The sequence below is a fragment of the Streptomyces sp. NPDC003016 genome (genome assembly GCF_053591455.1).
The window spans coordinates 1-56082 of sequence record NZ_JBSFTV010000038.1; the positions used below are offsets into that span (position 1 = coordinate 1).

The 56082-nt window shown below is 71.9% G+C and carries 52 protein-coding genes, 1 tRNA gene and 3 pseudogenes (1 of these 56 only partly in view); 31 read left to right on the forward strand and 25 right to left on the reverse strand.

The window, feature by feature from the left end:
• Nucleotides 1-1148, forward strand: a 1148-nt coding sequence (locus ACWDZ4_RS27730) for a discoidin domain-containing protein (RefSeq protein WP_451511116.1), incomplete at its 5' end; no start/stop codon positions are given.
• Between the two features lie 210 nt (nt 1149-1358).
• On the forward strand, nt 1359-2210 hold the full coding sequence (locus ACWDZ4_RS27735; protein WP_451511117.1) for a hypothetical protein: 852 nt from the start codon (nt 1359-1361) through the stop codon (nt 2208-2210).
• Between the two features lie 202 nt (nt 2211-2412).
• Here the strand turns inward: ACWDZ4_RS27735 and ACWDZ4_RS27740 are convergent, their stop codons facing one another.
• Nucleotides 2413-2949: an HNH endonuclease gene (locus ACWDZ4_RS27740; protein ID WP_450263642.1), complete on the reverse strand. Its 537-nt coding sequence runs from the start codon at nt 2947-2949 to the stop codon at nt 2413-2415.
• A 245-nt stretch (nt 2950-3194) separates the two neighbouring features.
• Between ACWDZ4_RS27740 and ACWDZ4_RS27745 the strand changes: the two genes are divergently transcribed.
• The 12 genes and pseudogenes from ACWDZ4_RS27745 to ACWDZ4_RS27800 all read left to right on the forward strand — a co-directional run bounded on the left by ACWDZ4_RS27745 (nt 3195) and on the right by ACWDZ4_RS27800 (nt 19002).
• On the forward strand, nt 3195-4259 hold the full coding sequence (locus ACWDZ4_RS27745) for a mechanosensitive ion channel family protein (protein WP_451511118.1): 1065 nt from the start codon (nt 3195-3197) through the stop codon (nt 4257-4259).
• Between the two features lie 214 nt (nt 4260-4473).
• A complete protein-coding gene (locus ACWDZ4_RS27750) occupies nt 4474-5637 on the forward strand; it encodes an ROK family transcriptional regulator (RefSeq protein WP_451511165.1) in 1164 nt (387 codons plus the stop codon).
• A gap of 90 nt (nt 5638-5727) precedes the next feature.
• Nucleotides 5728-5949, forward strand: a pseudogene (locus ACWDZ4_RS27755) (carbohydrate ABC transporter permease); the annotation flags it as partial.
• 23 nt (nt 5950-5972) lie between these two features.
• Nucleotides 5973-7238 (forward strand): 6-phospho-beta-glucosidase, encoded by a 1266-nt coding sequence (locus ACWDZ4_RS27760; protein ID WP_451511119.1) that lies wholly within the window; start codon nt 5973-5975, stop codon nt 7236-7238.
• Nucleotides 7229-8197, forward strand: a complete 969-nt coding sequence (locus ACWDZ4_RS27765) for an N-acetylglucosamine kinase (RefSeq protein WP_451511120.1) — start codon at nt 7229-7231, stop codon at nt 8195-8197. Before ACWDZ4_RS27760 ends, ACWDZ4_RS27765 begins: the two co-directional genes overlap by 10 nt.
• Nucleotides 8198-8519: 322 nt before the next feature.
• Nucleotides 8520-9803, forward strand: a complete 1284-nt coding sequence (locus ACWDZ4_RS27770) for a hypothetical protein (RefSeq protein WP_451511166.1) — start codon at nt 8520-8522, stop codon at nt 9801-9803.
• A 125-nt stretch (nt 9804-9928) separates the two neighbouring features.
• Nucleotides 9929-10873: a glutamate ABC transporter substrate-binding protein gene (locus ACWDZ4_RS27775; protein WP_451511167.1), complete on the forward strand. Its 945-nt coding sequence runs from the start codon at nt 9929-9931 to the stop codon at nt 10871-10873.
• A gap of 70 nt (nt 10874-10943) precedes the next feature.
• Nucleotides 10944-12299, forward strand: a complete 1356-nt coding sequence (locus tag ACWDZ4_RS27780; RefSeq protein WP_451511121.1) for a hypothetical protein — start codon at nt 10944-10946, stop codon at nt 12297-12299.
• Nucleotides 12296-14926 carry a tetratricopeptide repeat protein gene (locus ACWDZ4_RS27785; RefSeq protein WP_451511122.1) on the forward strand — a complete coding sequence of 877 codons (2631 nt, stop codon included), beginning with the start codon at nt 12296-12298 and terminating at the stop codon, nt 14924-14926. The genes ACWDZ4_RS27780 and ACWDZ4_RS27785 overlap by 4 nt, the downstream gene beginning before the upstream one ends.
• 3 nt (nt 14927-14929) lie before the next feature.
• Nucleotides 14930-16243 carry a PP2C family protein-serine/threonine phosphatase gene (locus ACWDZ4_RS27790; protein WP_451511123.1) on the forward strand — a complete coding sequence of 438 codons (1314 nt, stop codon included), beginning with the start codon at nt 14930-14932 and terminating at the stop codon, nt 16241-16243.
• 119 nt (nt 16244-16362) lie between these two features.
• Nucleotides 16363-17721, forward strand: a complete 1359-nt coding sequence (locus ACWDZ4_RS27795; RefSeq protein WP_451511124.1) for a vWA domain-containing protein — start codon at nt 16363-16365, stop codon at nt 17719-17721.
• 66 nt (nt 17722-17787) lie between these two features.
• Nucleotides 17788-19002 carry an FHA domain-containing protein gene (locus ACWDZ4_RS27800; RefSeq protein ID WP_451511125.1) on the forward strand — a complete coding sequence of 405 codons (1215 nt, stop codon included), beginning with the start codon at nt 17788-17790 and terminating at the stop codon, nt 19000-19002.
• A 45-nt stretch (nt 19003-19047) separates the two neighbouring features.
• Here ACWDZ4_RS27800 and ACWDZ4_RS27805 read toward each other — a convergent pair whose 3' ends face one another.
• Nucleotides 19048-20016 (reverse strand): methyltransferase domain-containing protein, encoded by a 969-nt coding sequence (locus ACWDZ4_RS27805; protein WP_451511126.1) that lies wholly within the window; start codon nt 20014-20016, stop codon nt 19048-19050.
• Between the two features lie 130 nt (nt 20017-20146).
• Between ACWDZ4_RS27805 and ACWDZ4_RS27810 the strand changes: the two genes are divergently transcribed.
• Both ACWDZ4_RS27810 and ACWDZ4_RS27815 read left to right on the forward strand, forming a co-directional pair.
• The gene (locus ACWDZ4_RS27810; RefSeq protein ID WP_451511127.1) at nt 20147-20557 is read left to right on the forward strand and encodes a globin; all 411 of its coding nucleotides are present in this window, start codon (nt 20147-20149) and stop codon (nt 20555-20557) included.
• Nucleotides 20558-20977: 420 nt separating this feature from the next.
• Nucleotides 20978-21951 (forward strand): annotated as a pseudogene (locus ACWDZ4_RS27815) (ABC transporter ATP-binding protein).
• 54 nt (nt 21952-22005) lie between these two features.
• Here ACWDZ4_RS27815 and ACWDZ4_RS27820 read toward each other — a convergent pair.
• Genes ACWDZ4_RS27820 through ettA form a run of 3 tightly spaced genes read right to left on the reverse strand, consistent with a single transcriptional unit; the run spans nt 22006 to nt 24847 of the window.
• Nucleotides 22006-22731, reverse strand: coding sequence for a hypothetical protein (locus ACWDZ4_RS27820; RefSeq protein ID WP_451511128.1), 726 nt, complete (start codon nt 22729-22731; stop codon nt 22006-22008).
• Nucleotides 22728-23180: an acyl-CoA thioesterase gene (locus ACWDZ4_RS27825; protein WP_451511129.1), complete on the reverse strand. Its 453-nt coding sequence runs from the start codon at nt 23178-23180 to the stop codon at nt 22728-22730. Before ACWDZ4_RS27825 ends, ACWDZ4_RS27820 begins: the two co-directional genes overlap by 4 nt.
• A 2-nt stretch (nt 23181-23182) precedes the next feature.
• Entirely contained in the window at nt 23183-24847 is a 1665-nt protein-coding gene (gene ettA, locus ACWDZ4_RS27830; protein ID WP_451511130.1) for an energy-dependent translational throttle protein EttA, read from the reverse strand.
• Nucleotides 24848-25139: 292 nt separating this feature from the next.
• On the opposite strand from ettA, the gene ACWDZ4_RS27835 reads away from it, so the two are divergent.
• Both ACWDZ4_RS27835 and ACWDZ4_RS27840 read left to right on the forward strand, forming a co-directional pair.
• The gene (locus tag ACWDZ4_RS27835; protein WP_451511131.1) at nt 25140-25475 is read left to right on the forward strand and encodes an ArsR/SmtB family transcription factor; all 336 of its coding nucleotides are present in this window, start codon (nt 25140-25142) and stop codon (nt 25473-25475) included.
• Between the two features lies 1 nt (nt 25476).
• Complete coding sequence (locus tag ACWDZ4_RS27840; protein WP_451511132.1) at nt 25477-26184, forward strand: cation transporter; 708 nt, start codon at nt 25477-25479, stop codon at nt 26182-26184.
• Nucleotides 26185-26624: 440 nt separating this feature from the next.
• Here ACWDZ4_RS27840 and ACWDZ4_RS27845 read toward each other — a convergent pair whose 3' ends face one another.
• On the reverse strand, nt 26625-27242 hold the full coding sequence (locus ACWDZ4_RS27845; protein ID WP_451511133.1) for an HAD family hydrolase: 618 nt from the start codon (nt 27240-27242) through the stop codon (nt 26625-26627).
• A 25-nt stretch (nt 27243-27267) separates the two neighbouring features.
• Between ACWDZ4_RS27845 and ACWDZ4_RS27850 the strand changes: the two are divergent.
• Nucleotides 27268-27765, forward strand: a pseudogene (locus ACWDZ4_RS27850) (tyrosine-type recombinase/integrase); the annotation flags it as partial.
• A gap of 189 nt (nt 27766-27954) precedes the next feature.
• On the opposite strand, the gene ACWDZ4_RS27855 reads toward ACWDZ4_RS27850, so the two are convergent.
• The 4 genes from ACWDZ4_RS27855 to ACWDZ4_RS27870 form a co-directional block, all read right to left on the reverse strand.
• Nucleotides 27955-29289, reverse strand: coding sequence for a Cys-Gln thioester bond-forming surface protein (locus tag ACWDZ4_RS27855; RefSeq protein ID WP_451511134.1), 1335 nt, complete (start codon nt 29287-29289; stop codon nt 27955-27957).
• Nucleotides 29290-29578: 289 nt separating this feature from the next.
• Nucleotides 29579-30040 carry a single-stranded DNA-binding protein gene (locus ACWDZ4_RS27860; protein WP_451511135.1) on the reverse strand — a complete coding sequence of 154 codons (462 nt, stop codon included), beginning with the start codon at nt 30038-30040 and terminating at the stop codon, nt 29579-29581.
• Nucleotides 30041-30146: 106 nt separating this feature from the next.
• A complete protein-coding gene (locus ACWDZ4_RS27865; RefSeq protein WP_451511136.1) occupies nt 30147-31976 on the reverse strand; it encodes a GTPase in 1830 nt (609 codons plus the stop codon).
• A gap of 8 nt (nt 31977-31984) precedes the next feature.
• Nucleotides 31985-33607 carry a dynamin family protein gene (locus ACWDZ4_RS27870; protein WP_451511137.1) on the reverse strand — a complete coding sequence of 541 codons (1623 nt, stop codon included), beginning with the start codon at nt 33605-33607 and terminating at the stop codon, nt 31985-31987.
• Nucleotides 33608-33925: 318 nt separating this feature from the next.
• Here ACWDZ4_RS27870 and ACWDZ4_RS27875 point away from each other — a divergent pair.
• A tRNA-Arg gene (locus ACWDZ4_RS27875) sits at nt 33926-33998 on the forward strand.
• Nucleotides 33999-34115: 117 nt separating this feature from the next.
• On the forward strand, nt 34116-34574 hold the full coding sequence (locus tag ACWDZ4_RS27880; protein ID WP_451511138.1) for an archease: 459 nt from the start codon (nt 34116-34118) through the stop codon (nt 34572-34574).
• 61 nt (nt 34575-34635) lie between these two features.
• Here the strand turns inward: ACWDZ4_RS27880 and ACWDZ4_RS27885 are convergent, their stop codons facing one another.
• Nucleotides 34636-36048: an RtcB family protein gene (locus ACWDZ4_RS27885; RefSeq protein ID WP_451511139.1), complete on the reverse strand. Its 1413-nt coding sequence runs from the start codon at nt 36046-36048 to the stop codon at nt 34636-34638.
• Nucleotides 36049-36594: 546 nt separating this feature from the next.
• Between ACWDZ4_RS27885 and ACWDZ4_RS27890 the strand changes: the two genes are divergently transcribed.
• From ACWDZ4_RS27890 to ACWDZ4_RS27900, 3 genes are all read left to right on the forward strand, one after another.
• On the forward strand, nt 36595-36891 hold the full coding sequence (locus tag ACWDZ4_RS27890; RefSeq protein ID WP_451511140.1) for a hypothetical protein: 297 nt from the start codon (nt 36595-36597) through the stop codon (nt 36889-36891).
• A gap of 269 nt (nt 36892-37160) precedes the next feature.
• Nucleotides 37161-37436: a hypothetical protein gene (locus ACWDZ4_RS27895; protein WP_451511141.1), complete on the forward strand. Its 276-nt coding sequence runs from the start codon at nt 37161-37163 to the stop codon at nt 37434-37436.
• Between the two features lie 403 nt (nt 37437-37839).
• Nucleotides 37840-38115: a hypothetical protein gene (locus ACWDZ4_RS27900; protein ID WP_451511142.1), complete on the forward strand. Its 276-nt coding sequence runs from the start codon at nt 37840-37842 to the stop codon at nt 38113-38115.
• A 136-nt stretch (nt 38116-38251) separates the two neighbouring features.
• Here the strand turns inward: ACWDZ4_RS27900 and ACWDZ4_RS27905 are convergent, their stop codons facing one another.
• The 4 genes from ACWDZ4_RS27905 to ACWDZ4_RS27920 form a co-directional block, all read right to left on the reverse strand.
• Nucleotides 38252-39118 (reverse strand): hypothetical protein, encoded by an 867-nt coding sequence (locus ACWDZ4_RS27905; protein WP_451511168.1) that lies wholly within the window; start codon nt 39116-39118, stop codon nt 38252-38254.
• 84 nt (nt 39119-39202) lie between these two features.
• On the reverse strand, nt 39203-39673 hold the full coding sequence (locus tag ACWDZ4_RS27910; protein ID WP_451511143.1) for an anthrone oxygenase family protein: 471 nt from the start codon (nt 39671-39673) through the stop codon (nt 39203-39205).
• A gap of 25 nt (nt 39674-39698) precedes the next feature.
• Nucleotides 39699-40568 carry an ABC transporter permease gene (locus ACWDZ4_RS27915; protein ID WP_451511144.1) on the reverse strand — a complete coding sequence of 290 codons (870 nt, stop codon included), beginning with the start codon at nt 40566-40568 and terminating at the stop codon, nt 39699-39701.
• Nucleotides 40565-43225, reverse strand: coding sequence for an alpha/beta fold hydrolase (locus ACWDZ4_RS27920; RefSeq protein WP_451511145.1), 2661 nt, complete (start codon nt 43223-43225; stop codon nt 40565-40567). The genes ACWDZ4_RS27915 and ACWDZ4_RS27920 overlap by 4 nt, the downstream gene beginning before the upstream one ends.
• Before the next feature lie 122 nt (nt 43226-43347).
• Between ACWDZ4_RS27920 and ACWDZ4_RS27925 the strand changes: the two genes are divergently transcribed.
• Nucleotides 43348-43770: an N-acetyltransferase family protein gene (locus tag ACWDZ4_RS27925; RefSeq protein ID WP_451511146.1), complete on the forward strand. Its 423-nt coding sequence runs from the start codon at nt 43348-43350 to the stop codon at nt 43768-43770.
• Nucleotides 43771-44122: 352 nt separating this feature from the next.
• Here the strand turns inward: ACWDZ4_RS27925 and ACWDZ4_RS27930 are convergent, their stop codons facing one another.
• The 3 genes from ACWDZ4_RS27930 to ACWDZ4_RS27940 all read right to left on the reverse strand — a co-directional run bounded on the left by ACWDZ4_RS27930 (nt 44123) and on the right by ACWDZ4_RS27940 (nt 45437).
• On the reverse strand, nt 44123-44257 hold the full coding sequence (locus ACWDZ4_RS27930; protein WP_451511147.1) for a hypothetical protein: 135 nt from the start codon (nt 44255-44257) through the stop codon (nt 44123-44125).
• Between the two features lie 107 nt (nt 44258-44364).
• On the reverse strand, nt 44365-44583 hold the full coding sequence (locus ACWDZ4_RS27935) for a DUF397 domain-containing protein (RefSeq protein ID WP_451511148.1): 219 nt from the start codon (nt 44581-44583) through the stop codon (nt 44365-44367).
• Nucleotides 44580-45437, reverse strand: a complete 858-nt coding sequence (locus tag ACWDZ4_RS27940; protein ID WP_451511149.1) for a helix-turn-helix domain-containing protein — start codon at nt 45435-45437, stop codon at nt 44580-44582. The genes ACWDZ4_RS27935 and ACWDZ4_RS27940 overlap by 4 nt, the downstream gene beginning before the upstream one ends.
• A gap of 609 nt (nt 45438-46046) precedes the next feature.
• Between ACWDZ4_RS27940 and ACWDZ4_RS27945 the strand changes: the two genes are divergently transcribed.
• Genes ACWDZ4_RS27945 through ACWDZ4_RS27960 form a run of 4 tightly spaced genes read left to right on the forward strand, consistent with a single transcriptional unit; the run spans nt 46047 to nt 47250 of the window.
• A complete protein-coding gene (locus ACWDZ4_RS27945) occupies nt 46047-46520 on the forward strand; it encodes an ATP-binding protein (protein ID WP_451511150.1) in 474 nt (157 codons plus the stop codon).
• A complete protein-coding gene (locus tag ACWDZ4_RS27950; protein WP_451511151.1) occupies nt 46513-46704 on the forward strand; it encodes a hypothetical protein in 192 nt (63 codons plus the stop codon). The genes ACWDZ4_RS27945 and ACWDZ4_RS27950 overlap by 8 nt, the downstream gene beginning before the upstream one ends.
• Nucleotides 46705-46733: 29 nt before the next feature.
• The gene (locus tag ACWDZ4_RS27955; RefSeq protein WP_451511169.1) at nt 46734-46973 is read left to right on the forward strand and encodes a DUF7848 domain-containing protein; all 240 of its coding nucleotides are present in this window, start codon (nt 46734-46736) and stop codon (nt 46971-46973) included.
• Nucleotides 46960-47250, forward strand: coding sequence for a hypothetical protein (locus ACWDZ4_RS27960; RefSeq protein WP_451511152.1), 291 nt, complete (start codon nt 46960-46962; stop codon nt 47248-47250). The genes ACWDZ4_RS27955 and ACWDZ4_RS27960 overlap by 14 nt, the downstream gene beginning before the upstream one ends.
• A 131-nt stretch (nt 47251-47381) precedes the next feature.
• Here ACWDZ4_RS27960 and ACWDZ4_RS27965 read toward each other — a convergent pair whose 3' ends face one another.
• The 7 genes from ACWDZ4_RS27965 to iolC all read right to left on the reverse strand — a co-directional run bounded on the left by ACWDZ4_RS27965 (nt 47382) and on the right by iolC (nt 54802).
• Complete coding sequence (locus ACWDZ4_RS27965) at nt 47382-47966, reverse strand: DUF4291 domain-containing protein (RefSeq protein WP_451511153.1); 585 nt, start codon at nt 47964-47966, stop codon at nt 47382-47384.
• Entirely contained in the window at nt 47966-48454 is a 489-nt protein-coding gene (locus tag ACWDZ4_RS27970; protein ID WP_451511154.1) for an N-acetyltransferase family protein, read from the reverse strand. The genes ACWDZ4_RS27965 and ACWDZ4_RS27970 overlap by 1 nt, the downstream gene beginning before the upstream one ends.
• A gap of 99 nt (nt 48455-48553) precedes the next feature.
• Nucleotides 48554-50053 carry a CoA-acylating methylmalonate-semialdehyde dehydrogenase gene (locus ACWDZ4_RS27975; protein ID WP_451511155.1) on the reverse strand — a complete coding sequence of 500 codons (1500 nt, stop codon included), beginning with the start codon at nt 50051-50053 and terminating at the stop codon, nt 48554-48556.
• A gap of 32 nt (nt 50054-50085) precedes the next feature.
• Nucleotides 50086-51963, reverse strand: coding sequence for a 3D-(3,5/4)-trihydroxycyclohexane-1,2-dione acylhydrolase (decyclizing) (gene iolD / locus ACWDZ4_RS27980; protein WP_451511156.1), 1878 nt, complete (start codon nt 51961-51963; stop codon nt 50086-50088).
• Nucleotides 51960-52841 (reverse strand): 5-deoxy-glucuronate isomerase, encoded by an 882-nt coding sequence (iolB, locus tag ACWDZ4_RS27985; RefSeq protein WP_451511157.1) that lies wholly within the window; start codon nt 52839-52841, stop codon nt 51960-51962. Before iolB ends, iolD begins: the two co-directional genes overlap by 4 nt.
• Before the next feature lie 27 nt (nt 52842-52868).
• Nucleotides 52869-53741, reverse strand: a complete 873-nt coding sequence (locus ACWDZ4_RS27990) for a Cgl0159 family (beta/alpha)8-fold protein (RefSeq protein ID WP_451511170.1) — start codon at nt 53739-53741, stop codon at nt 52869-52871.
• A gap of 8 nt (nt 53742-53749) precedes the next feature.
• Nucleotides 53750-54802, reverse strand: coding sequence for a 5-dehydro-2-deoxygluconokinase (gene iolC / locus ACWDZ4_RS27995; RefSeq protein ID WP_451511158.1), 1053 nt, complete (start codon nt 54800-54802; stop codon nt 53750-53752).
• Between the two features lie 126 nt (nt 54803-54928).
• Between iolC and ACWDZ4_RS28000 the strand changes: the two genes are divergently transcribed.
• Together ACWDZ4_RS28000 and ACWDZ4_RS28005 are read left to right on the forward strand one after the other, a co-directional pair.
• Nucleotides 54929-55840: a sugar phosphate isomerase/epimerase family protein gene (locus tag ACWDZ4_RS28000; RefSeq protein WP_451511159.1), complete on the forward strand. Its 912-nt coding sequence runs from the start codon at nt 54929-54931 to the stop codon at nt 55838-55840.
• A 239-nt stretch (nt 55841-56079) separates the two neighbouring features.
• Nucleotides 56080-56082, forward strand: partial view of a MerR family DNA-binding transcriptional regulator gene (locus ACWDZ4_RS28005; protein WP_451511160.1) — the beginning only. It continues 195 nt past the right edge of the window; 3 of the gene's 198 nt are visible here — the first part of the coding sequence; the start codon lies at nt 56080-56082; its stop codon lies off the right edge, out of view.

Genomic DNA, 56082 nt, shown 5'->3' on the forward strand with positions numbered 1-56082 from the left:
GCGTGAAGGCGATGACTGCGGGCACGAAACAGGCCAGCACGATAACGATCAGCCCTACTGTGCCGAACGGAATGAGCCCATCGACATCCATTGGCGAGAGCGCCGGTTCGTACACCGTGACCCTCGACAGGCCGCGTCCCGTCGAGGCGCTGACCGCCATGACCGAGCCGGGTACGGGCGAGGGCGCGGCCGTCGAGGCCCGGGTCCCGGGCCAGGGCTGGCGGCGGGTCGGCACCCTCTCCGGCAGCGGCTGGACGCAGACGGACGCCAAGGGCGCGCGGGTGGACGCCGTACGCCTGTCCTGGAACGCGGACGGCGACGGCGACAGCGGCGGCGGCGCGCCCGTGGTGCACCGCGTGGTGCCGTGGTTCGCGGACGAGCCGCGCGCCGGGCTGCGCCTGGAGCGCAGCGAGACGGACGCGGAGATCGGCGGGACGCCGCAGCGCGTCACGGTACGGCTGACCGGGCAGCGCCCCGAGGCGGTGCGCGGCCGGCTGACGGCCGAGCCGCCCAGGGGCATCGAGGTGAAGGCCCCGCGGGAGACGACGGTGCCGCGCGGCACGTCCACCGCCGTTCCCCTGGACATCACGGTCGGCAAGGCCGTGCCCTCGGGCGAGTACCGGATCCCGGTCGCCTTCGACGGCCAGGACAGCGTCCTGACCGTGCGCGCCTTCCCGCGCACGGCCGGGCCCGATCTGGTGCGCGGTGCGGGCGTCGAGGTGTCGTCGTCCGGCGACGAGACCGCCGACTTCCTCGCGCCGAACGCGGCCGACGGCGACCCGGCCACGCGCTGGACGTCGCCGATAGGCCCCTCCGCGTGGTGGCAGGCCGAGCTGGCCCAGCCGGTGCGGCTGGGCCAGGTGGTACTGCACTGGCAGGAGGCGTACGCGAAGAAGTACCGCGTCCAGGTGTCCGGGGACGGCCGCACCTGGCGCACGGCGGCGACCGTCAGGGACGGGCGCGGCGGGCGCGAGGCGGTGCGGATGGACGCGAAGGGCGCCCGGTTCGTGCGGGTGCAGTGCGACGAGCGGGCGCTGCCGTACGGCTACTCGCTGTTCTCGGTGGAGGCGTACGCGGTGGGCGAGGTCCCCGCGAAGGCGGACCGGGCGGACGAAGCGGACGGGGCGGACGAGGTCCCCGCGGGGTAGCGGCCGGGCTGCCGGGTCCCCTGGCCGGCACGGCCCGCAGTACGGGCCCGCACGGCTGCCCGGAACAGCACGCGGCGCCGGCCGCGGGGGGACGGAGGGCCGTGCCGCTGTTACGGCCGCCGCCCGAAAACCAGTGCCCCTGATGATCTAAAGTGCGTGCGGCGGGCACGGGCCCGCCGCACAGCGCATTCACAACTTCAGGGGTGGGGATTGAACACTTTGGCATCCGCCGTGTCTTCGGAGCGGCACATACCCTGGGTTCTGCGGCGCGCGGCCGCCGTCGCGGTGGCCGGGGGGATGGCGCTCGTGGGCGTGGGGCTCACGGCGCCGGCCGCGCACGCGGCCGACAGTGACATCACGTTCTCGAACGTCGTGTTCAACAACGGCGAGCCCATCGCCGTCGGCATCAGCGCCGAGGTCGAGGCCCCGTTGACGTACACGGTGAAGAGCAACGTGACGCTCGACAGCTGGTGGGTCAAAGCGTACCGGGGCACCTACGGGACCAACGAGTACAAGCTCTCGGGCATCACGACCCGGTGGAGCTGCCGCGAGTCCTCCGCGGGCGGCTACACGTTCCGCGACTGCGACGAGACGATCAAGGTGGACCCCGACAACATGCCGGGGGGAAACGGCAACCGTCTCGTCAACAGCGACGCCACCGCCTGGAAGACCGTCGGCACGGCCATCAAGAAGGGCGGCGGTTACGACGACGACCTGCTCTCCGCGACGGTCCGCCTCCAGCGCGCCTCGCGCATCGTGAACATGAACGCCTCCCCGGAGCCCGTCGCCCAGGGCAAGCTGATCACCGTCACCGGCACCGTGCAGCGCGCCAACTGGAGCCTGCACCGCTACGACAACTACGGCGGCCGACTGGTGAAGCTGCAGTTCAAGCCCGCGGGATCCAGCACGTACACCACGGTCAAGGAGGTCACCGCGAGCAGCACCGGTCACCTGAAGACCACGGTGACCGCCTCCCAGGACGGCACGTGGCGCTGGCGCTACAGCGGCAACACCACGTCGGGCGCCGGCAACTCCTCCGGTGACTACGTAGACGTGCAGTAAGCAGTCCCCGGTCCCGGCCGCGGGTGCCCGTACTCCGCTCCAGGGGTACGGGTACCTCGGCGTACGGGTACCTCGGCGTACGGGCACCTCGGCACGACGGGGCCGCGTGCAAGGTGGTGATCACCGGGGCGCCGACGGCCGGTGCCGGCGCTCACCGTGCCCAGCGCATGATCGACACGCTCCGGGACAGCGGTCCGGGCCCTCAGGCGGAGACGCCGTCGATCCGGGCCAGCGCGTCGTCCGCGCCGAACGGCTGCAAGTACGGCAGCCACCGTGGGTCCCGGTGCCCGGTCCCGATGATCCGCCAGGCCAGCCCGGACGGCGGGGCGGGCTGGTGGCGCAGGCGCCAGCCGAGCTCCATGAGGTGCCGGTCGGCCTTGACGTGGTTGCAGCGGCGGCAGGCCGCCACGACGTTCTCCCAGGCGTGCTGCCCCCCGCGACTGCGCGGAACGACGTGGTCGACGCTGGTTGCGACGCCACCGCAGTACATGCAGCGCCCGCCGTCCCTGGCGAAGAGCGCACGGCGGGTGAGGGGGACGGGACCCCGGTAGGGGACCCGCACGAACCGTTTCAGCCGGACGACGCTGGGGGCCGGGACGGCGCGGGTCGCGCTGTGCATGAAGGCGCCGGATTCCTCGAGGCAGACAGCCTTGTTCTCCAGGACGAGGACGAGCGCGCGGCGGAGCGGTACGACGCCGAGCGGCTCGTACGACGCGTTGAGGACCAGGACATGCGGCACGGATGCCTCCTATAACGCCGGCGGCGCGTGGCTCGCGCCGGGACGATCTGCTCTCAGTCTCCCCTCATGCCTGGTCGAAGCGCCACCACGTCCGGGTAACGGGCTCGGAGTGTTTTCGACCACACGGCCTTCATGACCTTCATGCCCTGGTGAGCCTTGTCTCTCCCTCGAACATCGCACCGGACTACGCCGGATGCCCCGTTAGTGTGGTTGGTCCCCCTGTCTTCCGCCTGGAGGTCCCCGCCGTGCTGTGGTCCGTTGTGTCGGCCGCCGATCCGACGTCCGAACCGGTCACCCTCGACGAGGCGGCGCAGCAGGCGACCGACGCCGCGAGCTGGGTCGAGGAGAACTGGTCCACCTGGCTGAGCGTGGGCCTGCGCATCCTGCTGATCGTGGTGATCGCCGCCGTGCTGCGCACGGTCATCCGCCGCTCGCTCACCAAGCTGATAGCCCGGATGAACCGCAGCGCCCAGGCGGTCGAGGGCACCGCGCTCGGCGGCCTCCTGGTGAACGCCGAGCGGCGCCGCCAGCGCTCGGAGGCCATCGGCTCCGTCCTGCGGTCCGTCGCGTCGTTCCTGATCCTCGGTACGGCCGCCCTGATGGTGCTCGGCGCACTCAACATCAACCTGGCGCCGCTGCTCGCCTCGGCGGGTGTGGCCGGTGTCGCGCTCGGTTTCGGTGCGCGCAACCTCGTCACCGACTTCCTCTCCGGCGTCTTCATGATCCTGGAGGACCAGTACGGCGTCGGGGACAGCATCGACGCGGGTGTCGCCTCGGGCGAGGTGATCGAGGTCGGCCTGCGCGTGACGAAGCTGCGCGGCGAGAACGGTGAGATCTGGTACGTCCGCAACGGCGAGATCAAGCGGATCGGCAACCTCAGCCAGGGCTGGGCCACGGCCGGGGTCGACGTACAGGTGCACCCCTCCGAGGACCTGGACCGGGTGCGCGCGGTCATCGTCGAGACCTCCGAGGAGTTCGCCAAGGCCGAGCCGTGGAACGAGATGCTGTGGGGCCCGGTCGAGGTGCTGGGCCTGGACTCGGTGCTGCTCGACTCGATGGTGGTGCGGCTCTCCGCGAAGACGATGCCGGGCAAGGCGCTCGCGGTGGAGCGGGAACTGCGCTGGCGCATCAAGCGGGCCTTCGACGGGGCGGGGATACGGATCGTCGGCGGCCCGGCGCCGCTCGGCCAGGGGGACGCGCTGGCCGATCCGACGGCGGGCATGTCGGCGCCGTCCGCGCTGGCCAGCCCGACGTCCCCGCAGTCCCTCGCCGCGTCTCCGATCCCGCCGTCCACGAACCTCAGCAAGTAGTCCCGTCCGTCCGTCCGGCGCCCCCGCGGGTAACGCTTCGGTTGCCGCGGGGGCGCCGTGCGGGGACGGCCCTTGACGCCCGGCTCGCGCGCGCCCTACTTTCACCACACCTAACAGGAAACTTTCCTAACAGTCGTGTGGGGAGAGTGGGCAACCGAAGGGCGGGTGCTGTGCCGTGGCCGGAACACCGGGGACGCCGCGCGTGCTGCGTGCGATGAACGACCGCGCCGCACTCGACCTGCTCCTGGAGCACGGGCCCCTCTCCCGCGCGAAGATCGGCAAGCTCACCGGTCTCTCCAAGCCCACCGCGTCCCAGCTGCTCGCCCGCCTGGAGACCGCCGGCCTCGTCGTCGCCACCGGTACGACCGAGGGGCGCCCGGGACCGAACGCGCAGCTGTACGCGGTCGACGCGCGGGCCGCGCACGTCGCCGGCCTCGACGTGACGCCCCGGCGCATCCGCGCCGCCGTGGCGGACATCACCGGCCGGACCGCCGGCGCGTTCGAACTGGCGACCCCGCAGAGCCGCGCCGAGTCCGTCGTACGCCAGGTGACCGAGGCGCTCGACGGCGCGGTGCGGGCCGCCGGGCTCGTACGGTCCGACGTGCACCGCGTCGTCATCGGCACCCCGGGCGCCTTCGACCCCGGCACCGGACGGCTGCGGTACGCCTCCCACCTCCCCGGCTGGCACTCCCCCACCCTCCTCGACGACCTGGCGGCCGCGCTGCCCCTGCCCGTCGAGTACGAGAACGACGTGAACCTGGCCGCCGTCGCCGAACAGCGCCTCGGCGCGGCCCGGGGCCACCAGGACTTCGTACTGCTGTGGAACCACGGCGGTCTCGGCGCGGCGCTGGTGATCGGCGGGCAACTGCACCGCGGCTGGACCGGCGGCGCCGGCGAGGTCGGGTTCATGCCGGTGCCGGGCACCCCGCTCGTGCGCCGGGTGACCAGGGCGAACTCCGGCGGTTTCCAGGAGCTGGCGGGCGGGCGGGCCGTGACCCGGCTGGCCCGGGAGCTCGGCATCTCGGTGCCGGCCGGGGCGACGTACACCGATGAGGCGATCGCGCTGGTCGGTGAGGCGTCCCGGGCGGCCGGCGGACCGTACGGGGAGCTCCTCCGGTCCTTCGCGACCGGGATCGCGACCGGTCTCGCCTCCATGGTCGCGATCCTCGACCCCGAGCTGATCGTGCTGTCCGGCGGGGTCCTCGCCGCCGGCGGCGAACCGCTGCGCGCGCTGGTCCAGGCGGAACTGGCGGAGCTGGCCGCGCCGCGGCCCCGGCTCGTCATCGGTTCCGTACAGGAACGGCCCGTACTGCGCGGGGCGCTGGAGAGCGCCCTCGCCACCACGCGCGACGAGGTCTTCGACACCACCTCCCGCTGATCCCTTCTCCCCCTCTTCTCTTCTGCCGTCCCACTTCTCTCCTGCCGTCCCACCCACCCCGTCCCTGCCCCTGGGAGCTCCGCCATGCGCTACGCCTGGAACGACCACTTCGGACCGCAGATCTACGCCTCCGAGAACCCGGCCGCCTGGAGGCTCTCGTACGGACTCGAATCGTTCAAGGGCGCGCACCACACCGACTGGAACCTGACCATGGCCGCGACCGTACTGGTCATGGCCCCTGTGATCGTCGTCTTCTTCTTCGCCCAGAAGGCGTTCGTCGGAGGCGTCACACTGACCGGAGTGAAGGGCTGACAGGGCTGATGACGATGACCGGCATGAAGCTGGCAGTAGTGGGTGGCGGTTCCACCTACACCCCCGAATTGATCGACGGCTTCGCCCGTCTGCACGACACCCTGCCGATCGGGGAGCTCGTCCTCGTCGACCCGGCCGCCGACCGCCTCGACCTGGTGGGCGGGCTCGCCCGCCGCATCTTCGCCAAGCAGGGCCACCCGGGGCGCATCACGACCACCTCCGACGTCGAGGCGGGCGTGGCGGACGCCGACGCGGTGCTGCTCCAGCTGCGCGTCGGCGGGCAGGCCGCCCGCAACCAGGACGAGACGTGGCCGCTGGAGTGCGGCTGCGTCGGGCAGGAGACGACGGGCGCGGGCGGTCTCGCGAAGGCGCTGCGTACGGTCCCGGTCGTCCTGGACATCGCCGAGCGGGTCCGCCGCGCGAACCCGGACGCCTGGATCATCGACTTCACCAACCCGGTCGGCATCGTCACGCGGGCGCTGCTCCGGGCCGGCCACAAGGCCGTCGGCCTGTGCAACGTCGCGATCGGCTTCCAGCGGAAGTTCGCGAAGCTGCTGGAGGTGGCGCCCGCCGACGTACACCTGGACCACGTCGGCCTCAACCACCTCACCTGGGAGACGGGCGTACGCCTCGGCGGCCCCGAGGGCGAGGACGTGCTGCCGCGGCTGCTCGCCGAGCACGGCGACGCGATCGCCGGGGACCTGCGTCTGCCGCGCGCGGTGCTCGACCGCCTCGGTGTCGTCCCCTCCTACTACCTGCGCTACTTCTACGCGCACGACGAGGTCGTCCGGGAGCTGGGCACCAAGCCGTCGCGGGCGGCGGAGGTGGCGGCGATGGAGAAGGAACTCCTGGCCCTGTACGGCGATCCGGCGCTCGACGAGAAGCCGGCGCTGCTCGCCCGGCGCGGCGGCGCCTTCTACTCGGAGGCGGCGGTGGACCTGGCGGCCGCGCTGCTGGGCGACGGCGGCAGCCCCGTGCAGGTCGTCAACACGTACAACAACGGCACGCTGCCCTTCCTCGCGGACGACGCGGTCATCGAGGTCCAGGCGCGGGTCGGCAGGGCGGGCGCCACGCCGCTGGCCGTGCCGGAACTGGACCCGCTGTACGCGGGGCTCGTCGCGAACGTGACGGCGTACGAGGACCTGGCCCTGGAAGCGGCGCTGCACGGCGGCCGCGAGCGCGTCTTCAAGGCGCTGCTCGCCCACCCCCTGATCGGCCAGTTCGAGTACGCCGAGGGGCTCACCGACCGCCTGGTCGCACACAACCGGGAGCACCTGGCGTGGGCGTGAGCGCGACTGTGCTCGCCATCGACGCGGGCAACAGCAAGACGGACGTGGCGGTGGTCGGGCCGGACGGCTCGGTCCTGTCGGCCGCGCGGGGCGGTGGCTTCCAGCCGCCGGTGACCGGGGTCGGACCGGCGGTCGACGCGCTGGCGGAGACGGTGGCCCGGGCACTGGCGGAGGCGGGCGCGGCGGACGCCCGGCACGTCTCCGCCTGCCTCGCCAACGTCGATCTCCCGGTGGAGGAGGAAGAGTTGGGGGCCGCCGTCCACGCGCGGGGATGGGGCCGTACGTCGGACGTCCGCAACGACACCTTCGCCGTGCTCCGGGCGGGGGCCGACGAGCCGCGCGGCGTCGCGGTGGTCTGCGGCGCGGGCATCAACTGCGTCGGCATGCTCCCCGACGGCCGCACCGCCCGCTTCCCCGCGATCGGCCGGCTCTCCGGGGACTGGGGCGGCGGCGGGGGCCTGGCGGAGGAGGCCCTGTGGTGCGCGGCGCGGGCGGAGGACGGCCGGGGCGAACCCACGGAGCTGGCGCACGCCCTTCCGGCGCACTTCGGCCTGGAGTCGATGTACGCGCTGATCGAGGCGCTGCACCTGGGGCGCATCGCGCCTGCCCGCCGGCACGAACTGGCGCCCGTGCTCTTCGCCGTCAGCGCGGAGGGGGACCGTGTCGCCCGGTCGATCGTGCACCGCCAGGCCGAGGAGGTCGTCGCGATGGCGACGGTGGCGCTCGGGCGCCTGGGGCTGCTCGCCGAGGAGGCGCCGGTGCTGCTGGGCGGCAGCGTGCTGGCGGCGCACCATCCGGAGCTGGACGACCGCATCGCGGCCCTCATGTCCGAACGGGCCCCGAAGGCGGTCCTGCGCGTGGTGACGGCACCGCCGGTGCTGGGCGCGGCGCTGCTGGGTCTGGACCGTACGTCGGCCCCGGCGAAGGCGCATGAACGGCTGCGCGCGCATTACGCGTAGGGGGCCGGGCGGGGGCGCGGGGTCCTGCGGTGCTTTCCTCTGCCCGCCCCTCCCCGGGCCGGGCAGCCCCGGGAACCGAACAAACCTCCGCCGCGTGTACAGGGCGGGGGGATCAGCACGTGCGAGACCTTGATCGGTACAAGATCCAGTCAATCCTGGTGTGGATACCGGTGCCTGCGGCCATACTGCTTGCCGGGCACCGTCCCCCCGACGCACCGGGAGACGACAGGCCGTCCATGACCGAGGGGGAGGTCACGTGGCACACCCGTCGAACGGGCACGGGGCGCAGCCGCCCGCGCGGAGCACCGCGTGGTCGGAGGGCGTGGCCCGGTTGCGCGCCGGGGCGGCGACCGAACCCGGCCGGCTGCGCGTCATCGGCGCCTTCGTGGCCGTACTCGTCGTGGCGTTCGGAGCGGTGACGGCCTGGGAGATCTCGGACCGCGCGGCGGCCGCCGACGACGTGGTGAACCGCAGCCAGCGTCTGAGCGCGGACGCCGCGAGCATCTACCGCTCGCTGGCGGACGCCGACTCCGCCGCGGCGAGCGGCTTCCTCGCGGGGGCACAGGAGCCGCCGGACGTGCGCGAGCGGTACGAGAAGGACATCTCGACCGCCTCGGCGCTGCTCGTGAAAGCGGCGGCCGGCACGGACAGCGCCAGCGCCTCCGGACGCGAGATCGCCGCGCTCAACGAGCAACTCCCCCAGTACACCGGCCTGGTGGAGCGCGCCCGCGCCAACAACCGCCTCGGCCTGCCCCTGGGCGGCGCCTATCTGCGGTACGCGAACGAGCGGATGACCACCGAGCTGCTGCCCGCCGCCGAGCGGCTCTACACGGCGGAGACCGGCCGGCTCGGGAAGGACTACGACGACGCCCGGGCGTGGCCGTTCGCCGCACTCGGGCTCGGGGTCCTGGCGCTGGGCGGCCTGTTCCGGGCCCAGCGGCGCACCTACCGGCGTACGAACCGGGTGTTCAACCCCGGGCTGCTGACCGCGAGTGTCGCCTCCGCCGTCGTCCTGCTGTGGCTCGGCGCCGGGCACGCCGTGGCGCGGGCCGGGCTGGAGGACGCCATGGCGCACGGCCAGGAGTCGCTCGAGGTGCTCAACGACGCGCGCATCCACTCGCTGAACGCCCGCGCCAACGAGAATCTGACCCTGGTCGCGCGCGGCGCCGTACTGGCCGAGGACGGCAAGCGCGACCTGTACGAATCGCAGTACGCGAACGGCATGAAGGTCCTCGGGCAGCGCCTCGGACAGGCGCGCGGGCTCGCCGACGACCCCGAGGGCAGGGGGCCGGTGGCGCGGGCCACCACGAAGGCCGAGGAGTGGCGCGAGCGGCACGCGGCCGCGCGCGCGACCGACGACGGCGGCGACTACGAAGGCGCCCTGGAGAAGGTCATCGGGGACACGGGCTCCACGGGCGCCTCCTTCAACGCGGTCGACGCGTCGCTGGGGAAGGCGCTCGCCCACGAGCAGGCGGAGTTCACCCGGGCCGCCGAGAGCGGGCGCGGCGCGCTCACCGGGCTGCCGCTGGGCGCCGGGGCCCTGGCGGTGCTCGGCGCGACGGGTGCGGTGCTCGGCATCGGACGCAGGCTTTCGGAGTACAGGTGACAGGGGTGGGAGGAGGCGCGGTGGCCAAGGCGGGCAGCAGGACCGGGACCGGTCCCGAGAGCACGGCCGGCTCCGAAACCGGCCCCGGGGGCAGCGGACTGCGCGGCTGGGGCGGGGTGGCCGGGATGGCCGCGGCCTGCGCGCTGACGGCCGCGGTGACGCTGCTGCCGCTCTCCCACGGCGCCGGGGACGGCGGGGCGGGGGCGGCGGGGCAGAGCGTGGCGCGGGCCGACGCCGCGCGGGCGGACACCTGCGAGGAGCCGGAGCGCAGCCTGCGGCCCTCGGACGCGGACGGCCCGGCGATCGAGAAGATCAAGGCGCGCGGCAGGCTGATCGCGGGCGTCGACCAGAACAGCTTCCGCTGGGGTTACCGCAATCCGGCCGTCGGTGCCACCGGTGGCCTCGAAGGCTTCGACATCGACCTCGTGCGCGCCATGGCCGAGGACATCCTCGGCGACCCGGACAAGGTCACCTACCGTGCGATACCGACCAACCAGCGCGTCCTCGCCCTCCAGGAGGACAAGGTCGACGTCGTCGTCAGGACGATGACGATCAACTGCGCCCGGATCAAGGACGTCGCCTTCTCCACCGCCTACTTCCAGGCGGGGCAGCAGGTGCTGGCCCCCAGGAGGTCGACGGTCAAGGGCTACGACGAGTCGCTCGCCGGCAAGAAGGTCTGCACGGCGAAGGGCTCCACGGCGTACGACGCGCTGGCCGCGAAGTCGTTCGGCGCGCGGTTCGAGGACCTCACCGTCTCCAGCCAGCTCGACTGCCTGGTGCGGCTCCAGCTCGGCGAGGTGGACGCGGTGGTGACGGACAACGCCCTGGCGGCCGGGCAGGCCGCCCAGGACCCGGCGGTCGAGTTGAAGGGCGAGCCGTTCACCCGGGAGTTCTACGGCGTCGCGACGAAGCTCGGCAACGACGACCTGGTGCGCCGGATCAACCGGGTGCTCGACGACTACCGCAGGGGCGGCGCCGACGGGCCGTGGATGCGGGCGTACGGCAAATGGCTGAAGGACGACCTGCCCGGCATCAGGAAACCGCCGGAGCCGAAGTACCGGGACAATTGACCCGGTTGATTCCTGGGCAGTGACTCCTGGCACGACCACACGGGGCAGCGGAAGAGCGGAGAGGTGATCGATGGGCGTGGCGGGTGCCACCGGGCCGGTGATGGACCGGGACGAGGTGGACCGTGCGCTGGCGCGGCTCGGCGCGGAGTACGAGGCGATCGAGAGCTCGCTCCTCGCGCTGCAGGACCACGCGGGCCGCAGGCTGCTCGAAGGCGCCGAGCTGACGGGCGTCACGAAGGACCGCTGGGTCGCCGCCGAGCAGGCCATAGCGCTGCTGTGGTCGTACTTCGACGCGTACACCGCCGCCCTGCGCGGCGCCCGTGAGCTGCGGGCGAGGCGGCGCTGGCCCAGCCGCGAGGACCTGGCCGAGCTGACCGACGTACTGCGCGGCGAGAGCGTGACCGTCGCGGGCGGCACGGCGGTGGCGGCCGCCCCGTCGCCGGATCCGTCGTCCGCACCGCCGATCACGGGCCCCGCGAAGCTCTCCGAGCGGTTCACCCTGGCCGCGCTGGTGTCCCGGATGAACGACCTGTACGCCCACTCGCTCGACATGGTCGTCACCGCGGACGCGGTGTGGTCCGCGCTGCCCGCCCGGATCGACCTCCTGGCGGCGGAGCTGCGGCGCACCCGTTCGCTGGCCCACTCCGTCGGCGTACGGCCGGGCGAGCACCCCTCGGGCGACGACCTGGAGTCGATCACCCATGAGCTGGCGGTGCTGCGCGCCCAGGTGGTGACCGACCCGCTCGCCTTCTGGCGCCCGGGACTGGGCAGTTCGGCGCCGGGCGGCGGCCGGCCCGACACCGAGCGCTACGACCGGGCCGCCCGCGCGCTGGAGGACGTCCGGCGCGAGATCGAGGCGGTGCTGACCGTACGGCAGGACGCCGAGCAGCGGCTGGTACGGCTGCGCGACGTGCTCTCGCGCGCGGACCGCACGCTCACGGAGGCCAGGTCGGCGCGCGGCGAGGTGCTGGCGAAGATCGCCGCCTCCGAGGTGCCCGCGGTCGGCGGCCCGCCCACCGCGCTCCAGGAGCGGCTGGCGCTGGCGGCCGACTACCGCAGGCACGCCCAGTGGCACCGGCTGTCGCCGCTCCTGGAGTCCCTGGAGCGCGAGGCCGAGGACGAACTGCTGCGGGCGCGCGAGTCGTTGACCGCGGTCACCGCGCCGCTGGCGGTCCGCGCGGAGCTGCGCGGCCGGCTCGACGCGTACAGGGCGAAGGTCGCCCGGCACGGCATGGCGGAGGACCCGCTGCTGATCGAGCGGTACGACGCGGCCCGCCGGATGCTGTGGAGCGCGCCGTGCGATCTGCGCGTCGCCGAGCAGGCGGTGCTGCGGTACCAGCAGGCGGCGGCGGAGCTGCTGGTACCGCGGCAGTCCGGCCCCACGGACCACAGGGACCACAGGGACCACAGGGGGAGAACACCATGAGCGAGTGTCAGCGCCCCGGATGCCCGGGGTCGTACGAGGACATGGGCGGCGGCGAGGTCTACTGCGACACGTGCGGGCTCGCACCGGTCGTCTCGCCGTCCGGCCTGCTGTCGTCGCCGCCGACCGGCATCGCGGCCGGCGGGCGCGGCAGCGCCTCCGCCCGGAGCGGCTCCCGGTCCTCGGCCCGCTCCTCCTCCGGCTCGTCGCGGTCCTCCACCTCGCGCCGCTCGGTCTCCGGCCGCCTCTCCCGCTCCCTGCCGGGCACCGCCGCGTCCCGGTCGGCCCGGTCGGTCTCGGCCCGCAGTTCCGGTACGCCGTCGGGCTCGTCCGGGCGCAACCGGCTGGGCGCGGGCCTGGTCTCCGTACCGGAGGTGCCGCGCCCCGATCCGCGGTCCGCGGTGATGGAGAACCCGGAGGTTCCGGAGCGCAAGCGCTTCTGCTCGCGCTCCGACTGCGGGGCCCCGGTGGGGCGTTCGCGCGGGGAGCGGCCCGGACGCACCGAGGGGTTCTGCACCAAGTGCGGGCACCCGTACTCCTTCGTGCCCAAGCTGGGCACGGGCGACATCGTGCACGGTCAGTACGAGGTCATGGGCTGCCTGGCGCACGGCGGTCTCGGCTGGGTCTACCTCGCGGTCGACCGCGCGGTCTCGGACCGGTGGGTCGTGCTCAAGGGCCTGCTCGACACCGGCGACCAGGACGCGATGGCGGCGGCGATCTCGGAGCGGCGCTTCCTCGCCGAGATCGAGCACTCCAACATCGTCCGCATCTACAACTTCGTCGAGCACCTCGACCAGCGCACCGGCTCCATGGACGGTTACATCGTCATGGAGTACGTCGGCGGAAAGTCCCTCAAGGAGATCGCCAACGAGCGGCGCGGCGCGGCGGGCCGGCGCGATCCGCTGCCGGTCGAGCAGGCCTGCGCGTACGGCATCGAGGCGCTGGAGGCGCTGGGCCACCTGCACAGCCGCGCTCTGCTGTACTGCGACTTCAAGGTCGACAACGCCATCCAGCAGCAGGACCAGCTGAAGCTCATCGACATGGGCGCGGTCCGCAGGATGGACGACGACGAGAGCGCGATCTACGGCACGGTGGGGTACCAGGCGCCCGAGGTCGCGGAGGTGGGCCCGTCGGTCGCGTCCGACCTCTACACGGTGGCGCGCACGCTGGCGGTGCTGACCTTCGACTTCCAGGGCTACACGAACGTCTTCGTGGACAGCCTGCCCGACCCCCACCACATCGAGGTCTTCCGGCGGTACGAGTCCTTCTACCGGCTGCTGGTCCGGGCGACCGACCCGGACCCGGCGCGGCGGTTCGCGTCGGCGACGGAGATGGCGGAGCAGCTGACGGGCGTGTTGCGGGAGGTGGTGGCCCTCCGGACGGGCCGCCCGCGTCCCGCGCTCTCCACCCTGTTCGGGCCGGAACTGCGGGTGACGGACACGCAGTTGTTCGCGGAGCTGACGGGCGACGCGTCGCAGCTGGGCGGCCGGACCGCCCCGGCGGGCCGGTGGACACGCCGCGCGGCCGCGGGCACGCGGGGCGGCGGTGCCGGTGCGCAGGGTGGCGGGGCCGGGGCCGGTGCCGGAGTGGCGTACGCCGCCACCCAGGGCGGCGTGCCGGCGCCCGTGACCGTACCGGGAGCCGTAGCGCCGCCGGGGGCCGCCCCCGGGGTCGGGCCCGGCGGCGTACCGGCGCTGTCGCCGTACCTCGCGCCCCTGAGAACGGCGGCCACCGCGCTCGCGCTGCCCGTGCCGCGCGTCGCCCCGGACGACCCCAACGCCGGGTTCCTCGCCGGCCTGCTCGCCTCCGCGCCCGCGGAGCTCATCACCGCGCTCCGGTCCGCGCCGGGCGACTCCGTCGAGCTCCGGCTGCGCGAGCTGCGCGCCCGGCTGGAGACGGACGAACAGGGCACCGCCGCCGAGGTGCTGCACGCCCTGGAGCTCCGGCACCCGGACGACTGGCGGGTCGTCTGGTACCGGGGCATCGCCTCCCTCGTCTCGGGGGACGACGAGGACGCCGCACTGTCCTTCGACGCGGTCTACGACGCGTTCCCCGGTGAGGCCGCGCCGAAGCTCGCCCTCGCCGTCTGCGCCGAGGTCCTCGGCCAGCTGGACAACGCCGCCGAGTACTACCGCCTCGTCTGGGTGACCGACCCGGGGTACGTGAGCGCCGCTTTCGGCCTCGCCCGCGTCCAGCTCGCAGCGGGCGACCGGCCCGGCGCCGTACACACGCTGGAGTCCGTGCCCGAGGCGTCGATCCACTACACGGCGGCGCGCGTGGCGGCCGTACGGGCGCGCCTTCGCCGACGCGCCGCGCAGGACCCGCTGATCGACGACCTGACGGCGGCCGCCGCCGAGGTGGAGGCCCTGCGGGACTTCGGACTCGACGCCGTACGCCGGGAGCAGCTGTCCACCGAGGTGCTGGGCACCGCTCTGGACTGGGTACTCTCCGGTGGGCGCGGGGCCGGCCCCGCGCAGACCGCGCTGCTCGGCAGTGAACTGGACGAGCGCGGCCTGCGCTTCGGCCTGGAACGCTCGTACCGGGTACTTGCCCGGCTCGCCCAGCGCGGTGAGGAAAGGATCGACCTGGTGGAACGGGCCAACCGTTTCCGCCCCCGGACCTGGGTGTGAAAGATGTCGCAGATGCGCCAGCTGCCTGCTGAGCCGACCTGTCCCGGCTGCCACGAGCCGCTGGAACCGGGCGACTTGTACTGCGGGGCGTGCGGGTACGACCTGTCGGCCCTGCCGCAGGGGCCGACGGAGCCGCAGGGGCCGCAGGGGCCGACGGAGCCGCAGGGCCGCACCGCGGCGCACCGTACGGAGCCGGGCGCGGACCTGCCCCCGGCCGGAGTGCGGCACGACGGCCCGCTCCGGGCGGCACCGGGGAGCGACGACTTCACGCTCGCGGCACCCGCCCCGACACCGCCGGCCGCACCCGCACCACCACTCGCGCCACCGCAGCCCGCCGACCCCCGCTCCGCCGAGCCCGAGCCCGAACCCCCGGCCGGCCCGCCCGCCAAGGTGTGCGTCGCCTGCCGCGCCGGCCGGATCGACGCGGACGGCTACTGCGAGAACTGCGGCCACGCACAGCCGCGCGAACGCGACCACCTGGAGCAGGAGCTGGACGCGGTCGCCGCGGTCAGCGACCGCGGGCTGCGCCACCACCGCAACGAGGACGCGTTCGCGGTCTCGTCGGCGGCCCTGCCCGACGGTTCGCCCGCCGTCGTCGCGATCGTCTGCGACGGCGTGTCCTCGGCGACCCGCCCCGACGAGGCGTCGGCGGCCGCCGCGAGCGCCGCCAACGAGGCACTCCTGGAGTCACTGCCGCGCGGCACGCACCCGCAGCAGGCCATGCACGAGGCGATCGTGGCGGCGGCCGAGTCCGTCAACTCCCTGGCCGACGACTCCCCCCACTCCGTGGAGCACGACCCGGGCCGTCACACGAACGCGCCCGCCTGCACCCTGGTCGGCGCGATCGTGGCGAGCGGTCTGCTCGTCGTCGGCTGGGTCGGCGACAGCCGCGTCTACTGGGTGCCCGACGACCGCACCGCGCCGCCCGCCCGGCTCACCGAGGACGACTCGTGGGCGGCCCAGATGGTGGCCGCGGGCCTGATGAACGAGGCGGAGGCGTACGCCGACGAGCGCGCCCACGCCATCACGGGCTGGCTCGGCGCCGACGCGTACGAACTGGAGCCGCACACCGCGTCGTTCAAGCCGGACCGACCGGGTGTGGTGGTGGTGTGCACCGACGGCCTGTGGAACTACGCGGAGGCGGCGCAGGAGATGGCCCGGGCCGCACCGGCCGATGCCGCCGCCCGGCCGCTGCACTGCGCCCAGGTACTGGTGGGGCACGCGCTCGACGGCGGGGGCCACGACAACGTAACAGTGGCCGTGCTGCCGTTCGCCACGCCGGAGCAAGGGGCAGGATCGGCCCACGGCACGGCGTAAGGCCCGGCAAGGCCCGGGGCAAGGCCCCTGTGTTCCGACCGCTGCACGTCACTCTTCCCACGCCTGCACCGCCTCCACCGCCTGTTGCGTGGAGTCGAGTCCCGAGGAGCCGATGGACCATGGCCAACTTCTCCAAGTCGAACGTGCCCCAGTTCTCCGTCGACGTGTACCAGAACGAGTACCTGCCGGAGGGCGGCCGCGAGGTCAACGCCATCGTCACCGTGACGTCCACCGGGGGCGGCACGAGCGGCGGCCCGCTCCGGGCCGGGGCCGACGCCTCGCCCGCGCGCATACCGGGGCAGGGGCCGGGCGCCGCCGTCGTGATCATGGTCGACTGTTCGGGCTCGATGGAGTACCCGCCGGCCAAGATGCGCAACGCGCGCGAGGCCACGGCAGCCGCCATCGACACCCTGCGCGACGGCGTCGCCTTCGCGGTGGTCGGCGGTACGCACCTCGCCAAGGAGGTCTACCCGGGCAACGGCCGCCTCGCGACCGCGAGCCGGCTGACCAGGGCCCAGGCCAAGGAGGCCATGTACGGGCTGAGGTCCGGCGGCGGCACGGCGATCGGCGCCTGGCTGCGACTGGCCGGCCGGCTGCTCGGCACGGCCGGAGTCCCCATCAGGCACGGCATCCTGCTGACCGACGGACGCAACGAGCACGAGTCCCCCAAGGACCTCCAGGCCGCGCTCGAAGCCTGTGCGGGCCGCTTCACCTGCGACGCGCGCGGTGTCGGTACGGACTGGGAGGTCAAGGAGGTCACCGGCATCGCCTCGGCGCTGCTCGGCACAGCCGACATCGTCGCCGATCCCCACGGCCTGTCGGCGGACTTCACGCAGATGATGGAGAACGCGATGGGCAAGGAGGTCGCGGACGTGGCGCTGCGGCTGTGGACGCCCGTCGGCACGGAGATCAAGTTCGTCAAGCAGGTGGCGCCGGTCGTCGAGGACCTGACCGGGCGGCGCACCGGGGCGGGCCTGCGCGCCGGGGACTACCCGACGGGCTCCTGGGGCGACGAGTCCCGCGACTACCACGTGTGCGTACAGGTGCCGGAGGCCGGCATCGGCCAGGAAATGCTGGCGGCCCGCGTCTCCCTCGTCCTCCCCGACCCGTCGGGCGGCCCGGCGCAGAGGCTCTCCCAGGGGCTCGTACGGGCGGTGTGGACGGACGACATGGTGGCGTCCACCTCCATCAATCCGCAGGTGGCGCACTACACGGGGCAGGCCGAACTGGCACAGGTCATCCAGCAGGGACTGGATGACCGCAAGTCGGGCAACCTCGACGGGGCGACCGCGAAACTCGGCCGCGCGGTGCAGCTGGCCGCCGCTTCGGGCAACGCGGACACCGCGAAACTGCTTTCGAAGGTGGTGGACGTCGTCGACGCGGCGACGGGTACTGTGCGACTCAAGGCGAAGGTCGCAGAGGCGGACGAGATGACCCTCGAAACGCGCTCGACCAAGACAGTTCGCGTCAAGAAGTAACCACGTTTTTACGTGAAGTGACGATTTGCGGCCTTCGGGCCGGACGAGAGAGGGGGAAGCGCCGACATGCCGACCTGCCCGAACGGACACCAGTCGGGTTCCGACGACTGGTGCGAGGTCTGCGGCCACCGCATGGCCGGCGCCGCGCCGCCGCCTCCCCCGCCGTCCGCTCCCGGTTACGGATACCCGCAGGGGCCCGGCCCTGGTTCCGGCCCTGCGGGTCCCGGCCCCGCAGGTCCCGGCTCGGGATACGGCTTCCCGCCGCCGGGTCCGGACGCCACCGCCCAGGCGGAGATCTGCCCGCAGTGCCGCACCCCGCGCGAGGCCATGGCCCCGTTCTGCGAGGAGTGCCGCTGGAACTACCTGACGAACACGGCGACCTCCTACACCCCGGTCGCCCCGCAGAACTCCGGTCCTGCCCCCGGCCGGGGGCCCGGTCCGGGCCCCGGCCTCAATCTGCCGCCCGGGTTCCAGGCGCAGGCGCAGCGGCCTCCGCAGGCCCCTGATCCGTACGAGTACCAGAGCTCACGGCCGTCGCAGATGAACCGGCCGGCCGAGCCGCTGGCACCCGAGCAGTCCGGCCGCCAGGCCCCGCCGCACCCCTTCCCGCAGCAGGCCCCTTTCCAGCCGCAGGATCCCTTCCAGCAGCAGCCGGGTCCGCCGCCGCCCCCGCCGTTCCAGCAGCCGCCGCCGGCGCCCCCGCGGCGGGACAACGACGGTGACGACGACTGGACGCTGCCCCCGCCGTCACAGCCGCAACAGCAGAACCAGCGGCAGGCACCCCAGCAGCCGCAGCAACAGCAGCCCCAGCAGCAGTACCAGCAGCCGCCGCAGCAGCAGCAACCGCCCCAGCAGCAGTACCCGGCGCCCGCTTCCGCCGGCTGGACGGCGACCGTGGGCCCCGACCGCGAGTACTTCATGGCGATGATGCAGCGCAGCGGCCCCGACGCGGCGGGCCTCAACCTGCCGGCGTACTCGCCCGAGCAGCACCGCCCGCTCACCGGCAACCAGGTCACCATCGGCCGCCGCCGCCACAGCACGGGCGAGGCCCCCGACATCGATCTGTCCGTACCGCCGGAGGACCCGGGCGTGTCGCACCAGCACGCGGTCCTGGTCCAGCAGCCCGACGGCTCCTGGGCCGTGGTCGACCAGAACTCGACCAACGGCACCACGGTGAACGGCGCCGAGGACCCGATCCAGCCCTACGTTCCGGTCCCGCTCCAGGACGGCGACCGCGTCCACGTGGGCGCCTGGACGACGATCACGGTCCGCCGGGACTGAGCGGCTCCGGGGCCGGCGACCGGGACAGGCCCCGGCAGGCCCCGGTCAGGCCCCGGCCGCCGCCAGCGGCCACGCGTACGGTCCCTGCGGATCGTCCAGCCACGCCCACTCGCCGTTCTCGGTGACCGTGACGCCGAAGCGCTCGCGCCGGGGCCGCTTCTCGCGGTGCCACAGCGTGAGCGCGTCGTGCGGGTCCAGGCTGCCCGCGGTGAGGGCGAGCAGGAACCGGAACAGCTCGTTCTCCAGCGCCCGGCGCGGCAGGCCCCCCAGGTTCCGGAGCGAGGGCCCCGCCGGGCCGCCGCGCAGCGGGACGAAGTACGCGGGGGTGTGCAGGAAGCGTCCCTCCGCGTGCGAGGCGTCCCGTACGTCCAGCGCGATCAGGCCGGTGACCAGCGGCGCCAGGATCCGCGCCCCGGGCCGGCACTGGGCGAGCCAGGTGCGCGGTACGGACGGCAGCGCGCAGGTCGCGATGATCCGGTCGAAGGGAGCGCGGGCGGGGCAGCCGCGCGCGCCGTCGCCGGTGATCACCGCCGGGTGGTACCCGGCCGCGTCCAGGTGCCTGCGCGCCGACTCCGTGATCTCCGGGTCGAGGTCGACCGTGGTCACCAGGCCGTCGCCGAGGCGGTGCGCGAGCAGGGCCGCGTTGTAGCCGGTGCCCGTGCCGATCTCCAGTACGGCGTCCCCGTCCCGTACCTCCAGCTCCTCCAGCATCCCGGCCATCAGCGACGGCTGGCTGCTGGAGGAGATCAGCTCGCCGTCGCGTATGCGGGTGGCCAGCGGGGTGTCCTCGTAGACGCCGTCGAGCCAGCGCGCCCGCCGTGCCGGCTCGGGGTCCTCGCCCCACAGCCGCCGGTAGCCCGCCGCCCCGCCCGCGAAGTAGTACGGCACGAAGAGGTGGCGCGGGACCTCGGCGAAGGCCGCGCGCCAGGCCGGGTCGTCCAGGGCCCCGGCCGCCGTCATCTTCCGCACCAGCGCCGCGCGGGCCCCGGCGTACGCATCCGCGTCTGCGCCCATACGCCCACTGTCGCGCGGCGCGCTCCGGGAGGCGAGTGGCCGGGGGCCCGGAAATCCGGGCGCCGGAGCCCCGGGCGGGCGTGGTCCTAGGCCCAGGGACCTCGGCCGCCCGGTCTGAGACGATGGACGGGTGAACGAGATTCCGCGCGGCACGCTTCAGGAGCAGACTTTTTACGAACAGGTCGGCGGCGAGGAGACTTTCCGGCGCCTGGTCCACCGCTTCTACCAGGGGGTCGCGGAAGATCCCCTGCTGAAGCCGATGTACCCGGAGGAGGATCTGGGCCCCGCCGAAGAGCGGCTCGCGCTCTTCCTGATGCAGTACTGGGGCGGACCCCGCACGTACAGCGACGAGCGCGGCCACCCGCGCCTGCGGATGCGGCACGCGCCGTTCACCGTCGACAAGGCCGCGCACGACGCCTGGCTGAAGCACATGCGGGTGGCCGTCGACGAGCTGGGGCTGTCCGAGGAGCACGAGCGGCAGCTGTGGAACTACCTGACGTACGCCGCCGCTTCGATGCTGAACACCGTTCCTGAGCACTGAGTTTCAGTGAGTCCTGCTGTCCGGACCGCTGGCCGGTGGCGCGCCCCGGACGGTGTGGGGCGTGCTGGGTTTCCGCTTTCTCGTCCCGCTCGGCGGCGGCTCTCTTCGGGGCCGGTCCGTGGTGGGTGGGCGGTTTCCCTCGCGTCCCGGGGTCTTCGGTCGGGCCTGGGCGGTCCGATGCCCCACACGGTCGCTCTGGTCGTGCGGGGGCGGTGCCGTCCGCCGCCGGATCGGGTGTCCCTGGGCGCGTCGCCCGATCGCGACGCTCGCGGCACCGTGTCGGGACGGTGTGCGGCGGGGCGTCCCCAAGGGCTGCTGCCGTTGAGCACGTGCAGGCGTCGGGACTCGGCATGCCACTCGGTACCCGAACCATCACCGCGCGGCACGCCTTGCCGCTGGTTCGCCTTCGCCCCAGCGGCTGTGCCAGCCGTGCCTCGATCGCCGCAATGCCTGCCCGTAGCTCTGGCAGGGCTCGAACAGCGGGCGGCGAGCCGCCGCGACCGCCCGGCGTACGGTCACGGCGCGCTGATCTCCTGCGACCGCCTGGTGCGCGTCTTCACGACGGACGGGGTGGAGGTGCAGGCGCTCCAGGGCCTGGACCTCCTGGTCGAGGAGGGCGAGCTGATGGCCCCGGTGGGCGCGTCGGGCAGCGGCAGATCCACCCTGATGAACATCCTGGCGGGCCTCGACGAGCTACGGCGGGCGCGGTGAAGGTGGCGGGGTGCGACCTGTTGGCGATGGACGCGAAGGAACGGCTGCGCTACCGGCGGGACGCGGTGGGCTTCGTCCGGCAGCAGACGGCCCGCAACCTTCTCCCCTGCCTGACGGCGGCGCAGAACGTGGCGCTGCCGATGCAGCTGCGCGGCCGGGGCCGTACGGTACGCGCCGACGCGCTCCTCACGATGCTGAAGGCCGCCCACTGCCGCGACCGCCGCCCGCACCGGATGTCCGGCGGCGAGCAGCAGCGCGTGGCGATCGCGGTGGCCCTCGCCGACAGCCCCTCGGTCCTCCTCGCCGACGAGCCGACCGGCGAACTGGACTCGTCGGCCGCGGAGCAGATCTTCGAGGCGTTCCGTACGGCGAACGAGGAGCTCGGCACGACGATCGTGATCGTCACGCACGACCAGCAGGTGGCGGGCGAGGTCCGCCGCACGGTGGCCGTCCGCGACGGCCGCACGTCGTCCGAGGTCCTGCGCCGTACGGAGGTCGACGCGACGACGGGCCAGGAGCCGGTGGTGGCGAGGGAGTACGCGATGCTGGACCGGGCGGGCCGCCTGCAACTGCCCGCCGAGTACATCCAGGCCCTGGGCATGGAGCACCGGGCCGTGCCGGAACTGGAGCAGGACCCCATGGAGATCCACCCCGACAGCGCCCCGACAGCACCGCCGGGCTGAGCAGGCTGGGAGAAACCACTCCGGCCGCATCTGCGCCACCTGCACCGGGGCCACCTACACCGGGGCCACCGAAAGCACCCCGAGCCCCGCCCGCCGCACCGCGATCGAGCCGTACGGCGTACGCAGCCGAAGCCAGCCTCCCGCGGCCAGCAGCGCCACCGCACCTGCGGTCGCGGTCGCATCCGCGCCCACCGGCCCGGTCCGCAGGAACCCCAGCGACTGCGCCGCGTGCACCGCACGCAACGGCAGCTCCGTGTCGCCCAGCGTCCGCGCCCAGATCTCCCGGCCGATACGGTCCCGCGCGGCCCGCGTCCGCTCCGCCGGCGCCAGCGCCTCGTCCCGCGCCCGGAACTCCGCGACCGCCGCCGCGAGCGCCGCCCGCATCGCTTCGGGCTCCGGAAGCCCCGGGACCTGCCGCCAGCCGCCGCGCGGCGGCAGCACACCGGCCCACGGCGGCCCCGTGACCGCGCCGGGCACCGCCACGGTCCCCGTGGACTCCTCGATGCCTTCGAGAAGCTCCCCGGCGGACACGGTGACGTCCAGCTCGTCCGCGCCCGGGTCCACGCCCGTGCCCGGCCCCGCGCCGACGCCCGCAAGCCTCGACGTCCGCACGGCCAGCACCTCGAACGCCGGCGGCCGCCCGAAGACGGCCACCGCCCCGTCGCCCACCTGGAGACGGACCGCCGCGGCCCGGTCGTAACGGATCAGCCGCCCGAGGAACGCGGCGAGATCCGCCGCCTCCCCCGCGTCGGCAAGCGCCAGCCGCCCGAGCGCCGTCATGCGGCGACAGCCCTCCGCCGGCCGCCGTGGTCGCCGTCGTCCAGGTACTCCTGGAGGAACGCCTTCTCCTCGGCCGAGATCCGCCGCGGCCGGGCCGCTTCGAGGTCGTACGGCACCACGACGGTCGAGGCCCGGACGTACACCCGCTCGGAGCCTTCGGCGTCCTTCACCTCGTACGCGATCGTCAGCGACGCCGCGCCGATCTTCGTCACCCACGACTCGACGGTCACCGGCTCGTGCCGGTGGACCAGCGGCAGTTTGTAGTCGATCTCGTGCCGGGCCACGACGGACCCGCCGGCGAACGACGGCGAACCGTCCCCCGGCGCCAGCCGGAACATGAAGTCGATCCGCGCTTCCTCCAGGTACCGGAGGAAGACGACGTTGTTGACGTGCCCGAAGGCGTCCATGTCCGACCAGCGCAGGGGACAGCGGTAGATATGGCGGGACAAGATCAGCCTCGCGTCAGCTTCTTGTACGTCGCACGATGCGGACGCGCCGCGTCCGCGCCGAGGCGCTCGATCTTGTTCTTCTCGTACGACTCGAAGTTGCCCTCGAACCAGTACCACTTGGAGTCGCCCTCGTACGCGAGGATGTGCGTCGCCACGCGGTCCAGGAACCAGCGGTCGTGGGAGATGACCACGGCCGCGCCCGGGAACTCCAGCAGCGCGTTCTCCAGCGAGGACAGGGTCTCGACGTCCAGGTCGTTCGTCGGCTCGTCGAGGAGCAGCAGGTTGCCGCCCTCCTTGAGCGTCAGCGCCAGGTTGAGGCGGTTGCGCTCACCACCGGACAGGACACCGGCCGGCTTCTGCTGGTCCGGGCCCTTGAAGCCGAAGGCGGAGACGTACGCCCGCGAGGGCATCTCGACCTGGCCGACGTTGATGTAGTCCAGCTCGTCCGACACGACCGCCCACAGCGACTTCTTCGGGTCGATGTTGGAGCGGTTCTGGTCGACGTACGAGATCTTGACGGTCTCGCCGACCCGGATCGCGCCGGAGTCCGGCTTCTCCAGGCCCTGGATCATCTTGAACAGCGTGGTCTTGCCGGCGCCGTTCGGGCCGATGACGCCCACGATGCCGTTGCGCGGCAGCGTGAAGGACAGGTCGTCGATCAGGACCTTGTCGCCGAAGGCCTTCGACAGCTTCTCGACCTCGACGACGATCGAGCCCAGACGCGGGCCCGGCGGGATCTGGATCTCCTCGAAGTCCAGCTTCCGCATCTTGTCCGCCTCGGCGGCCATCTCCTCGTACCGGGCGAGACGCGCCTTCGACTTGGTCTGGCGGCCCTTGGCGTTGGAGCGGACCCACTCCAGCTCTTCCTTGAGCCGCTTGGCGCGCTTCTCGTCCTTGCGGCCCTCGACCTTGAGGCGGGAGGCCTTCTTGTCGAGGTACGTGGAGTAGTTGCCCTCGTAGGGGATCGCGCGGCCGCGGTCGAGTTCGAGGATCCACTCGGCGACGTTGTTCAGGAAGTACCGGTCGTGGGTGACGGCGACAACGGCGCCCGCGTACTTCGAGAGGTGCTGCTCCAGCCAGTTCACCGACTCGGCGTCGAGGTGGTTGGTGGGCTCGTCGAGGAGGAGCAGGTCGGGCGCCTCGATCAGCAGCTTGCAGAGCGCGACGCGGCGCTTCTCGCCACCGGAGAGGTTGTTGACCGGCCAGTCGCCGGGCGGGCAGCCCAGCGCGTCCATGGCCTGCTCCAGCTGGGCGTCGAGGTCCCAGGCGTTGGCGTGGTCGAGGTCCTCCTGGAGCTTGCCCATCTCGTCGAGCAGCGCGTCGGAGTAGTCGGTCGCCATGAGCTCGGCGACCTCGTTGAAGCGCTTGAGCTTGCCCATGATCTCGGCGGCGCCGTCCTGGACGTTCTCCAGGACGGTCTTGGACTCGTCGAGCTTCGGCTCCTGCATGAGGATGCCGACGCTGAAGCCGGGCGACAGGAACGCGTCACCGTTGGAGGGCTGCTCCAGACCCGCCATGATCTTCAGCACCGTGGACTTACCGGCACCGTTGGGCCCCACCACACCGATCTTCGCTCCCGGCAGGAAGCTCAGCGTGACGTCGTCAAGGATCACCTTGTCGCCGTGCGCCTTGCGCGTCTTGCGCATCGTGTAGATGTACTCAGCCAAGAGAAACCGTCCGGCAATCGATGTGTGGGCAGATACACCCCATCTTGCCTGACGTCCACCCCGGGACGGAAACGGGTTCCGCCGGGGGCCCGTCACCTGGACGTTCGCTGGCCGCGCGGACAGCTGACCTGTCACTGTTTGTCGCCGTTGGTCGCTGCCGAGCGGCCTCGCACGGCCCATGGACGGCCCAGATGTGATCAGCCGCTAGGTGCCAGCAGGACGTATGTTGGCCCGCAATGATCGAGAACTATCCACGGTTCCCTGAATTCAAGATTCCGTGTACTTTCGCGGTGTGCTGACTGTTGCTTCCGACATCGAGGTGCTGGCCCGCTTCGGCCGCGCGCTCGCCGACCCGATCCGCTGCCGCCTCCTGCTGGCTCTGCGCGAGGCTCCCGCCTACCCGTCCGACCTCGCCGACACCCTGGGCATTTCCCGCACCCGCCTGTCGAACCACCTGACGTGCCTGCGGGACTGCGGCCTGGTCGTCACCGTCCCCGAAGGCCGACGCACCCGCTACGAGCTCGCCGACGAACGCCTCGGTCACGCTCTGGACGACCTGCGCACCGCAGTCGTCGCGGTGGAGACCGACCGTACTTGCCCGGACGCCGAGACAAAGGGCTGCTGCTGAGATGACTGCCATATCCCTGGGCCCGTCCCCGGCTCGCCGCGACGTGCTGGCGAAGCGAATACGACTGCTGGTCGCAGTGACGATCACCTACAACGTGATCGAGGCGGTCGTCGCCATCACGGCCGGCACCCTGGCTTCCTCCACCGCGCTGATCGGCTTCGGCCTCGACTCGATCATCGAAGTGTCCTCCGCTGCTGCCGTCGCCTGGCAGTTCTCCGCGACCGACCACACCGTCGGTGAAGCCCGCGAGAAGACCACTCTGCGGATCATCGCGGTCTCCTTCTTCGCCCTCGCCGCCTACGTCACGATCGACTCGATCCGCGCTCTGACCGGCACCGGCGAAGCGGAGCACTCCACCCCCGGCATCGTGATCGCCGCCCTTTCCCTGCTGGTCATGCCGTTCCTGTCCGCCGCACAGCGCAAGGCCGGACGCGAACTGGGCTCCGCCTCCGCCGTCGCGGACTCCAAGCAGACCCTGCTGTGTACGTACCTCTCAGCCGTTCTGCTCGTCGGCCTGGTCGCCAACAGCCTCTTCGGCTGGACCTGGGCCGATCCCATCGCCGCCCTCGTCATCGCCGCAATCGCCCTCAAGGAAGGCCGCGACGCCTGGCAGGGCAAAGGCTGCTGCGCGACACCTCCCACCGCCACACCGGTACTCGCTGCCGAGCCGGACGCCTGCGGCTGCAAGCCTGGATGCTCCTGCTGTTGAGCGCAGCGGCAAACTCGACGCCCGCTGTGAGCCACTAGGTCGGTGGAGCGGCTTTGGGCTGGAGCTGCTTTGGGGCGAGTGATCATGGCCCCTTACGCTGGCCGCGATTCGGGCAGCACCTAGCCTGCCCGCAACAGCCCGAATCGGGGCCATGACCTTAGAGGCTCGCCCCAAAGTGGCTGCCTAAAGCCGTGGAGCCGACCGCCCCAGCCACAGAAGGGTTTCCTACCCACTACCCACCCCCCAGCACGCAGCGCACCGCCGGGGCGCGGCCGGCCGGGGCGAAGACAGGAGGCGGGCCGCGCCGCAGAGGCGGCGCGCCCCGCGCCGTGCGCGGGGTCTTGATGAAGTAGGGAAACTCTTACCGCGCTGCTCTCGCACTCAGATGGCGTCGAGTAGCTCTGTCATGTTCTCAATGACCACGGTTGCCCCTGCACGGGTCAACGCCTCGGACTTGCCGGGCTTGTTGGCGTAGCCGATCGACAGCCCCCCGCCGCACGGGCAGCTTGGATGTCCGTCACTGAGTCGCCGACGAGCAGCGCGCGCCCCGGCTCCACTCCGTGAGCATCGAGTGCCAGGAAGACCATGTGGGGGTCAGGCTTCATCTGCCTCAGTCGGGACGGTTCGCGGCCGATCAGGGGTACTACGTACTGATCAAGCCCTCGGCTCGTGAAATACCGCTTCAGGGCCGAAGTGCTGTTGTTACTGACTGCCGCCAGTCGGCGCGAGTCGTTGTGGAGCGCCTTGATGACGTCCTCGGCGTGAGGCGTAGCGTCCGCTTGGTCGGCGGCCGTGACTTCGAGATCCGTCAGCATGGCTTCAAGCTCACTGACCCCCGGCAGGTCCTGCTCGCTTGCGGCCTTCACCACTCCCAATGGGTCATCCCCTGGGCTGAGCAGTGAGGCAGACCCGTGAGCCTCGGCGTATGCGCGGCGCAAGGACCGGGCTACCTCTGCGGCAGGCACGGTGGAGAAGACACGGCAGATCGGTCCATCGAAGTCGAAGAGGACGGATTCGACCCCGCCCAAAACCCGACGGATCTCCGTGAGTTCACTCACGGCTGGAAGTCCTCACCCAGGTTGTCCCAAACGCTGTCGAACCAGAGCTGACCTTGATCCGGAGGTGTCGGCCGCGCTGGCCACTCACACGCAGCGCTTCCCGCCGGCCGATGTGACCCTGCCCTGGTTGACGCCTGCAGGCCCGAAGGTCACGAAGCGGCTCATCTTCACGAACGGCTCGGGCAATGCCCTGTGGAGTAACGCCTTCAACGATCGGGCCTGGAAGCCCGCTCTGGCGGCTGCGGGGATCATCCCGACCCCTGAGAGGGGAGCGCGCTACGCGGCAGCCAGAGAGCACGGCATGCACGCGCTGAGGCACTTCTACGCTTCGGTCCTCCTCGATGCCGGGGAGAACATCAAGGCGCTGAGCCTCTATCTCGGGCACAGCGATGCGGGCTTCACGCTCCGCGTCTACACGCACCTGATGCCGAGCAGCGAGACCCGGACCCGGAAGGCGATCATTGCCATGTACCGGGCCGCCGGTCACGCCCATGACGGCCCAGACACGGCCCAGGCTGCCTGACACGGCCCCTCATCGACGGGAACCCGCTGGTGAGGGGCTGTTTCATGCGCCAAGTCGGCAAGTAACACCCCATCTCGCCTGACGTCCACCCCGGGACGGAAACGGGTATGCCGACGGCCCCGGTACGCCGAAGCACACCGGGGCCGCAGTAACCGCTCGGCGATCGGATGTCGCCGTGTCCGTTCCTCTTTACTCGGCGCCCGGACCCGGGGCGGACTCCTTCTTGCGGAAGAAGAAGACCGCGGCGCCGCCGAGGACGACGAAGACGGCCGCGATGCCCAGGATCATCGGTGTGGCGTTGGAGCTGCCGGTCTCGGCGAGGTCCGGACCGTCGACGACGGCGGCGGGGGCGTCACCGGCCGCGGCGGGGCTGGGCTGGTTCTGGGGCTCCTCCGTGGTGCCGACACCCGTGGCGGCGGAGGTCTTGCAGTCGAGGATGCCCTTGAAGTTCTTCTTCAGGCCGCCGGGACCGCTGATCGTGAAGTTGTACGGCTGGTCCTCCTGGACCGGGACGGTGACGGTCTGCGACTGACCGGCCTCGACGGTGTGCTCGGTGCCTATCAGCTCGAAGCTGAACGGCTCGTCGCCCTCGTTGGTGGCGGTGACGTCCACGCCGCCCTTCGCGCAGTTCTTCTTGGCGGAGAGCGCCGGAATGGCTCCCTTCTTCGCCCACGTGGCGGTGGCACCGGCGGAGACGGTGGACTCGCTGGAGCCGGCCAGGATCTGGGTCTGGCTCTGCGTGACACCGGTGAAGGCCCGGCCGACCGGCACCGGGGTGGTGGCCTGCACGGTCAGCGCGGACGAACCGTCGGCCGCGGCGGCGGGGACGTCGAAGTACAGCTCGCTGCCGTCGGCGGCGGCGGTGACGGGCTTGCCGTCCTTTCCGACGACCTTGACGCCGCTGGCGGCGGCGTCGGCGGGCGGGGCCACGGTGACGCGGTCCGCGTTGGTGCGGACGGTGACCGGGCCGAGCTTCTCGCCGGCCTTGCCGGAGACCGCGTTCGGCTCCAGGGTCAGGGACGGCCTGGGCTCGGCGGCGTCGCGCGCGTTCTTCTCCAGGTAGTCGGCGAGCTTCTCCGCCTTCGCGTCGAGCGCGTCGACCTTGACGTGGTCGGAGTACCGCCAGATCGCGACCTGCGTGCCGGCCGCGGCCGTCTGCTCGGTGAGTGAGTCGACTCCGGCCTGCTCGGCCAGCGCGCTCAGGTCGTCGACCTGTGGGTAGGAGTGCTCCAGGATCCAGCGGATCTTGCCGGCGTCGCCGTTCGTGCCGAGCGACGTCTGGCCCCAGGAGGTCTCCAGGTACTTCGCCTGCTCCTGCGTCGGGCGGTGGATGTCGATGCAGTACGTCTTGAGGGTGCCGCCGCCGTCGACGGTCATCTCGAACAGACCGGCGGGAATCCGCTGGTCACCGCCGTCCGTGTGGATGACGGCCTTGTCATAGGTCTTCAGCCCGTCGAGCGTGGCCGCCGCACCGCCCTGGTGCTGCGGCGCCTCCTCCGCGGCTGCGGGGCCCGCGGTGGCCATTGCCCCCACGGCGAGGAGGCCCGAAGCCACGGCCGCGGCGGTGAGACGGGCGGAACCCCGTCTCCGTACGGAGAACGCGCGATACGCGGAAGGCGCAGAAAATCCAGAAAACGCAGAGAGCGAAGCAAACACAGAATTCCCCTTCGGGCGAGGCTCCCTCGCATGGTGCGAGTGTGGGGAGGGCCTCGCCGGCAGACTCAAGTGCCCCGTGAGTATGCAGAAATCCTAGAGACGCGTGGAACGGCAGCGCCCTGTCATGCCGTCAGACGGGCATTCCGAATCGGAATCGTTATCGCTCCTCGCTTCCCTGAACTGATGCTGTCGACAAATCACCGTACGAATCAGCCGAGTTGTGGCCTTCTGTCACCGGGCGCCGCGTCAGGGCCGGATCTCCCTTCACCACCCGCCTGAACGCGGATGTCCCGCGCGTCATGTCGTGTCCCACCGCCAGTGCCTCGATGTCCGCGGAGAATCTGCGCTGCCCGTCCTTCTCCTCGTCCCGGACCCTCAACCGCCCGTGCACCAGCAGCGGTTCACCGATGGAGAGCGAACCGGCCAGGTTCATCGCCAGTGACCTCCGCGCCCATACCGTGTAGAAGCTGGAGTGCCCGTCCGCCCAGCTCTCCTTCCGGCGGTCCCAGTGCCGCGCCGTCACCGCGAACCGGAAACGGGCCACACCGCCCGCCGCCGAATCCCGGTAGTCCACGCCGGTCGCGGCATTGCCCACCAGCGTCACCCAGGTGTCACTCATCCCAGCACCCCTCACCGCTACACCCTCGGCCGTCTCGGCCGGCCGTTCCGACCGGCCGCTGGTCCCATGCTGGACCGGACACGGCGAGCCCGCCGGGGCCTGTGGACTACCGGCCGGTTGTGGACACTCCCGTCACCGCCACGTACTGCTCGCGCACCTCCCGGTACCGCAGCAGCTCCGCCGACACCGGATCCAGTACGCGCGCCCGGCCGCACCCGGCGGCCGCCTCCCGCAGCCGGCGTTCGGCGTCCTGCCCGTACCGCCGTGCCGGCCCCTTGGCCGCCGCCGAACACGCCCACTCCACCAGCGGGCCGCCGATGATCCCGGCGAGCATCACCAGTACCGGAGGCAGCAGTTCCGGCTCCAGCACGCCCACGATCTGGCCCACCAGCCACAACCCGCCGAAGACCTGGAGCAGCGTCATCGATGCCTGGGTCAGCACCGCCGCAGGCCACCACGCGGGCCTCGGGGGCCTGCCGAGGGGCACTCCGGCCCGTACCGCCAGTACGTCCAGCTCCTCCGGAAGCCCGGCCGCGCCGCGCACCGCGGACTCCCGCACCGCCTGCGCCCAGGGGGCGGGCAGCCCGGCGGCGGCCTCGTCCGCCACCGCGCGCACGGCCTGCTCCACGCGCTGCCTGGCGGTGATCTCCCCCTCGTCCCCCTCGTCCTGTGCCCGCCTGTCCACCGGCTCGATCCCGGCCCCCGGCGTGCGGCTCTCCTCGTACCAGCGCCACAGCCTCAGCCACGGTGTCCCGCACGCCTTCCCCGCGTTCCTGCGCCACTCGCGCTCCGCCGCCTCGCCCACGGCCGCCGCGCCCACCGCCTCCGCCAGCCGGTCGGTGAACTCGGCCCGGGCCCGCTCGTCGAGCCCGGGCCGCCGCCCGTCGGCCACGTAGACCGGGCGCAGCCGGGCCGCGGCGCCGTCCACGTCTGCGGACAGCCGGCGCGCGGCGGCGCCGCGCTCCTGCACGAACTGTCCGAGCATGTCGCGCAGTTCGCCGACGCCCTCCCCGGTCATGGCGGACAGGGCCAGCACCGTGGCACCGGGTTCGCCGTGTTCGCCGAGCGCCATGCCGTCCTCGTCGAGCAGCCTGCGCAGGTCGTCGAGGACCAGGTCGGCTGCGTCGCCCGGCAGCCGGTCCACCTGGTTGAGCACCACGAAGGTGACCTCCGCGTGTCCGGCGAGCGGCCGCAGATAGCGCTCGTGCAGTACGGCGTCGGCGTACTTCTCCGGGTCGACGACCCAGATCACCGCGTCGACGAGCGTGAGCACCCGGTCCACCTGGTCCCGGTGGGCGGTGACGGCCGAGTCGTGGTCGGGCAGGTCGACGAGCACGAGCCCGCTGAGCGCCTCGTCGCGCAGGCCGCCGTGCAGCGGCCTGCGGCGCAGCCGCCCGGGGATGCCGATCCGGTCCAGCAGTCCGGCGGCGCCGTCGGACCAGCTGCAGGCGATGGGCGCGGACGTGGTCGGCCTGCGCAGTCCCGTGTCGGAGATCTGGACGCCCGCGAGGGCGTTGAAGAGCATCGATTTGCCGCTGCCGGTGGCGCCCGCGACGGCGACGACGGTGTGCCGGGCGGAGAGCCGCTGGCGGGCGGCGGCCTCGTCGAGCACGCGGCCGGCCTCGGCGAGCGTGCTCGCGTCGATGCGAGTACGGGAGAGCCCGACCAGCTCGCGCAGGGCGTCGAGCCGTCCGCGCAGCCGGCCGCCGTAGGCATCGCCGTGAGCACCGCCGTGCGGCAGGCCGTCGTACTCGTCGGGCTCCTGCGGCTCCTGCCGGTTCCGCGGCTCTTCGGACCGGGGCCGCTCGGACGGCTTGCCCCTCGCCGCGCGCGCGGCGGCGCGCCGGGCGATCAGCCCGTCGTCCCACCGCCCCTCGCTTCGGCGGGCCCTGTGTCCCTCAGCGGTGTCGTCCGTGTCATCAGTCACAGCAGTCACGTTCCCGGTCACTTTTCCTTCTGCAGTACGGAGAGCGCGGCGATCAGCGCGGCCTGCGGCTCCGGAGTCACTTCGAGGGCGTCGACCGGCGCGAGCCGCCGGTCCCTTTCGGCGTTCAGTACGCGGTCGATGTACGCCGTGAGCAGTTCCCCGCCCTTGTCGCGCAACCGGGTCGCGGCGACCGCGCCGATCCGCTCGGCGAGCCGCTCCCCCGCGTTGCGCGCCCGGCGCCCGCCCAGCAGCGCGGCGGCGAGCAGGGCGGCGACGGTCTCGGAGTCGGGCGCGGGGGGCCGCTCCAGTTCCCGTACCTCCTCGTCGGCGAGCTCTTCGAGCACCCGGCGCCAGCGCCGTGCGGCCAGCCCGATCCGCTCGCCCGCCTCCCGGTCGGGGACGGCGAACACCAGCCCGTCCGCGGCGGGTTCGCTCCGCCATGCCTCGTGGACGTGCTCGTCGGCGGCGGCGACCGCGCACTGCAACAGCGCCGTGAGGCTCTCGACGAGCGAGTCGAGGAGCTCACCCGCCGAACTGTCCAGCGGATAGCCGCGCCAGCGGGTGAGGGCGTCCCCGGACATGACCGCGCCGCGCCGGAGCCGTTGGCGCACCCGCTCGCCCTCCTTCTCGTACGCCTCCTCGACATCCGTGATCAGCCGTACGGACGCGGCGTACTGGGCGGCGACGGCCCCGGCGAGTCCGGGCATCCGGGTGTTGAGCGACTCGATGACGCCGGCCGCGGTACGGCCGATGGCCTGCTGCCGGGCCGCAGGATCGTGCACCCGGTGCGCCAGCCAGGCGCGCAGCGGCTCGACGGCGGTGTCGGGCAGCAGACCGGTGCCGCCGCCCGCCGATTCGGGCAGCTCGGGGATGGTGAACCGGGGCACGTCGCCGAGCCCGGCCTTGGTGAGCAGCGCCCCGTACTGGTGCGACACCTCGCCGACGACCTGGTGGGGCACCCGGTCGAGGACGATGACGAGGGTGGCGTCGTACTCCTTCGCGGTACGCAGCAGGTGCCACGGCACCGCGTCGGCGTACCGGGAAGCGGTCGTCACCATCACCCAGACGTCCGCGGCACAGATCAGCTCGGCGGCGAGCACCCGGTTCCCGGCGACCAGCGAGTCGATGTCGGGGGCGTCGAGGAGCGCGAGTCCGCGCGGCAGCGACCCCACGGTCTCCACCCGCAGCGAACCCCCGGCCTCTTCGCCACGGTCCGCCGCCGCTTCCGCCGCCGGCCCTCTCCCCGTCTCCTCCTGGTCCTCCTCCTGCCGCGGCAGCCACACGCGCGTGAGCTGCGGCAGTACGCGGAGGTTCGCGAACCAGTGGTGATCGTCCGGGTGGCACACGAGCACGGGCGTCCGGGTGGTGGGCCGCAGTACGCCGGCCTCGCTGACCCGTCTGCCGACCAGTGAGTTGACGAGCGTGGACTTGCCGGCTCCGGTGGAGCCGCCGACGACGACGAGCAGGGGCGCCTCGGGCTGTTTCAGCCGGGGCAGCAGGTAGTCGTCGAGCTGCTCCAGCAGCTCCAGCCGTGCCCGTCGCGCGCACGGAGCCCCTGCCAGGGGGAGTGGAAGGCCCACGGCAGCGACACGGTCGCGCAGGGCGGAGAGTGCGTCGATCAGCTGAGGCCGTGCGTCCAAGGTCACCACATGCGAAGAATGCCCAATTTTAGAGTCTTTTAGAAGCTTAAAGGCACCTCTGCGCGCCGATTGGCGGCCAGGGACAGGCGGTACGAGTGAGGTTCAGGCATAACGAGTGCACAACACCCGGGACGGGAGACGCCAAAAGCGGTGCGCGATTCGCACTCGCCTGCGATTATCAGGTTCGCTTCACTGAACCTCCACATCGTGCCACGCAGCTGAAGCAACCGGCCCCAGGCGATCGGAGCTCTATCCTTGTCCCCGGCAAGGCCCAGGACTCTCCCAGCCCGGGGCTCCAGGCCGACCGGCCACGATCCGGCCCCCGTAGCTCAGTGGATAGAGCAGGCGCCTTCTAAGCGCTTGGCCGCAGGTTCGAGTCCTGCCGGGGGCGCAAACCCACCCTGACCAGCGGAAGCGCTGGTCATTTCCTTTTCCCCCGCTCCCCTGCATCGCTTATGCGCCGAGCGCCTTCACGCATGGGCGCGCCGCGAATGGGCACGCACGCGTCATGGCCGGTGACACGGACAGGGACGGGCAGGAGGACCGGCGCCCGGGAGAGGGCGGGCACCGGACGGTGCCGCACACGGCCGACCTGCGCGTCGAGGCATGGGGAGCCGGCCGCGAGCAGTGCCTGGTGGAAGCGGTGCTGGGGATGGTGGAGAGCTTCGCCGACCTCTCCGGCGTACGGGCGAGCGCCGTACGGCAGGTGCGGGTGGCCGAAGGCAGTGACGACGACCTGCTGGCCTCGCTGCTGGACGAGGTGGTGTTCCGGCTGGAGGTGCACGGCGAGGTGCCGGTCGACGTCGAGGCGGTGCCGGTCGACGGCGGGCTGGAGGTCCGGATGGCGGTGGCCGACGTGCGATCGGTGCCGATCACCGGTGCCGTGCCGAAGGCCGTGTCCTGGAACGAGTTGCACCTGGCCCCGGACCCGTACGGATGGTCGTGCGCGGTGACGGTCGACGTCTGAGGCGGCGCGGGCACCGACCGGGCATCCGGCGCGGCGCCGCTCGCGTCCGGCGCGGCGCCCCTCACCCCTTGACCACGCCGAGCGGGACCAGGCGGGCCACCTTGCGGCACAGCCCCGCGCCCTCGCTCGCCTCCACCACCGCGTCGATGTTCTTGTACGCCTCCGGGCTCTCCTCGGCCAGACCCCGCCAGGACAGCGGGCGCACCGCGATGCCGTCCGCCTCCAGCCGGGCCCGCAGTTCCTTGCCGCCGACGGTGCGCGCGGCCTGGTGCCGGCTCATCACGCGGCCGGCGCCGTGGCAGGTGGAGTGGAAGGCGCCGCCGCCGGTCACACCGGTGAGGACGTACGAGGCGGTGCCCATGGTGCCGGGGATGAGCACCGGCTGCCCGACGCCACGCAGGTCCTCGGGCAGGTCGGGGTGGCCGGGCGGGAAGGCCCGGGTGGCGCCCTTGCGGTGCACGCACAGCCGGCGCGCCTCACCGTCCACCCGGTGGGTCTCGGTCTTGGCGAGGTTGTGGGACACGTCGTACACCAGCGTGAGCCGGCTGCCCGTCTCGCGGCGGAAGACCCGGCGGGCCGCCTCGGCCAGCAGCTGGCGGTTCGCGCGGCCGTAGTTGGCGGCCGCGGCCATCGCTCCGAGGTAGGCGCGGCCCTCCGGTGAATCGACCGGGGCGCAGGCCAGCTGCCGGTCCGGTACGTCGATTCCGTACCGCGCCATGGCCCGGTCCATCGCCCGTACGTGGTCGGAACAGATCTGGTGCCCGAGCCCGCGCGAACCGCAGTGGATCATCACGCACACCTGGTCGGCGGCGAGCCCGAACGCGGCGGCGGCCGGCTCGTCGTAGACCTCCGCGACCTGCTGGACCTCCAGGAAATGGTTGCCGGAGCCGAGGCTGCCGACCTGGCCGAGCCCCCGCTCGCGCGCCCGCTCGTTCACCTGGCCGGCGTCGGCGCCGGTGACCGCCCCGCCGTCCTCGCAGCGCCGCAGGTCGCGCTCTTCGCCGTGGCCCTGCTCCACGGCGTACCGGGAACCGCCCTCCAGGACCCGTTCCAGCTCCCGGTGGCCGCTCAGCCGCCAGACTCCGCCCGGCCCGGCGCCGCGCGGGGTCACCCGGCCCAGGCCGTCCATGAGCGCGGGCAGCGCCGGCTCCAGCGCCCGCCGGCCGCAGTCGGCGGCCAGCAGCCGCACCCCGCAGGAGATGTCGAAGCCGACACCGCCGGGCGAGACCACACCGCCCGCGTCGATGTCGGTGGCGGCCACTCCGCCGATGGGGAAGCCGTAACCCCAGTGGACGTCCGGCATGGCGTACGAGGCACCCACGATGCCCGGCAGCGTCGCCACGTTGACGACCTGCTCCAGCGACTTCCCGGCATCCCGCAGCAGCTCCCGGGACGCGAACACCACTCCCGGCACCCGCATCTCCCGCCGCGGGTCGATACGGAAGCGGTAAGGACGCTCCTCCACGAGTTCCATCGCAGCCTCCTGGGTTCACCCGCCGGCAGCCGCCGGCGCCCCGGCCAGTTCCCCCCTGTTTCCAGGATGACGCACACAGAAACCGCACGGCCCGCGCGCCCGCCTCCGCCCCATCCGCATCCGCATCCACACAGGCGGTACTCGTCCACCGGTGCCCGGTCTTTCCCACGGAATTTTCCATACAAGCGGATCAAAATCGTGAATCCCTGATGTCCGCCTCGCCCGGATGCGGCGATGCCATACATCAGCGCACGACTGCGGACGAAATCCTTGGACACCCGGGGGATTCACGGCCGAGCATCTCCAAACCTCCCCCTCCACTCTCCGAAGCGCCGACACCGACACCCTGAACAGGCATTACGCGCAGACGGGCGAATTCTTCTTCCTCATTTCGGCGGAACACCCTGCGCCAACGTCAGGGGCAAACAATCCCGCGAGGGAGTGAATCTCGCCTCCTGCCGCGACCAGTTCGCGATGGACGCGTTAGATATTTCATCGGCGCCTCCGCGGCGCCGGGACTTCCCCTCCTTTTGAAAGGCTAATCGCATGAACGCCAAGAAGGTCCTCACCGGCTCCCTGCTCACGCTTGCCGCCACCGGCTTCGCCGCCTCTCCGGCCGCGGCCTACGGGGACCCGGACCACAAGAACGGCGGCGCGTCGTTCTCGCAGAACATCCAGGTCATCGACGACGTCTGCCCGACGATCCAGGACATCGACGTCATCAACGTCGTCGAGCTGCTCGACGAGGCGCGCGTCAACCAGTGCAACGAGCTCAAGGGCCACTCCGCCATCGTCGACAACTCCGACGCCCCGGCGCTGGCTCTCCTCGGCGGCGTCAGCTAAGACGCCCAGTCGCAGCACTGTTTCCTGGGTCGCCAGGAATGACGCCGGGCCTCGTGGACCCTTCCACGAGGCCCGGCGTTCGTCATACCCGCTCCACACGACCGGCCGGGAGAATGGCTTTCCGGCAGGGCCGACCCAGTGTAAAACCAGTGGCGAATGGTGGAATTCGCGCGTCCCGGCCGCAACCCTCTCGGGATTTCCACGTTATGTATTGCATCGGCGCCTCCGCGGTGCCGGAACTTCCCCCTCCTTCCTGAAAGGCTAATCGCATGAACGCCAAGAAGGTGCTTGCCGGCTCCCTGCTCACGCTTGCCGCCACCGGCTTCGCCGCCTCTCCGGCGATCGCCACCGACGAGCCGTCGTACGAGTCGAACATCCAGATCATCGACGACATCTGCCCGACGATCCAGGACATCGACGTCATCAACATCGTCGAGGCGCTCGACGAGGCACGCGTCAACCAGTGCAATGAGCTCAAGCACCACTCCGCCATCGTCGACAACTCCGACGCCCCGGCACTGGGCCTCCTCGGCTCCGTCAGCTAAGACAGCCGAAGCAATAGCGCTCAGTCCCGGGTTCCGCCCGGAGAGACCCCGGGTTCCGTGGATTCCTTCCACGGAACCCGGGGTCGTCGCGTTCGAGGCGGGGACGGATACGAGTCGGCCGGCCCCGTGAGTTCGCCAACCGGCTCAACCGCCTCTCCGTGCTTCCTCACCGCCCGGCGAAAGCGACTCGGCGGCCCCGGGAAGTCCGAAACAACGGAGGGCGAGGACCGTACAGCGGTCCACACATGAAGCAGACTACGATGTTCGTGAGATAAGCGGAGAAGCAGCGAATGGTGGAATTCGCGCGTCCCGGCCGCAACCCTCTCGGGATTTCCACGTTATGTATTGCATCGGCGCCTCCGCGGTGCCGGAACTTCCCCCTCCTTCCTGAAAGGCTAATCGCATGAACGCCAAGAAGGTGCTTGCCGGCTCCCTGCTGACGCTTGCCGCCACCGGCTTCGCCGCCTCTCCGGCGATGGCCAGCGACGACCTGTCGTACGAGTCGAACATCCAGATCATCGACGACATCTGCCCGACGATCCAGGACGTCGACGTCATCAACATCGTCGAGGTGCTCGACGAGGCACGCGTCAACCAGTGCAACGAGCTCAAGCACCACTCCGCCATCGTCGACAACTCCGACGCCCCGGCGGCTGCCATCCTCGGTGGCGTTTTCTAAAGCCCCCTGAAGCGCCGAGCCGCCGGCGCTGCAGTGACGACGCTTTCTCCTCCGAGGGCCCCGGATCCCGTGATTGTTCACAGGATCCGGGGTCTTTTTCTGCCTGCCCGCCGATGCCGGTAAATGATCCGGTCATTCAGCCTTCCATCCTTGCTGCAAACGGGTTACGTGGAAAGTAATTCTTTAGCAACGGTGCCCCGTCGCGCATTCCCTGCGGCGGGGCACCGTTTTCTCCCGTGGGGGGTCGGCGGTGGAACGAGGAGCCGAGGGCGGCTCCGGTGGCGACGGTGCCCAGTGTTCCCGCGCCGAAGGTGCGGGAACCGGTGGCGGCGATACCCGCCGTGGTGCCGGGCAGGACCCGGACGGAGCCCGCGCCGGCGTTCTCGCCGGGGGCGCCCGCGATGAGTTCGGCCCGGCCGTCGCGGTCGGTGTCCACCAGCCTCGTCGCAAGGCCGAAGCGGTCTCCGGTCTCGGCCGCGCCACCCACCCCCGGGGTGCCCTGGTGGAAGACCTGGGAGCCGGTGCCGATCGGGCCGGTGACCGAGCCACGCATGACGACGGCCGACCGCGTGCGGCTGATCGTGCCGGGTGACTCGCCCGAGACGTCGCCCGAGACGTCGGCCGAGATGTCGCCGTGACCGCCGCCGTTCACGTCGGCGACCGACACCGAAGTGCCGAAGGCGTCGCTCGCCTCGGCGGCGCCCGGGATGCCGGGGCTGTCCTGGTCGAAGACCTGCTTGGACGCGGTCTTCAGACCGTTCGCCGAGCCGTACACCACCGCGACGTAGCCGGCCTTCGCCTTGCCGTTGACGGTCGCCGACGGTGCCGTGAACACCACGTCCGCGTGCCCGTCGCCGTTGAAGTCGTCGCCTTTTGGCGGCCGTGGGGGCGGCGGGCGCGGCGTGGGCCGCCGCCGGGAGGGCCACGACGGCGGCCACGCCGGCTCCTTCAGTGCGGGATGCGATGCAGCGGAGCAGACAGCTCTCCGTACACGCCTCGCCAGACACTCGGGCTCCGCAGATGGTTCCCCTGAGGTCGACTGTCCGCAGCCGGGCGGCTTTCCCTGACGCCGCTTCGCGGCCCGCCGTCATGCCAGCGAGGCACTCACCACCAGGGCGAAGCCCGCTGTGACCAGCAGTGTGCGCACCAGGTGCAGCCTGTTCCACCGTGTCTCGAAGGCCGCGCGGGCCTCGCGGTCGGCAGTGCCTGTCCGCTCGGATGCGGCCAAGGCAGTGTTGAGGGGGATGTTTCCGGCAATCGTGATCAGGTGGTTGAGGATCACGAACCCCAGGCCGGCTGCCAGGAGGACCCACTGCGCGGCTGACCGGCCGCCGTCGCCCGGGACCGCGAGCGCGGCCGTCGGGAAGACCACCGAAGCGAGCATCACCGACACGAACACCCCACGCGGTACGTCTTCGTTGACGCGCCGCATCGCCGCGACGAACTGCTCGTCGGTCAGCCGTCCCAGGGCGGGCATGACACCAATCAGGAAGATCAGCATGAACCCGGCGTACAACCCGGTGGCGACTACGGCGAGGGCGATCAGGAGAGTGGCCATGACGCACATCATGGCCGACCCCCCGTCAGGAAACGATGTCCTTCCGGCCGAATCCGCGGAAGGCGAGGGCGAAGAGCACGAGTGCGTACGTCACCGACACCGCCGCCCCCTTGAGCATTCCGCCCCACTCCAGCTGCGGCTGGAGCGCGTCCGCCCACGCGAACTGCCAGTGCGCGGGCAGGAAATCGCGCCAGGAGCCGAGAGCCGTCACCGCGTCCAGGACGTTGCCCACGATCGTCAGGCCCACCGCGCCGCCGACCGCGCCCAGGGGCGCGTCGGTCTTCGTCGACAGCCAGAACGCCAGGGCCGCGGTCACCAGTTGGGAGACGAAGATGAAGGCGACGACGAGCGCGAGGCGCGGTACGGCGTCTCCCGCGGGCAGGGACCCGCCCGTCGGCAGCTCCAGCGGGCCCCAGCCGTACGCGATCGAACCCGTCACCAGTGCCACGACCGGCAGCAGCACCATCGCCGCCAGGCTGAAGCCCAGAGCCACCGCGAGCTTGCTCCACAGCAGCCGGGCGCGCGGCACCGGCGCCGCGAGCAGGTACCGCAGCGAGGACCAGTTGGCCTCGGAGGCCACCGTGTCGCCGCAGAACAGCGCCACCGGCACCACCAGTAGGAAGCCCGCGGAGACGAACAGACAGGTCGCGGCGAAGTTGGCGCCGGACGCGGTGGCGGTGTCCATCAAGGTCACCCGGCCGCCCTCCCTGCCGGGGGTGCCGCCGATCGCGAACGCGGCGATCAGGATGAGCGGCAGGGCGCCCAGCACCACGGCCATGACCATGGTGCGCCGCCTGCGCCACTGCCGCATCGCCTCGACGCGCAGCGGGAGCGTGTGACCGGGACGGTAACCGGGGGCCGAGTCGGTGGCCGGCTCGGTGATGTTGGTGCTCATGCGGAGGAGCCTCCGATCAGGGTGAGGAACGCGTCCTCCAGGCGGCGGTTCGGTCCGACACCCGTCAGCTGGACGTCCAGGCGGACCAGTTCGCCGATGAGCGTGCTGGGCGACGCCCCGTCCAGCCGTACGAGCAGGCCCTCGTCGGTCCGTACGGCGGACCCGATGCCGGGCAGGGCGCCCACCTTCTCGGCCAGCGCCTGGCTCACCTCGCCCTCCACCGTCACGAGCAGCGTGTCCGTCCCGCCGGTGATCTCCGCGACGGGTCCGGCCTGCATCAGCCGGCCCCGGTCCATGACGACGAGGTGCGTGCAGGACTGCTCGACCTCCGAGAGGAGGTGGCTGGAGACGATGACGGTGCGCCCCGCCGCCGCGTACCGGATCATCACGTCGCGCATCTCACGGATCTGCGGCGGGTCCAGGCCGTTCGTCGGCTCGTCGAGGATGAGCAGGTCCGGCATGCCGAGCATGGCCTGGGCGATGGCGAGCCGCTGCCGCATGCCCTGCGAGTACGTCCGCACGGCCCGCTCCAGCGCGTCGCCGAGCCCCGCGATCTCCAGGGCCTCCTCCATGCGGGAGTCCTCGACGGGCCGGCCGGTCGCCTGCCAGTACAGGTCGAGGTTGGCGCGCCCGGTGAGGTGCGGCAGGAAGCCGGCGCCCTCGACGAACGAACCGACGCGCGACAGGACGGGCGAGCCGGGCCTGATGGCGTGCCCGAAGACCCGGATCTCGCCGCTGTCCGGCGTGATGAGGCCCATGAGCATGCGCAGGGTGGTGGTCTTGCCCGCGCCGTTCGGCCCCAGGAGCCCGAGCACCTGGCCCTTCTCGACGCGGAACGAGAGGTCCCGTACCGCATAGCGGTCGGCGGACTTGGCGTACTTCTTCGTCAGGCCGGTGATCTGGAGCGGCACCCCGGCGAGCGCCGGGTCCGGCGCGGGCGCGGCGGCCCGTCGCCGGGCGGTGAGCAGCAGCGCCACGGCCAGGGCGGCGCCGATCGCCGGCAGTCCCCAGACCCACCAGGGCAGCGGGGCCGCCTGGGTCTTCACACCGGACGCGGTGGGCACGGTGAGTGCCCCGTCCCCTTCGAGGGTCACGGTGTACGCCGTCGGGTCGGCCGGGGAGGCGTACCCGAGGTCGGTGGCGGCGAGGACGACGCGCAGCCGGTGCCCGGCCCTGACCTCGTGGTCGATCGCCGGGAGCCGCAGCTCGACGGTGGCGCCGTCCTTCGCGCCGGCGCCGGTGACGCGGACGGGCGAGACGAGCTGGGAGGGCAGCACCTGCTGGCGTCCGTCCGCGCTCACGTCGTAGACCTTGCCGAACAGCACGGCGTCCTCGCGGTCCGACTTCACCGTGACCCGGACGGTCGGCGAGCCGGTGACGCGCAGGTCCGAGGCGAGCTTCGCGGTCTCGAAGCGCGCGTTCTGGCCGGGGAAGTCGAGGGAGAGCCCGACGCCGAGCCCGGAGAGCCGGGACAGCGCCCCGACGCCCGCGACGCCCGGTACGGAGGAGATGGCGGGCGGGTTCGCACCGGCCGGGCTGGCGAAGCGCTGCTCGCGCCCGCCCGCCAGCTTCAGCTGCCGCTGCCCGGCTTCGAGGCCGGGGTAACGGTCGCCGGTGGCGCCCCGCAGCTGGGCTCCGCCGTTCGTGGAGTCCACGCCTCCGGTGCGGGTGACGCGGAAGGCCGGTCCGGTGTCCGTGCCCTTCTCGTCCTTGAGGTAGCGGTCGAACCAGTCGGTGATCCGGCCCTCCACGCGGGCCGTCTCGCGGTCCCCGCCGTCGTGCCCGCCCGCGATCCAGTCGACGGAGACGGGCGCGCCGTTGGCTTCGATCGCCTTCGCCATGGCGTCGGCGTGGTCGAGCGGGAAGAGCGAGTCGTTCTGTCCCTGCACGATGAGCGCGGGAACCTTGATGCGGTCGCCGACCGCGGACGGGCTGCGCGCCTCCAGCAGGTCACGGGCGGCGGCGTCCGGCTCTCCGGCGACCGCGACCCGTTCGTACATCGCGCACAGCCGCTTCTCGAACCTGTCGCAGCCACCGCCGGTGTTGATGAAGAGTCCGGCCCAGAGCTTCTTGAAGACGCCGTGGGGGAAGAGGGCGTCGGCCAGGTTCCAGTAGGTGATCTGGGGGGCGACGGCGTCGACGCGCCGGTCGTGGCCCGCGGCGAGGAGCGAGACGGCGCCGCCGTACGAGGAACCGCTGACGCCCACGCGCGGATCGCCGTCCGCGTCGAGCCGCACCTCGGGGCGCCCGGCCAGCCAGTCGATCAGCCGCGACACGTCCTTGACCTCACCGTTCGGATCGTTCAGCCCGATCTTCCCGGTGGACTTCCCGAAGCCGCGCGCGGACCAGGTCAGTACGGCGTACCCGTCCCGGGCCAGCTGCTCGGCCTGCGCTTGTACGTCGCGCTTGCTGCCGCCGAAGCCGTGGCCGAGGAGGACGGCGGGACGGCGCTCACCGCCCGCGCCGTCCGCGCCGTCCGCCGTGAAGAACGAGGTGTCGATCCTCACCCCGTCCATGTTCATGATCCGTTCCTCGCGGTGCACCGCGGGCGCGTCGCCGTCGGAGGCGACGGCCGTCCACGTACCGCCCCCGACGAGGACGGCGAACGCGGCGGCCGCGCCGGCGAGCGCCCGGCTGCGGGGAATGCGTAGCTTCATACCTGAACCCTAGGTCCCCGGTACGACAGCCGATGCGGCCCCCGGGTGGACCTCGTCGGGGTACGCGAGGAGTACGGTGCCCTCGCCCCGTACCGCAGCCGGAGTATGCAGAGGGAGCCCTCATGGACATCCACCCGGTCGTCCGGCGCGCGACGACGGTCGCCGAAGTGACCGCCGCCGAGCACCTCTACGACGGCCCGGCGCGCCCGGACCGGGCCGAACGGTTCTTGGTCGCCCCCGGCCACCTGATGCTCGTCGCGTACGTCGACGGAAAACCGGCCGGGATGGTCTCGGGCATCGAGATGACCCACCCGGACAAGGGCACCGAGATGTGCCTGTACGAACTGTCCGTCGACGAGGCGTTCCGGCGGCGCGGCATCGGCCGCGTCCTGACGCGGGCGCTGGCGGAGGTGGCCGAGGAGCGCGGCTGCTACGGCATGTGGGTGGGCGTGGAGCGCGACAACGACGCGGCGCTGGCGACGTACCGCTCGGCGGGGGCCGGGGACGACGGCGACTTCGCGATGCTGACCTGGACGTTCGGGTGAGCATCGGTCTCTGACCGGCGACGGGCCGGCACTCGCCCGAACACTTCCGCGCCGCAGACGACCCTTTGGCGGAATCCTGCCCGTAACACGACCCTGTGCACTTGTGTGTCGCACGAGACGCTGTACTGCGCATCCGCGCCACTCGCATGCCGAAACGAAGACCGACTTCGCGCCCGAGTCACCGATCCGGCAGTGGACCGTTTACCCGGCCAAGACCGCGCGACAAGCCACCAGCCGGGTCATCCCATCGACGATCCCCAGCGACATCGACCTGTCGCGGAACACTCTCGCGGGGCCGTGCGACGTGAACCGTCCAGCGCACGTCCAAGAATGGCGACTACTACGGGGAGACCTACGGCACACACCCCGTGCAGCAGCGCTCCACGCTCAGCGTCAACGCCTCGCCGGAGCCGGCCCGGGTGATCGCGACGGCCAGGACGGTCTCCTGGTCCTGCTTCGCCCCCAGCCTCAGCGGTACATCATCCACAGGAACGCCAGCTTGATCCATGCCAAGCCGTGTTCATAGCTCTTTGAGCCCGAACACCATGGCTCACCCCCGGCTCGTGCTGAACCGGGGGTGAATGTTAGTGGCGACTAGAGACTGCGGCGGCTCTTGACGGCGCTGATGAAGGTGCGCCACTGGTCGACAGGAAAGATCAGGGCGGGTCCGTTCTGGACCTTGCTGTCACGCACAGGCACGACACCGGCGAAGCCGTCCGCTACCTCCACACAGTTGCCCTGGTCGCCGCTGTAACTGCTCTTCCTCCAGGCCGCGCGGCCGAGGTCCACACCCTGCCTGTCTTCGTGCTTCACGTCAGTTCCCTTATTTGGCGCGCGATCTTGTCACGCGAAGGATCTACGTCCAGAGCGGCCGCGCGCAACAGGTCGAACGTGCGGCTGTAGGCGATGCGATCGTCGTCCCGCTCAAGGTAGACGCTACTCGCAAGCCCTTCCGAATACACCACGTCGAGTTCGGCCTGCACCGGGAACTCAAGGATGACGAACGGCCCCAACATCCCTGCGTGTGCGCCGGCCTGGAACGGCAGTATCTGGAGAGTGACATTGGGCTGATCGGCGACGTCGGCCAGTCGCCTGAGCTGCTTCACCATGGTCGATGTCCCGCCTACGGTTCGATGCAAGATCGACTCGTCCAGGATGGCCCAGAGTTGCAGGGGCTCTTCGCGGTTGAGTGCTGCGTTTTGGCGTGCCAATCGCACATCCACCAGCGCATTGACCTCGTCCGATTCCCGCTCCGGCTTCAGCGCCCGGATGACGGCACGCGCGTAGTCCGGGGTTTGCAAGAGGCCGGGCACAAGAGTGGTTTCAAAGCTGCGCGCCGCCGACGCTTCCGCTTCGAAGCTGATGTAGTCCAGGTAGCGGGGGGTGAGTACGTCGTTGTACGGCTGCCACCAGACGCGACGCTTGCCTTCCCTGGCGAGGGTTTCGAGCCCGGTTCGGGCCTCCTTGTCGCGCACCTCGTAGAGGTCGAGGAGCGCGGTCACTTCATGGGCCCGCAGTCCGCTGCGTCCACTCTCGATGCGGCTGATCTTCGACGGATGCCATCCCATCTTCTCGGCTGCACTCTCCGCCGTGAGTGCTTGGCGCTCTCTGATCTTGCGGAGTTCTGCGCCGAGCATCCGGCGGCGCATTGTCGGAATGGCGGCCATCTGCCTCCCCTAACTCTCGGCTGGTCACAGTATGTCGCCCTCTGGCGATCGACAGTCACCCGTAAGTGCACGTGCACTTCGCTGCAATGGGTTGCGCATTCGTGGTGGAGGGGAGCATTCTGATGGAGCTAGTTGCTCGCTGTGACCGCAAGGTCACAAGCGGGTGATCTTGCTGATTCCCCATGCTCACGCGGTGGTTGCGTGTCGTGGTGGTGAAAGTAAGGACCCCCGCGACCGCGCGAACGGTCCGGGGGCATGGTCAACGCTTGTAAGGAGCGCCGACGTGCTGAACCCTATCGTCCGTCTCTTTGAACCACTTCTGCGGTTACTGTTCCCGCCTGCGGGGCGCCATCGGCAAGGAGACCTGAACGCCTGTCCGGCGTCTGACGCCCGGCGTCGACGGGTAGTCTCCTGCTCTGCCTTGCCTCTCACCTTGCCCACCCGAGGTGGGGTGAGAGGCCCCCGCGTCCGGTCGCGTGCCCAGGCTGCTCATGAGCGGTGGGAGCGTGCGGATCTGCGGTTGCGTCGGCAGCGGCGCCGGGCTCTGTGGCTGGCCGTGCACGGGGTCGACGTCGGGCCGCGTGTCATTCATGGGGTGGCGGTCCCCCGGTGAGAGCGAGCAGCGAACGGCCGTTGACCGTCGACGAGCTGTCCGGCGCCGGCCCCAGCGCGGGTGACGCGGTGGTACGGCGGTGGGCTGATGACCCCCGCTGCGTCGGGCAAGCGCGGGCCGCATTGCGTGAGGCTCTGACGGCGTGGGGGCTCTCGGCCGTCGAGGACTCCGCGCTGGTAATCCTCTCGGAGCTGCTGACCAACGCCGGCCGTCATGCCCGCGTACCGGGGCAGGACATCGAGACGCGCTACCTCCCGACGGCCGGTGGGCTGCGTATCGAGGTGCGCGACGGTTCCTGCGAGCTGCCGAGCTTGTCGACCCCTCACGGTGATCACGGCAGCGGGCGCGGGCTGTGGCTGGTCGATGTGCTTTCTGACCGGTGGGACGTCAGCGAACGCGCGGGGTTCGGCAAGGTCGTATGGGCTGAGATCTCGGCGCCTGCTGGGGGCGGTGGTCAGGGTGGTGAGTGAGCGACAGGTGATTGCGCTGCGGCTGCGGCGTGGGGACTGGGTGTGTGTCCGGGGCCGGTGGCATGAGGTCGTCGCCGTACGTGCGCACCGGTATGCGGCGGGCGGCCTGGTGCTGGTGCTCGTCTTCGACAAGGCGCCCGCAGTGCGGGTGTACGGCGCGGACACGATGGTGGTGAAGCGGTGAAGGATCACGGTCACGCGCGGGTCGGGACGGTGCTGCGCTTCGCGGATTGGACGCTGAGCCTGGATGGCTCGGGCAGTAAGTCGATCCATGAGGTGGAGTGCACCACGTGTCATGGGGCTCCGAAGCCCGGCGAGCGGAGCATCTTGGAAGAGTGGTGTCTGCGGCACGCGGGCCGTACCCGGCACACCGGATCCCGGGCCGTCACGACCGCGTTCTTCCGCGCGACGTGTCACGAGTCGCTGCCGGAGGTGGCCGATGGCGGCGCGTAAGCGGATGGTGTCGCTGCTGCCGGCCGTGGACGCGGGCCGCTGGTGGCTGGCGGACTCGGCGCGCAGGGGCCTGCGGTCCGCCATGAGGCGTCTGGACGAACGGTGGTACGGGTTCCATCAGTGGGCGCTCGACCGCCTCGGCCCTGCGCCGGATTCCTCGCCTGCCGGGCACGCCATGGACCGCCTCATCCAGCATGAAAACGCCGAAGCCGAATGGGAGTCGCTCGTAGCGCGGCTGACTCAGGGCGCGGGCGGGGACGGGCACCGGCCGCCGTAGGGCATCAACTCCGCTCCGGCCGTCAGCCGGTGACGGCCGGAGCGGGCCCGGCGTAGCGCCGGTTCGTGCAAGTCGCTTGCTTCAAGGGTGTCTTGGCGCTCCTCCCCTCCTGCCGGACGACGCGGCAGCGGTCACGCACCGCCCAGCGGAGCGAGCAGTTCCGCGCCCGCCGGGTAGGCCCTCTCGCGCGGCAGCAACCGCTCGGCCGCAGCCACGTTCCCGCCCCTCACCAGCGCGTGGATCTCGTGGGCGAGCGGGGTGACGTCGGTGATGGACACCGTCCACTCGTCGGCGTACCGCCCCGCCGCCTCGCCCGCCAGCCCCAGTTGGAGCGAGCGGTACGGGAGCGGATTCAGCCGTACGTCGCGCTCCGGGTCCCACTGCACACGGGCGGGCGCCTGCCGCAACCGGCGCTTCCAGTCGGCCTGGTCGGCGTGGACGCCGGGTGCGTAGTGCGACAGACAGGCGTTGCGCAGGGCCCAGTCGAAGCCGTCGCGGGTGATCTCGACGGCCAGGACGGTCTCCTGGTCCTGCTTCGCGCCCCAGCCGCAGCGGTACATCATCCACAGGAACGACGGCTTGATCCACGTCATCCGGTCCCGCTTCCAGGCGGCGGGGAAACGGCCGTCGCGGGCGGCCGGGACGCCGATGGCCGGGGCGTACGCCTGGTAGACGGTGACGGTCGTCTCCGTGTGGAGGGCGCGTATCTCGCGCATCAGAGAGCGAGGTGCATGATGTGCAGGCCGACGTAACCGCGCGTGGGGTGTTCGAACCCTTCCGGGAGCGTCCCGATCACGTCGAAGCCGATCGACTCGTACAGCTTCACCGCGTGGACGTTGGTCTCCACGACCGCGTTGAACTGCATCGCCCGGAACCCCGCCTCCCTCGCCCACGTCACGCTGTACTCGCACAGCGCCCGCCCCACGCCCTGCCCCGAGTGCCTGGGGTCGACCAGGTAGGTGGCGCTCGCGATGTGGGAGCCGTTGCCCATGTGGTTGCGGTTCATCTTGGCCGTGCCGAGGACCGTACCGGCGTCGTCGACCGCGACGACCGTGCGGTTCGGGGCGGCCAGGTACCACCACTCGCGGGCGTCTTCCTCGCCCAGGTCGAGCGGGTAGGTGAGAGTTTCGCCCGCTGCGACGATCTCGTGGAAGAACGGCCAGATGGCGGGCCAGTCCTCCGAGGTGGCTTCTCTGATCAACATCCGGCCAGGATGCCGGTACGGGGCCGTGTCCCGCCAGGGATTTTGTCACGGGCAGGACCCCCGCCGGCCGTGGCGGGGGCCCTGAGCGTCGCCGGTGGATCAGTGGTTGCGCGGGAAGCCCAGGTCGACGCCGGCGGGCGCGTCCGCCGGGTCCGGCCAGCGGGTCGTGGTGACCTTGCCGCGGGTGTAGAAGCGGATGCCGTCGTTGCCGTAGATGTGGTGGTCGCCGAAGAGCGAGTCCTTCCAGCCACCGAAGGAGTGGTAGCCGACCGGCACCGGGATCGGCACGTTGACGCCGACCATGCCGGCCTCGATCTCCAGCTGGAAGCGGCGTGCCGCGCCGCCGTCGCGGGTGAAGATCGCGGTGCCGTTGCCGAAGGGCGAGGCGTTCATGAGGGCGACGCCCTCCTCGTACGTGTCGACGCGCAGGACGCACAGGACCGGGCCGAAGATCTCGTCGCGGTAGGCGTCGGAGTCGGTGGAGACCTCGTCGAGGAGGGACAGGCCGATCCAGTGGCCGTTCTCGAAGCCCTCGACCGTGTGGCCCGTGCCGTCCAGGACCACCTTCGCGCCCTGCGCGGCCGCGCCCGTGACGTACGAGGCGACCTTGTCCCGGTGGGCGGCGGTGATCAGCGGGCCCATCTCGGACTCCGGGTCGTTGCCGGGGCCGATCTTGATCTTCTCGGCGCGCTCGCGGATCTTGTCGACCAGCTCGTCGCCGACCGCACCGACCGCGACCACCGCGGAGATCGCCATGCAGCGCTCGCCTGCCGAGCCGTAGGCGGCGGAAACAGCGGCGTCCGCCGCCGCGTCGAGGTCGGCGTCCGGCAGGACCAGCATGTGGTTCTTCGCACCGCCGAGCGCCTGGACGCGCTTGCCGTTGGCGGAGGCGGTCCGGTGGATGTAGCGGGCGATCGGGGTCGAGCCGACGAAGGAGACCGCCGCGACGTCCGGGTGGTTGATGAGGCCGTCGACCGCGACCTTGTCGCCGTGCAGGACGTTCAGTACGCCGTCGGGCAGACCGGCCTCGGACGCCAGCTCGGCCAGCCTGACCGACGCGGACGGGTCCTTCTCGCTCGGCTTCAGTACGAACGTGTTGCCGCACGCGATGGCCAGCGGGAACATCCACATCGGCACCATGGCCGGGAAGTTGAACGGCGTGATGCCGGCCACGACACCGATCGGCTGGCGGATCGAGGAGACGTCCACGCGGTTCGACACCTGCGTGGACAGCTCGCCCTTGAGCTGCGTCGTGATGCCGCACGCCAGCTCGACGATCTCCAGGCCGCGCGCCACCTCGCCCAGCGCGTCCGAGTGGACCTTGCCGTGCTCGGCGGTGATCAGCGCGGCGATCTCGTCGCGGTGGGCGTCGAGCAGCGCGCGGTAGCGGAAGAGGACCGTGGTGCGGGCGGCCAGCGAGGAGGTGCCCCAGGTCGCGTACGCGGCCTTCGCCGACGCGACGGCGGTGTCGACCTCCTCGGCCGAGGCGAGCGCGACCTGTGTGGTCACCTCACCGGTGGCCGGGTCGGTGACCGGGCCCCAGTTGCCCGACGCGCCCTCGACGGTCTTGCCGCCGATGAAGTGGTTGACGGTCTTCATCCCAGAAACTCCTTGTGTTGCAGCGGGGGCGGTCAGAGATGGCGGCGTCGCGCAGCGGCTTGACGGTCGTACTCCTCCCGGGCCTTGACCGTCGACGGGCGGGTCGCGGTCTCGGCCACGGGAACATCCCACCACGCCTGGGCGGCGGGCGCGCCAGACACTGTGTCGGGCGTTCGTGTCTCGACGTAGACACATGTGGGGCCGTCGCAGGCGCGCGCCTGGGCCAGGGCTTCCCGCAGGTCACGCACGGTCTTGGCGCGGAGGACCCGCATGCCGAGGGAGCCCGCGTTGGCTGCCAGGTCGACCGGGAGCGGCGCACCGGTGTACGAGCCGTCGGGCTCCCGGAAGCGGTACGCCGTACCGAAGCGCTCGGCGCCCACGGACTCGGAGAGGCCGCCGATGGAGGCGTAGCCGTGGTTCTGGAGGATGACGACCTTGAGGGGGAGGCGCTCCTGCACGGCGGTGACGATCTCGGTGGGGTTCATCAGGTACGTACCGTCGCCGACCAGCGCCCACACCGGGCGGCCGGGCGCGGCGAGCTGTACGCCGATGGCGGCCGGGATCTCGTAGCCCATGCAGGAGTAGCCGTACTCGACGTGGTACTGGTCCCAGGAGCGCGTCCGCCACAGCTTGTGGAGGTCGCCGGGGAGGGAGCCGGCCGCGTTGATGAGGATGTCTTTGTGGGTGACGAGGGTGTCGAGTACGCCGAGGACCTGGACCTGGGTGGGGCGGGCGTCCTCGTCGGGGGCGGCGTAGGCGGCGGTGACGCGCTCCTCCCAGCGCGCCTTCGCCTCGGTGTACTCGGTGACGTAGGTGTCGGGGACGCGGTGGCCGCGCAGGCTGATCCTGAGGGACTGGAGGGCGACGCGGGCGTCGCCGACCACCTGCTGGGCGCCCAGCTTGTGGGCGTCGAAGCCGGTGATGTTGAGGTTGACGAAGCGGACGTCCGGGTCCTGGAAGAGGGTCGAGGATGCGGTGGTGAAGTCGGAGTAGCGGGTGCCGACGCCGATCACCAGGTCGGCGGTACGGGCGAGTCCGTCGGCGGTGGCGGTGCCGGTGTGGCCGATGCCGCCGACGTCCGCCGGGTGGTCGTACGGGAGCGAGCCCTTGCCCGCCTGGGTGGAGGCGACGGGGGTGCCGGTCGCCTCGGCGAAGATCTTCAGGGCCGTCTCGGCGCCGCTGTGGTGGACGCCGCCGCCCGCGATGAGGAGGGGGCGGCGGGCGGTGCGGAAGGCCCCCACCGCCGCGGCGAGTTGGTGTGCGTCCGGTACCGGGGCCCGTACCTGCCAGACGCGTTCGGCGAAGAACTCCTCCGGCCAGTCGTACGCCTCCGCCTGCACGTCCTGCGGCAGCGCGAGCGTCACGGCGCCGGTCTCGGCGGGGTCGGCCAGGACGCGCATCGCCTGGAGCGCCGCCGGGATCAGGGCCTCGGGGCGGGTGATCCGGTCGAAGTACCGGGACACGGGACGCAGGCAGTCGTTGACGGACACGTCACCGGCGTACGGGACTTCCAGCTGCTGGAGCACGGGGTCGGCGGGGCGGGTCGCGAAGGTGTCGCCGGGCAGGAGGAGGACGGGGAGGTGGTTGACGGTCGCGAGGGCGGCGCCGGTGACGAGGTTGGTGGCGCCGGGGCCGATGGAGGTGGTGACGGCGTGCGCGGAGAGGCGGCCGCACTGGCGGGCGTAGCCGACGGCGGCGTGCACCATGGCCTGCTCGTTGCGACCCTGGTAGTACGGCATGTCGTCCGAGCCGGGTTCGAGGAGCGCCTGGCCGAGGCCGGCGACGTTGCCGTGACCGAAGATGCCCCAGGTGCCGGTGATGAAGCGGTGGCGGATGCCGTTGCGCTCGGTGTGCTGCCGGGTGAGGAAGGCCACCAGGGCCTGGGCGGTGGTCAGTCGTCGGGTGGTCACTGCGTCGGCTCCTCGGGTCCGTACAGCGGCAGCCGGGGATCGACCGGCTGCGAGGGCCAGGTGTCGCGGATCCAACCGTGGTCGGGGTGGTCGCGGATCAGCCACTCCCGCTCCTCCCCCGGTCCCGCCATCACGTTGAGGTAGTAGAGGGTGTGGCCGGGCGCCGCGACGGACGGGCCGTGCCAGCCGTCGGGGATCAGGACGGCGTCGCCGGTGCGGACTTCGGCGAGGAGGTCCGTACCTCCGGGGCGGGACGGTGAGACCCGGTGGTGGCCGAAGCCGCCTTCGCGGTCGGTCTCGAAGTAGTAGATCTCTTCGAGTTCGGACTCGACGCCCGGGTGGTGCTCGTCGTGTTTGTGGGGTGGGTACGAGGACCAGTTGCCGCCCGGGGTGAGGACTTCGACGGCGATCAGCCGGTCGCACGCGAAGACGCCAGCGGCCGCGAAGTTGTTGACCTGGCGCGAGCAGTCGCCGGTGCCGCGCAGTTCGACGGGGACCTCCGGCGCGGGGCCGTAGCGGGCGGGGAGCCGTCGCCCGCACCTCGCTCCTGCCAGGGCGAAGCGGCCTCCCGCGCCGGAGGAGATCTGGGCGTGGGCGTCGCGGGGCACGTACGCGAAGTCGGTGACCGACCCGAACACGCTCTGCCTGCCGAGCAGTTCGAAGGTCTGGTCCTCCACGCGCACCGCGCAGCCGCCGCTGAGCGGCAGCACGATCCACTCGCTGTCGCCGGCCGTGAGCGTGTGGGAGCCGCCGGGCGGCAGTTCCAGCACGCGCAGGCCCGAATAGCGCCAGCCGGCCCGCTTCGGATCGATGTCCAGGGCGTACGGACCCCGCGCGGCGGCTCCCGCGCGAAGTACGTGCCTGTCGTTGTCCGTCATGCCCTCTCCCTACCCGTCGGCCTCGCGCTACAGCAGTCCGACAGCGGTGTCGACCGCCCCCGCCACGTCCCCGTCGGCCGGATAGAGCAGCGACCGGCCGACGACCAGGCCCTGGACGGTCGGCAGCCGCAGCGCCTGGCGCCACTTCTCGTACGCGCCGTCCTGGTCGGCGCCGACCTCGCCGCCCAGCAGCACGGCGGGCAGGGTCGAGGTCTCCATGACCCGCGCCATGTCGTCGGGGTTCTTCGTGACGGGGACCTTCAGCCAGGTGTACGCGGAGGTCCCGGCGAGGCCCGAGGCGATGGCGATGGAGTGCGTGACGGCCTCGGCGCTCAGGTCGTTGCGGACCTTCCCGTCCACCCGGCGGGAAATGAACGGCTCGACGAAGACCGGGAGCCGGCGTTCGGCCATCGCGTCGATGGTGCGGGCGGTGGCGTGGAGGGTGTCGAGCGAGCCGGGGTCGTCGTAGTCGATGCGCAGGAGCAGCTTGCCCGCGTCGAAACCGCGGCGCTCCAGGTCCTGGGCACGGGGGCCCGTGAAGCGGTCGTCGAGTTCGAAGGCGGCGCCGGCCAGGCCGCCGCGGTTCATGGAGCCGACGACGACCTTGCCGTCGAGGGCGCCGAGCAGGAGCAGGTCGTCGAGGATGTCGGCGGCGGCCAGGACGCCGTCGACGCCGGGGCGGGAGAGGGCCAGGCAGAGCCGCTCCAGCAGGTCGGGGCGGGCGGCCATGGCGAGTTCCCGGTCGCCGACGCCGAGGGCGCCGCGGGCCGGGTGGTCGGCGGCGATGATCATGAGCCGTCCGCTCGCGCCGACCAGGGGCCTGCGGGGGCGGCGGGCGGCGGCCTCGGCGATCGCTTCGGGGTGGTGGGCCCGTACCCGTACGAGGTCGCAGACGCGCAGGCCGGCGGTCACGTCGTGGGCTCCTGCGCGGGGACGGGGCCGCCCGCGAGGACCTGTTCCACCTCTGCCGGGCGGGGCATCGCGGAGGAGCAGGCGAGGCGGGTGGCGACGATGGCGCCGGCCGCGTTGGCGTACCGCAGGGTGTGCTCCAGGCCCCAGCCGGCCAGCAGCCCGTGGCAGAGGGCCCCGCCGAAGGCGTCGCCCGCACCGAGCCCGTTGAGCACGTCGACGGGTACGGGCGGGCATGCGGCCGTCGTACCGTCGCGGTGCGCGGCGAACACACCCTTCGGTCCCTGTTTGACGACGGCGAGTTCGACGCCGGTGCCGGCGGCGAGCAGGGCGCGGGCGGCGGCGTGCGGTTCGCGCTCCCCGGTGGCGACTTCGCACTCGTCGAGGTTGCCGACGGCGACGGTGGCGTGGCGGAGGGCCTCGGCGTAGTACGGGCGGGCCTCGGCGGGGTCGCCGCCGGCCCAGAACATCGGCCGCCAGTCCAGGTCGAAGACCGTCGTGCTCCCCGCGCCCCCCGCCTTCCCCGCGTCCCGCGACTCCAGCGCCGCGAGCGTCGCCGAGCGGCTCGGCTCCGCGCACAGGCCCGTGCCCGTCATCCAGAAGATCCGCGCCGAGCGGATCGCGTCCAGGTCCAGGTCCTGGGCCCGCAGTTCGAGGTCGGGCGCCTTCGGCTGCCGGTAGAAGTAGAGCGGGAAGTCGTCCGGCGGGAAGATCTCGCAGAACGTCACCGGGGTCGGCAGGTCCGCGACCCCCGTCACCCAGCGGTCGTCGACGCCGAACTCCCGCAGCTGCCGGTGGAGGTAGTCGCCGAAGGGATCGGTCCCGGTGCGGGTGACGACGGCCGTGCGCCGGCCCAGCCTGGCCGCGGCGACCGCCACGTTCGCGGCCGAGCCGCCGAGGAACCTGCCGAACGTCTCGACCTGCGCCAGCGGGACCCCGGCCCGCAGCGGGTAGAGGTCCACTCCGATCCGGCCCATCGCGATCAGGTCGTGCGGGGCGTGCGGGTCGTAGGGGGCGCACGGGTCGTGCGGCTCGTACGAATGGGGCTCCATGCGCGTCCCTCCGGTCCGGCGGCTGCTCCCAGGTCTAGTGGTCGCCGCTCCACCCTGTCAACGTTTTGTCCTTACATTCGGACGAAGGCTTGACACCTTTCTCGCACGGCCGGAAGGCTGACGCCCATGACCTCTCCCGTACCCGCGCCGACCCGCATCCGGGTCGGTTCCGCCCCCGATTCCTGGGGAGTGTGGTTCCCCGACGACCCGCTCCAGGTGCCCTGGGAACGCTTCCTCGACGAGGTCGCGGAGGCCGGTTACCCCTGGATCGAGCTCGGCCCGTACGGCTACCTCCCGACCGATCCGGCCCGCCTCGCCGACGAGACGCGCCGCCGGGGGCTGTCCGTCTCGGCGGGCACGGTCTTCACCGGCCTCCACCGCGGGCCCGAGGTCTGGGACGCCACGTGGGCCCAGGTCGCGGAGGTCGCCGGGCTCACCAGGGCCATGGGCGCGGAGCACCTGGTCGTCATCCCGTCCTTCTGGCGGGACGACAGGACCGGCGAGGTGCTGGAGGAGCGCACGCTGACGGCCGCCCAGTGGCGGACGCTCGCCCGGCAGACCGAGCGGCTCGGGCGCGAGGTGCGCGAGCGGTACGGGCTGAAGATCGTCGTCCATCCGCACGCGGACACCCACATCGACAGCGAGGAGAACGTCACCCGCTTCCTGGACGCGACCGACTCCGCCCTGGTCTCGCTCTGCCTGGACACCGGCCACTACGCGTACTGCGGCGGGGACAGCGTCGAGCTCATCGAGACGTACGGGGAGCGGATCGGCTACCTCCACCTCAAGCAGGTGGACCCGGAGGTCCTCGCCGGAGTCGTCGCGGACGGGGTGCCGTTCGGGCCCGCCGTCGGGCGGGGCGTGATGTGCGAACCACCGGCCGGGGTGCCGGCACTGGAGCCCGTACTGGCGGCGGCCGGGCGGCTGGACGTGGACCTGTTCGCGATCGTCGAGCAGGACATGTACCCGTGTCCGCCGGACAGGCCCCTGCCGATCGCCCGGCGCACCCGCCGCTTCCTGCGTTCCTGCGGCGCCTAGCCGGGGGCCTCAGGTCTGCGGACCGCGACAGAACACACGCCGCAAACGTCACATTCATTGATCTCCTGTCACACATGTCCCGGTTGCGCGGGTCTTCCGTCACAGGCGTTCGACAGCCCCTCTCCCGCGTCACCCGGCGTCGTTCAACGAACACAGGCTGAGTGATCGCCGGCGTTCCGCGCCCCAGCTCCCCCGACGGCCCCCAGGTCGCCGCTGAGGCGCGCAGGGAGGTGCCACAGATG

What these genes read in the sequence shown, in the direction of transcription:
- ACWDZ4_RS27885 (WP_451511139.1), bottom strand. Translation starts at nt 36,048, where the DNA reads ATGGAACTCGTGGAGGAGCGTCCTTACCGCTTCCGTATCGACCCGCGG.
- ACWDZ4_RS27780 (WP_451511121.1), top strand. Translation starts at nt 10,944, where the DNA reads ATGGGCGTGGCGGGTGCCACCGGGCCGGTGATGGACCGGGACGAGGTG.
- iolB (WP_451511157.1), bottom strand. Translation starts at nt 52,841, where the DNA reads ATGACGGACAACGACAGGCACGTACTTCGCGCGGGAGCCGCCGCGCGG.
- ACWDZ4_RS27760 (WP_451511119.1), top strand. Translation starts at nt 5,973, where the DNA reads ATGAAGCTGGCAGTAGTGGGTGGCGGTTCCACCTACACCCCCGAATTG.
- ACWDZ4_RS27800 (WP_451511125.1), top strand. Translation starts at nt 17,788, where the DNA reads ATGCCGACCTGCCCGAACGGACACCAGTCGGGTTCCGACGACTGGTGC.
- ACWDZ4_RS27795 (WP_451511124.1), top strand. Translation starts at nt 16,363, where the DNA reads ATGGCCAACTTCTCCAAGTCGAACGTGCCCCAGTTCTCCGTCGACGTG.
- ACWDZ4_RS27960 (WP_451511152.1), top strand. Translation starts at nt 46,960, where the DNA reads ATGGCGGCGCGTAAGCGGATGGTGTCGCTGCTGCCGGCCGTGGACGCG.
- ACWDZ4_RS27970 (WP_451511154.1), bottom strand. Translation starts at nt 48,454, where the DNA reads ATGTTGATCAGAGAAGCCACCTCGGAGGACTGGCCCGCCATCTGGCCG.
- ACWDZ4_RS27750 (WP_451511165.1), top strand. Translation starts at nt 4,474, where the DNA reads ATGAACGACCGCGCCGCACTCGACCTGCTCCTGGAGCACGGGCCCCTC.
- ACWDZ4_RS27805 (WP_451511126.1), bottom strand. Translation starts at nt 20,016, where the DNA reads ATGGGCGCAGACGCGGATGCGTACGCCGGGGCCCGCGCGGCGCTGGTG.
- ACWDZ4_RS27900 (WP_451511142.1), top strand. Translation starts at nt 37,840, where the DNA reads ATGAACGCCAAGAAGGTGCTTGCCGGCTCCCTGCTGACGCTTGCCGCC.
- ACWDZ4_RS27820 (WP_451511128.1), bottom strand. Translation starts at nt 22,731, where the DNA reads ATGACGGCGCTCGGGCGGCTGGCGCTTGCCGACGCGGGGGAGGCGGCG.
- ACWDZ4_RS27860 (WP_451511135.1), bottom strand. Translation starts at nt 30,040, where the DNA reads ATGAGTGACACCTGGGTGACGCTGGTGGGCAATGCCGCGACCGGCGTG.
- ACWDZ4_RS27895 (WP_451511141.1), top strand. Translation starts at nt 37,161, where the DNA reads ATGAACGCCAAGAAGGTGCTTGCCGGCTCCCTGCTCACGCTTGCCGCC.
- ACWDZ4_RS27925 (WP_451511146.1), top strand. Translation starts at nt 43,348, where the DNA reads ATGGACATCCACCCGGTCGTCCGGCGCGCGACGACGGTCGCCGAAGTG.
- ACWDZ4_RS27920 (WP_451511145.1), bottom strand. Translation starts at nt 43,225, where the DNA reads ATGAAGCTACGCATTCCCCGCAGCCGGGCGCTCGCCGGCGCGGCCGCC.
- ACWDZ4_RS27965 (WP_451511153.1), bottom strand. Translation starts at nt 47,966, where the DNA reads ATGCGCGAGATACGCGCCCTCCACACGGAGACGACCGTCACCGTCTAC.
- ACWDZ4_RS27975 (WP_451511155.1), bottom strand. Translation starts at nt 50,053, where the DNA reads ATGAAGACCGTCAACCACTTCATCGGCGGCAAGACCGTCGAGGGCGCG.
- ACWDZ4_RS27890 (WP_451511140.1), top strand. Translation starts at nt 36,595, where the DNA reads ATGAACGCCAAGAAGGTCCTCACCGGCTCCCTGCTCACGCTTGCCGCC.
- ACWDZ4_RS27790 (WP_451511123.1), top strand. Translation starts at nt 14,930, where the DNA reads ATGTCGCAGATGCGCCAGCTGCCTGCTGAGCCGACCTGTCCCGGCTGC.
- iolC (WP_451511158.1), bottom strand. Translation starts at nt 54,802, where the DNA reads ATGGAGCCCCATTCGTACGAGCCGCACGACCCGTGCGCCCCCTACGAC.
- ACWDZ4_RS28000 (WP_451511159.1), top strand. Translation starts at nt 54,929, where the DNA reads ATGACCTCTCCCGTACCCGCGCCGACCCGCATCCGGGTCGGTTCCGCC.
- ACWDZ4_RS27855 (WP_451511134.1), bottom strand. Translation starts at nt 29,289, where the DNA reads ATGGCCACCGCGGGCCCCGCAGCCGCGGAGGAGGCGCCGCAGCACCAG.
- ACWDZ4_RS27880 (WP_451511138.1), top strand. Translation starts at nt 34,116, where the DNA reads ATGGCCGGTGACACGGACAGGGACGGGCAGGAGGACCGGCGCCCGGGA.
- ACWDZ4_RS27840 (WP_451511132.1), top strand. Translation starts at nt 25,477, where the DNA reads ATGACTGCCATATCCCTGGGCCCGTCCCCGGCTCGCCGCGACGTGCTG.
- ACWDZ4_RS27775 (WP_451511167.1), top strand. Translation starts at nt 9,929, where the DNA reads ATGGCCGCGGCCTGCGCGCTGACGGCCGCGGTGACGCTGCTGCCGCTC.
- ACWDZ4_RS27915 (WP_451511144.1), bottom strand. Translation starts at nt 40,568, where the DNA reads ATGAGCACCAACATCACCGAGCCGGCCACCGACTCGGCCCCCGGTTAC.
- ACWDZ4_RS27910 (WP_451511143.1), bottom strand. Translation starts at nt 39,673, where the DNA reads ATGGCCACTCTCCTGATCGCCCTCGCCGTAGTCGCCACCGGGTTGTAC.
- ACWDZ4_RS27940 (WP_451511149.1), bottom strand. Translation starts at nt 45,437, where the DNA reads ATGGCCGCCATTCCGACAATGCGCCGCCGGATGCTCGGCGCAGAACTC.
- ACWDZ4_RS27785 (WP_451511122.1), top strand. Translation starts at nt 12,296, where the DNA reads ATGAGCGAGTGTCAGCGCCCCGGATGCCCGGGGTCGTACGAGGACATG.